This is a genomic window from Streptococcus caprae, from assembly GCF_042649745.1.
Classification (GTDB): domain Bacteria; phylum Bacillota; class Bacilli; order Lactobacillales; family Streptococcaceae; genus Streptococcus; species Streptococcus caprae.
Map to the genome: position 1 here is coordinate 143218 of NZ_JBHRZV010000049.1, position 57671 is coordinate 200888.

The window sequence follows — 57671 nt, forward strand, 5'->3', positions numbered from 1 at the left end:
TAGAAAGTGGTTACGAATGGTAGCTTGTGTTCGCCCATCCAGAATAGCGACGACCTTGAGCGAGTCAAAGTCCTGAGCAATGAAGCTCATTTTGCCTTTCTTGAAAGAGTATTCGTCCCAGCTCATGTTAGTTGGCAGCCAGGTTAGGTCTGTCTTGAATTGGAACTCCTTTAACTTTCGGATGACCGTTGTGGTTGACACCGCCAAACTCTCTGCAATGGTTGTCATGGCGACTTTCTCCATCAATTTTTGGACGATTTTCTGATTGAGAATGACGGGAATTTGGTGGTTTTTCTTGACCAGTGAAGTTTCAGTGACAGCCATTTTTCCGCAATTAGGACAGCGGAAACGGCGCCTACTTAGACGAATCAGGGTTTTATAGCCAGCGCACTCCAAATAAGGTATTTTGGAGGCTTTCTGGAAGTCATATTTAGCCATCTGAGCTTGGCAGTTGTGACATTTGGGAGCTTGGTACTCCAGCTTGGCGAGGACTTCCTTGTGGGTTCCAGCATCTATGACATCCAAAATCGTAATATTAGGGTCTTTTATTCCGAGTAGGTTTGTGATAAAATCGAATTGTTCCATATGAGTCTTTCTAATGAGTTGTTTTATCGCTTTTCATTATAGGTCATATGGGACTTTTTCTATACTCAAAAAGGCTCCATAATCTCTGCGGGGAATTTACCCACTACAGAAATTATAGAGCCGTAGTTCTAAGGCGTTGATAACCTTGTCCTTGTCTTTCAAAAGGTTCTAAAGAGGGTCTGAAAGATAAGGTTCAAATTTGCAACTGTCTTTTGAATCAATTTACGGAAAATGTTTTTTGTTTTCGAAATAAAGCTTTTGTAATATAGTTTGATAGGCGAAAATAGTTTTTTGATTTTTTGGACTATAATCTCGGAATTTTTTATTTTCATTGTTCTTAGTAGTAGTGACATATTGGGGTGATTTTCTATATTATAGATTTATCTATTTTTAAATTTATTTTATTTAAAGTGTTTTTAAATTACTTATCGCGAGTAGAATAGCCCATAGTCTTTAATTAGTGACTATATAATTTATAGAACCTAAGAAAAAACCGAGCCCTTGAGCTCAGTTTTCTGTTAAGTCTAGTCCAGTTCAATTTGACCAGTGTAGAGTTTGTAGTAGGTGCCATGTTTTTCCATGAGAGAATCGTGGTTGCCACGTTCAATAATTTGCCCATGGTCCATAACCATGATGACGTCGGCATTACGGATGGTTGATAGACGGTGGGCGATAACAAATGAAGTACGACCGTACATGAGTTGGTCCATCCCCTTGCTGATGAGGGCTTCGGTATGGGAGTCAATCGAACTTGTCGCTTCATCTAAAATCAGAACTTTTGGATTGGCGACCGCAGCACGGGCAATGGCTAGCAATTGCCGTTGACCTTGAGACAATCCTTCACCATCGCCAGTTAACTCAGTCTGATAGCCATGTGGCAGACGTTTGATAAAGCCGTGAGCCTTGGCCAGTTTAGCAGCCTTGATAACTTCATCGTCAGTCGCATTCAGGCGACCGTAGCGGATATTATCAGCGATTGACCCTGTAAAGAGGTGGGTATCTTGCAAAACTATGGAGATGGTCTTACGTAGGTCATCTTTTTTGATATCACGTACATTGATGCCATCAAAGGTAATCTGCCCACTGTTAATCTCGTAGAAGCGGTTGATAAGGTTGGTGATGGTGGTTTTACCCGCACCAGTTGCCCCAACAAAGGCTACCTTAAGACCAGGTTCAGCCCAAACATCGATGTTTTTGAGGATTGGATTGTTATCGACATAGGAGAAGTTGATATTCTCTAGCTTGATATTTCCAACGACAGGGACACGGTTTTTACCATTAACCCAGTACCATTCTTTAGCATCTGATCGGTCCAAAGTGACCTGACCTTGGTCGATTTCAGGGGACTCGGCTAGGATGTTAAAGATTCGTTCCGCCCCAGCCATGGCAGAGAGGAGGGTATTAGTCTGTTGGGAAATCTGTGCCAGAGATTGGTTAAAGGTCCGAGAATATTGGAGAAAGGCAGCCAGTCCACCGATATCCATACGGCCTGCGATAACAAGGAAACCTCCAGCCGCTGCGGTCAGAGCATAGTTGACGTAGGAGAGAGTTCCCAGTGTCGGCATCATGATATTGGAGTAAAATTGGGCGTTGTTAGCAGCCTCACGTAGGTCATTGTTAAGGGCTTCAAATTCAGTCAGAACCTTCTTCTCATGGTTGAAGACCTTGATGACTTTTTAGGCTGGTTTGCTAAGTTTATACAAAGCTCACTACACCGAGATAAGAGAAAAAGTCCCAAATTTGGAACTTGTATGATTCTACTCTTCCTCTTCAGAAGGAATTTCTACTGGTTCTACTGGCTTTTGTTGCTCACCTAGCGCCCGTTTAACATCTTCCATTTCACGGCGGACATGCTTGAGTTGGCGGGCATTGGCCAAGTTTTTAGGAAAGGTTAAAAGGAATTGGATGATGATTCCAAGTAAAACAGATACCAAAATTAAAAGGATAAGTGGACTTCGGAAGGAGCCAAAGAGGTAGTTGACTTCAACATATTGCCGATTGGCTAAAGCCAAGGCAGCAGTTGCGATAATCGTGATAATCAGTAATAAGATGGTTAAATTCTTTTTCATGCTCTCATTATAGAAAAATTGTCAGAAAAAAGCAAGATGTCTAGTGTCAGCAACTAAAAAACCTAGCGGATCATCAGCTAGGTTTAATCAGATCATTAAAAGGTCAAGACCGCATATTTTTTCTTACCACGACGGACAACAGTGAGTTCACCAGCAATCTTGTCGTTCTCAGAAAGCGTGTAGTCCAGATCTTGAATACGGTCACCGTTGATATAGATGGCACCGTTAGTAATATCCTCACGCGCTTGGCGCTTAGATGGTGAAATGCCTGCAGTCACAAGGATATCAACAAGGTTAAGGCTGTCGTCAGTTTGAACAGCGTAGTTAGGAACGTTGCTGAGACCTTGTTTGAGTTCCTGAGCAGATAGGCTCTTGATATTACCAGCAAAGAGTTGTTCAGTGATGTTGAGGGCTTGTTCGTAGGCTGCTTGGCCATGGACCAAAGTAACCACTTCACGGGCTAAGACTTTTTGAGCCAGGCGTTCGTGGCGGGCGGCGTTGAAGGCTTCTTCAATTTCCGCAATCTCATCAAGAGATAGGAAGGTGAAGATTTTCAAGAATCGGACCGCATCGTCATCCATGACGTTGAGCCAGAATTGGTACATCTCGTAAGGAGATGTCTTGTCAGCATCCAACCAGATAGCATTGCCTTCAGATTTCCCAAATTTTTTACCAGTGCTGTCAGTGATAAGGGGAACCGTCATGACATGCCCTATCTTATCGGCCTTGCGACGAAGAAGTTCTGTTCCGGCGGTCATATTGCCCCACTGGTCAGAACCACCAATTTGTAGGGTTACATCGTAGAGGCGGTTGAGTTCATAGAAGTCGTAACCCTGCATGATTTGGTAGGCGAATTCAGTGTAGGAAATCCCTGTTTCAATCCGTTTTTTAACAGATTCCTTACTCATCATGTAGTTGACGGTGAAGTACTTCCCGACATCGCGTAGGAAATCAATAAAGCTAATGGAACCAAACCAGTCGTAGTTATTTATCATGACAGCCTTGTTATCCCCTGTTTCAAAGTCGAGGAAACTGGAGAGTTGTCCCTTGATTTTATCTACCCAGCCATCAACAGTTTCCTTGGTTTGAAGGCTACGCTCGGCATCTTTAAAGGACGGATCTCCGACGAGACCAGTCGCTCCACCAACGAGTGGAAAAGGCTTGTGGCCTGCTAATTGGAGGTGCCGGCAGACAAGAATAGGCACCAGGTGTCCCAAGTGCAGGCTATCGGCGGTTGGATCATAGCCAGAGTAAAAAGATACTGTCCCTTCGGCTAAGGCTTTCTCTAGCGCCTCTTCATCAGTTGTCTGAAAGACCAGACCGCGTTCTTTTAATTCATTAAAAATCGACATCAGCGACTCCATTTCTATTCATTCAATAATTATTCATCCATTATAACAGAAAAATCTCACCATAGGCAAGTAACAAGAAATTTGCTATAATTAAACTGAGGTATTGTTTATGTCTAAGAAAATTAAGGGGGAGGTCTCCCGAACACCTAAGGAAAAAATGACGCTTCTGGATGTAGGAGCAATCTTTTTGCGCACTTTGAAATTATTAGTGGATTTTGGCTACGTGGTGGTTCTTTTATTGGGAATGCTAGGTGCAGGGATTGCTTTTGGTTATTTAGGAAGTCAAATTGACCGTGTTGCGATTCCTGATAAGGATACGATGATAGGTCAAGTGTCATCACTGACTCGTATTTCTACCTTAACCTACTCTGATGGTTCTTTGATTTCGGAAGTTTCTTCGGATTTGCTGAGAACACCTGTTGAGAGTTCTTCTATTTCGGATCATGTTAAGGCTGCTATTATCGCCACAGAGGATGAGAATTTTAAGACCCATAACGGTGTGGTACCGAAGGCAGTTTTTAGGGCGACTCTAACCTCTGTCCTGGGTTTAGGTGAAACATCTGGTGGTTCAACCTTGACCCAACAGCTGATTAAACAGCAAATTTTAGGAGATGATCCTACCTTTAGCCGTAAAGCTAAGGAAATTATCTATGCACTGGCCCTTGAACGGTACATGGAAAAGGAAGATATCTTGACTGATTACTTCAATGTATCTCCTTTTGGACGAAATTATCAAGGACGAAATATTGCAGGGATTGAAGAAGCAGCTCAAGGCATCTTTGGAGTGTCAGCTAAGGATCTAACAATTCCCCAAGCGGCTTACCTTGCTGGGCTACCACAGAGTCCAATCGTGTATTCTCCGTATACATCTACAGGGCAATTTAAAACAGATGAGGATATGTCTTATGGCATAGCGCGGCAACAAGATGTTCTTTACAATATGTACCGCACAGGTGTCATTAGTAAGGAAGATTACGACAGTTATAAAGCTTATGATATTAAGCAAGATTTTCGTCAACCAGAAGCAATTGTTGCTGACAATCATGACTATCTCTATTATACAGTTATGGAAGAAGCACAAGATATCATGTATGATTATCTTGTGGAGCGCGAGGGTGTATCTGAGCAGGATTTAAAGAACGATGAAACAAAAGAATCTTATCGAGAATTAGCCCTCGAAAAGATACAAACTGGTGGATACACTATCACAACGACTATCAATAAAACCGTTCATTCAGCCATGCAAGATGCAGTTGCACAATTTGGTGGCCTTCTTGATGATGGGACAGGGACGGTTGAAGTCGGGAACGTCTTGACGGATAATGATACAGGGGCAATCCTGGGCTTTGTGGGTGGCCGCGACTACAATAGCAATCAAAATAACCATGCTTTTGATACTGAACGCTCCGTTGGTTCAACCAATAAGCCACTCTTCTATGGAATCGCCATTGAAAATGGTCTTATGGGGTCTGCTAGTATTTTGTCAAACTATCCGACAACCTTCTCTAGTGGTGAGAAAATTTACCACGGTTCAAGCGAAGGAACGGCGGCAGTCACTTTACAAGATGCATTGAATAACTCCTTCAATATTCCGGCTTTTTGGACCTATAAAATGCTCCAAAATAAAGGTATTGATGTGGAAAGTTATCTTTCTCGTCTCGGATACGATATCGATGAATATGGAATAGAAAGTTTGCCATTAGGTGGTGGTGTTGAAGTTTCAGTTGCTCAACAAACTAACGCTTACCAAGCTATTTCTAATGACGGTGCTTATCTTGAACAATATATGATTGATAAGATTACAGATTCTGAAGGGAATGTTATCTATCAACATGAAGCTAAACCAGTTCAAGTTTTCTCCAAAGCAACAGCGACGATTTTACAAGATCTCCTACGGGGACCGTTGGATTCAGGAATGACAACTACCTTTGATAGTAGATTGAAGGCTATCAATCCTGGATTGGCAAATGCGGATTGGATTGGAAAAACCGGGACAACTAATGATTTTGCCGATGTTTGGTTAATGTTGGCAACTCCGACAGTTTCCCTAGGTGGTTGGGCTGGTCATGATGACAATACGTCATTGCAGAGCTTGACAAGCTACAATAACAACGCTAATTATATGGCACACCTGGTCAATGCAATTAATGCGGCAGATCCATCCCTGTTTGGTACCGACCAAAGATTTGACTTAGATGGCAGTGTTATTAAATCAACAGTCTTAAAATCAACCGGTCTTAAACCTGGTTCGGTGAAATTAAACAATGAAAGTACCTTTACGTTAGGTGGTGAAACGACTACTTCCTACTGGGCTATCAATGGTGCCGGTCAAACGACTTATGACTTTATGATTGGTGGAACTGACAGTGATAAGGCAGCGGCTTGGTCCAAAGTTAGCGGTCAATAATTATCTTTAAGAGAGGGGGACAAACTCCTATGATGGTAAAACTATCATGGGAGTTTTGCCCGGCCTCTTTTTGTTTTAGGGAGCTTAGAGAGTGGGTTTAATTATAGAAAAATCCGACGGGACAAGATACGAGGTAGGACAAATAAGTGACTTAAATAATTTCTGAAAAAACGGCTCGACTAGCTTGCTGGGTTCCTAAAGGAAAATGCGAATAACTTGAAAAATATGCTCCAGTATGATAAAATTAATTTTAACTATTTGTCGTCTGTCTTGGTTGAAATCTTGTCCAATCAAGGCTTTCTGCAGTTAAATCCAACTTTTATAGTCTGATTTAGCTGCCTTTTTTGTGTCTTTTTTACCTCTTTTTTGTGTTTGTTACACATATTTAAAGGTTCTGAAAATTCACAGAGGCGATAGATGATTTAGTCTATTTACCATTATCGGTGAGGGGTAACTGATCTGATATTGCAATGATGAAAAGGAGTTCTAAACTTTGGCAGGACATGAAGTACAGTACGGCAAGCACCGTACCCGTCGTAGTTTTTCAAGAATTAAAGAAGTTCTTGATTTACCAAATTTGATTGAAATCCAGACTGATTCATTCCAAGATTTCTTGGATCATGGGTTGAAAGAGGTCTTTGAAGATGTGCTCCCTGTATCTAACTTTACAGATACAATGGAACTTGAGTTTGTTGGTTATGAAATCAAAGAACCAAAGTATACTCTTGAGGAAGCACGTATTCATGATGCGAGTTACTCTGCACCAATTTTTGTTACTTTCCGTCTGATTAACAAGGAAACAGGAGAAATCAAAACCCAAGAAGTATTCTTCGGTGATTTCCCAATCATGACTGAAATGGGGACCTTTATTATCAATGGTGGAGAGCGTATTATCGTATCTCAGCTTGTGCGTTCGCCAGGTGTTTACTTTAATGATAAGGTCGATAAAAATGGTAAGGTTGGATATGGCTCAACAGTTATTCCTAACCGTGGAGCATGGTTAGAGTTGGAAACTGACTCCAAAGATATTGCATATACACGTATTGACCGTACTCGTAAGATTCCATTTACCACACTTGTTCGTGCTCTTGGATTTTCCGGTGATGATGAAATTCTTGATATCTTTGGTGACGGCGATTTGGTTCGTAATACGATTGAAAAAGATATTCACAAGAACTTATCAGATTCTCGTACAGACGATGCCCTCAAGGAAATATACGAGCGCCTGCGTCCAGGTGAACCTAAAACAGCAGATTCTTCACGGAGTCTTTTGATTGCACGTTTCTTTGATGCTCGTCGTTATGACTTGGCAGCTGTTGGACGTTATAAGATTAACAAGAAGCTCAATGTTAAGACACGTTTGCTTAATCAAACTATTGCTGAGAACCTCGTTGACCCTGAAACTGGGGAAATCTTGGTTGAAGCTGGAACAGAAATGACACGTACAGTCATTGACTCAATTGCAGAACATTTGGATGGAGATCTTAACAAGTTTGTTTACACTCCAAATGAATATGCAGTTGTTACTGAGCCAGTTATCTTGCAAAAATTCAAAATCGTTTCTCCGATTGATCCTGATCGTGTGGTTACTATTGTCGGAAACGGTAACCCTGATGATAAGGTTCGTGCCTTGACACCAGCTGATATCTTGGCAGAAATGTCTTACTTCCTTAACTTGGCTGAAGGCCTTGGTAAGGTTGATGATATTGACCACCTTGGAAACCGTCGTATCCGTGCGGTTGGTGAACTGTTGGCCAACCAATTCCGTGTTGGTTTGGCGCGTATGGAGCGTAACGTTCGTGAGCGTATGTCTGTCCAAGACAATGAAGTCTTGACACCACAGCAAATCATCAACATTCGTCCGGTGACAGCAGCGGTTAAAGAATTCTTCGGTTCTTCACAGTTGTCTCAGTTCATGGACCAACACAATCCGCTTTCTGAGCTTTCTCACAAGCGTCGTTTGTCAGCCCTCGGGCCTGGTGGTTTGACGCGTGATCGTGCAGGTTATGAAGTCCGCGACGTACACTATACTCACTATGGTCGTATGTGTCCGATTGAAACGCCTGAAGGACCGAACATCGGTTTGATTAACAACTTGTCTTCATACGGTCATTTGAACAAGTATGGTTTCATCCAAACACCATACCGTAAGATTGATCCTGAAACAGGTGTCGTGACTAATGAAATCCACTGGTTGACTGCTGATGAAGAAGATGAGTACACTGTTGCTCAGGCAAATTCTCCTCTCAACCCAGACGGAACTTTCGCTAACGAAATTGTCATGGGACGTCATCAAGGGGTCAACCAAGAGTATCCAGCGAGTCAAGCTGAGTATATGGACGTGTCTCCTAAACAGGTAGTTGCCGTTGCGACAGCATGTATTCCTTTCTTGGAAAACGATGACTCTAACCGTGCCCTTATGGGTGCCAACATGCAACGTCAAGCTGTGCCATTGATCGATCCAAAAGCGCCTTATGTTGGTACTGGTATGGAATATCAAGCAGCCCATGACTCAGGTGCAGCAGTGATTGCGCAACATGATGGTAAGGTTGTTTACTCAGATGCGGACAAGGTAGAAGTTCGTCGTGAAGACGGCTCACTTGATGTCTACAAGGTAACAAAATTCCGTCGTTCAAACTCTGGTACTGCCTATAATCAACGTACGCTTGTTAAGGTCGGTGACATCATTGAAAAAGGTGACTTTATCGCAGATGGTCCATCTATGGAAGGTGGGGAAATGGCCCTTGGTCAAAACCCAATCGTTGCCTACATGACCTGGGAAGGTTACAACTTCGAGGATGCGGTTATCATGTCTGAACGCCTGGTGAAAGAGGATGTTTATACCTCTGTGCACTTGGAAGAATACGAATCAGAAACCCGCGACACTAAGTTAGGCCCTGAAGAAATTACCCGTGAAATCCCTAACGTCGGTGAGGAAGCCCTCAAAGACCTTGATGAAATGGGAATTATCCGCATCGGTGCTGACGTCAAAGAAGGCGATATTTTGGTTGGTAAGGTCACACCTAAGGGTGAAAAAGACCTTTCAGCTGAAGAGCGTCTCCTCCACGCCATCTTTGGTGACAAGTCACGTGAAGTTCGTGATACATCTCTACGTGTCCCTCACGGTGGTGACGGTATCGTCCGTGATGTTAAAATCTTCACCCGTGCTAACGGTGACGAATTACAATCAGGTGTTAACATGTTGGTACGTGTTTACATCGCGCAAAAACGTAAAATCAAAGTCGGTGACAAGATGGCGGGACGCCACGGAAACAAGGGTGTCGTATCCCGTATTGTTCCTGTGGAAGACATGCCATACTTGCCAGATGGAACTCCAGTCGATATCATGTTGAACCCACTCGGGGTACCATCACGGATGAACATTGGTCAGGTTATGGAGCTCCATCTTGGTATGGCAGCACGCAACTTGGGCATCCACATCGCAACACCTGTTTTCGATGGAGCTTCTTCAGAAGATCTTTGGGACACAGTAAAAGAAGCTGGTATGGACTCTGATGCCAAGACTGTCCTTTACGATGGTCGTACTGGTGAGCCATTTGACAACCGCGTTTCTGTTGGTGTCATGTACATGATCAAGCTTCACCACATGGTTGATGATAAGCTCCATGCCCGTTCAACTGGTCCATACTCACTCGTTACACAACAACCATTGGGTGGTAAAGCTCAATTCGGTGGACAACGTTTCGGGGAGATGGAGGTTTGGGCCCTGGAAGCTTACGGTGCTGCCAACGTCCTTCAAGAAATCTTGACCTACAAGTCAGATGATGTTAACGGCCGTCTTAAAGCTTATGAAGCCATCACTAAAGGGAAGCCAATTCCAAAACCTGGTGTACCAGAATCCTTCCGCGTCCTTGTTAAAGAATTGCAATCGCTCGGTCTTGACATGCGCGTCCTTGACGAAGATGACAATGAGGTTGAGCTTCGTGACCTGGATGAAGGTGAAGACGATGACGTGATGCACGTTGATGACCTGGAAAAAGCCCGTGCGAAACAAGCTGAAGAAGCTGCACGTTTGGCTCAGGAAGACAACGACGAAAACTAAGATTGATCTGGTGCTAGAGGAGAGTTCCTCTCCTCTGACCAGTTTTCACATTAAAAGAAAGGTAATAACTAGTGGTTGACGTAAATCGTTTTAAAAGTATGCAAATCACTTTAGCTTCGCCTAACAAGGTCCGTTCATGGTCTTATGGTGAAGTTAAGAAACCTGAAACAATCAATTACCGGACCCTCAAGCCAGAACGTGACGGACTCTTTGATGAGGTCATCTTTGGTCCAACCAAGGACTGGGAATGTGCCTGTGGAAAATACAAACGTATTCGCTATAAAGGTATCGTCTGTGACCGTTGTGGGGTTGAAGTAACCCGTGCCAAGGTACGTCGTGAGCGTATGGGACACATCGAGTTGAAGGCTCCTGTTTCTCATATTTGGTATTTCAAGGGAATTCCATCACGTATGGGACTGACCTTGGATATGAGTCCACGTAACTTGGAGGAAGTTATCTACTTCGCTGCCTACGTGGTTATCGATCCTAAGGAAACACCGCTCGTTCACAAACAACTCTTAACAGAGCGTGAGTACCGTGAAAAATTACAAGAGTACGGTATGGGCTCATTCGTTGCCAAAATGGGTGCAGAAGCTATCCAAGACTTGCTCAAACAAGTGGACCTTCCAACCGAAATTGCAGCCCTCAAAGAAGAACTCAAATCTGCTAGCGGGCAAAAACGTGTTAAGGCAGTTCGTCGTTTGGATGTTCTTGATGCCTTCTACAAATCTGGTAACAAGCCAGAATGGATGATCCTCAACATCTTGCCAGTTATTCCACCGGATTTGCGTCCTATGGTTCAGTTAGATGGTGGGCGTTTTGCAGCATCAGATTTGAATGAACTCTATCGTCGTGTCATTAACCGTAACAACCGTTTGGCCCGTCTCTTGGAACTCCATGCTCCAGGAATTATCGTACAAAACGAAAAACGGATGCTCCAAGAAGCGGTTGATGCTTTGATTGACAACGGTCGTCGTGGTCGTCCGATTACAGGACCAGGTAGCCGTCCGCTCAAATCTCTTAGCCACATGCTCAAGGGTAAACAAGGACGCTTCCGTCAAAACTTGCTCGGTAAACGTGTTGACTTCTCTGGACGTTCCGTTATCGCTGTTGGTCCAACCCTCAAGATGTACCAATGTGGTGTTCCACGTGAAATGGCTATCGAACTCTTCAAGCCGTTTGTTATGCGTGAAATTGTTGCCCGTGAGTATGCTGGTAACGTACGTGCGGCTCGTCGTTTGATTGAACGTGGTGATGAACGCATTTGGGATATTCTTGAAGAAGTGATTAAAGAACACCCAGTTCTCCTTAACCGCGCACCTACCCTTCACCGTCTCGGTATCCAAGCCTTTGAACCAGTGCTTATCGATGGTAAGGCGCTCCGTCTCCACCCACTGGTATGTGAGGCCTACAACGCCGACTTTGACGGGGACCAAATGGCCATCCACGTGCCACTTTCTGAAGAGGCTCAAGCTGAAGCCCGCCTCCTCATGTTGGCTGCGGAACACATCCTTAACCCTAAAGACGGTAAACCAGTCGTTACCCCATCTCAGGATATGGTACTTGGTAACTACTACCTGACCATGGAAGATGCAGGTCGTGAGGGTGAGGGGATGGTCTTCAAGGACCGCGATGAAGCTGTTATGGCTTACCGCAATGGCTACGCTCACTTGCATACCCGTGTAGGTATTGCAGTTGATAGCATGCCAAACAAACCTTGGAAAGATAACCAAAAACACAAAATCATGATTACCACAGTTGGTAAGATTCTCTTCAACGATATCATGCCAGCTGACCTGCCTTATCTTCAAGAGCCAAATAATGCTAACTTGACAGATGGGACTCCTGATAAATATTTCTTGGAACCAGGACAAGATATTAAGGCTGCGATTGAAGCTCTTGACATCAACGTTCCATTCAAGAAGAAAAATCTCGGGAACATCATCGCTGAAACCTTTAAACGTTTCCGTACAACAGAAACGTCAGCCTTCTTGGACCGCTTGAAGGACTTGGGTTACTACCATTCAACTCTTGCAGGTTTAACGGTGGGGATCGCCGATATCCCTGTTATTGATAACAAGGCTGAAATTATCGATGCAGCTCACCACCGTGTTGAAGTCATTAACCAAGCTTTCCGTGATGGTTTGATGACCGAAGATGATCGTTATGTTGCTGTTACAACAACTTGGCGTGAAGCTAAAGAAGCCCTCGAAAAACGTCTGATTGAAACTCAGGATCCGAAGAACCCAATCGTTATGATGATGGACTCTGGTGCCCGTGGTAACATCTCCAACTTCTCGCAATTGGCGGGTATGCGTGGTCTGATGGCTGCGCCTAACGGACGCATCATGGAATTGCCAATCTTGTCTAACTTCCGCGAAGGTCTCTCAGTACTCGAAATGTTCTTCTCAACCCACGGTGCGCGTAAAGGTATGACCGATACGGCCCTTAAGACGGCCGACTCAGGTTACTTGACCCGTCGTTTGGTTGACGTTGCCCAAGACGTTATCATCCGTGAGGACGACTGTGGAACTGACCGCGGTCTTCTCATCAGCGCTATTACCGATGGTAAAGAAGTAACTGAAACTCTGGAAGAACGTTTGGCTGGTCGTTATACTAAGAAATCTGTTAAACATCCAGAGACAGGTGAACTGCTCATCGGTCCTAACCAACTGATTACAGAAGATAAGGCTGCTGAAATTGCTGCAGCTGGTGTTGAAGAAGTGACAATCCGCTCAGTCTTCACATGTAACACCCGTCATGGTGTCTGCCGTCACTGTTACGGTATCAACTTGGCGACAGGTGATGCAGTTGAAGTTGGAGAGGCAGTTGGTACTATTGCCGCTCAATCTATCGGTGAGCCTGGTACTCAGTTGACCATGCGTACCTTCCACACGGGTGGGGTTGCGTCTAACACCGATATCACTCAGGGTCTCCCTCGTATCCAAGAAATCTTTGAAGCTCGTAATCCTAAAGGGGAAGCAGTCATCACTGAAGTCAAGGGTGAAGTGACTGCCATCGAAGAAGATGCGTCAACACGGACCAAGAAAGTCTTTGTTAAGGGACAAACTGGTGAAGGTGAGTACGTGGTGCCATTTACAGCCCGTATGAAGGTTGCAGTTGGTGACCAAGTCGCTCGCGGTGCGGCATTGACTGAAGGTTCAATCCAACCGAAACATCTCCTTGAAGTCCGTGATACCTTGTCTGTTGAGACCTACTTGTTGGCTGAGGTTCAAAAAGTATACCGTAGTCAAGGGGTAGAAATCGGCGACAAACACGTTGAGGTAATGGTTCGTCAAATGCTCCGTAAAGTTCGCGTTATGGATCCGGGGGACACAGATCTCTTGCCAGGAACACTGATGGACATCTCAGACTTTACAGATGCTAACAAAGATATCGTTATCGCTGGTGGCATTCCTGCGACTTCACGTCCAGTTCTGATGGGAATTACCAAGGCCTCTCTTGAGACAAATTCATTCTTATCAGCAGCTTCCTTCCAGGAAACAACACGTGTGCTTACAGATGCAGCTATCCGTGGTAAACGTGATAACCTCCTCGGACTTAAAGAGAATGTTATCATTGGTAAAACTATTCCAGCTGGTACAGGTATGGCTCGTTACCGCAACCTTGAACCTAAGGCTGCTAACGAAGTCGATTACCTTGACCAATTGGAACAGGAACAAGCAACTGCAGAAGCAGAAATTACTTCTGAAGAGACTGTTGTTTCAGAATAAGAAAACCAAAGGTGAAAGAGGAAACTCTTTCCCTTTTTTGAATATCTATTTGAAGATGTTGAGCAGATTTTTTTTAAAACTTTCTCAATTCCTATATAATGGAAGCAGGGAAAAGGAAAAAATTATGTATCAAGTCATCGAAATGTATGGGGATTTTGAGCCCTGGTGGTTTTTAGAGGGTTGGGAAGCAGACCTGACACAAACAGAGTCGTTTGATAGTTATGATCAAGCCCTGCTTTGCTATGAGCAAAAATGGCGTAAACTCAAGATTTCCAAGCAGTGTCACAATAGCAGAGCAAGTCTGATGGCTGCTTTTTGGAACAAGGAAGACAAACGTTGGTGTGAGGAATGTGACGAGCATTTGACTCAATACTGTTCGATTGCCCTTCTATACAATGGTAAAGAGGTTGCTCCTGACCAATTTCAAGAACGCTTTGAGCGACAAAATTGTGACGTCAAACCACCATCATCCTGTAGTTTTAAAAAATCATCTTAAGAAACAGTTCAATTATGAGCTGTTTTTTTCTTGTCTTGCGAATAGTTAGATAGACCAAGATGAAGGAGGAATTATGGTTCAGGATATTGCTAGAAGTCTGATTGCTAAGGCAGTTGAGTTAGAGGCACAGGACATCTATATCATTCCCAGAGAGTCAGACTATGAAGTTTATATGCGGATTGCGGATGAACGACGTTTTATCCAATCGGCACCCGCGGCTGAAATGACCAGTCTAATCAGTCACTTTAAGTTTGTCGCTGGGATGAATGTTGGTGAGAAAAGGCGTAGCCAGTTGGGGTCCTGTGATTATCAATATGAGGACGGGGAGGAAATCTCTCTTCGCTTGTCAACGGTTGGGGACTATCGTGGCTTGGAGAGCCTTGTGATCCGTCTCCTCTACGATGGACGGCGAGAGCTCCGCTATTGGTTCAATGGGATGAAAAACATCGCAGAGGCTATTGGCGGGCGGGGACTTTATCTCTTTTCTGGTCCTGTCGGTTCTGGAAAAACGACCTTGATGCATCAGTTGCTCAAGGAGAAATTTGCGGGAAAGCAGATTATTACTATCGAGGATCCGGTTGAGATAAAGCAGCCCCAGGCCTTGCAATTGCAGCTCAATGAGGCTATTGGCCTGACCTACGATAGTTTGATTAAATTATCTCTTCGCCATAGGCCAGATATCCTTGTTATCGGGGAAATTCGGGATAGTCAGACCGCCCAGGCAGTTGTGCGTGCGACTCTAACAGGAACAACGGTTTTCTCGACTATTCACGCCAAGTCCATTCCAGGAGTCTTTGCCCGCTTAATTGAACTGGGCTTGACAGAGCAGGATTTGGACAATTGCTTGGCTGGTATTGCCTATCAGCGTCTTATTGGGGGAGGAGGTGTCGTAGATTTTGCCCAAGAACACTATCGGAACCATTCAGCCAGTCAGTGGAATAACCAAATGGACCAGCTGGCTCAAGAAGGACATATCACTGCCGAGCAGGCAAGGCAGGAAAAAATTAGCCTTTAAAAAACAGGTTAAGGTCATCCAGCTCTTTCATAATCTCTTTACCAGCGGGTTTACCTTAACAGAAAGTTTAGCCTTTTTAGAACGATCACGCTTGCTGGAAAGTAGGGCTGTAGACCAGATGAAGCAGTGTTTACTAGCTGGTCAGGGCTTGGCCCAGATGATGGGAGCGGTAGGTTTCTCTGATGCCATTGTCACGCAGTTAGCCTTGGCTGACTATCATGGCAATGTGACTTCTTGTTTGGAGAAAATTCAAACCTATCTTTCCAGTCTTAGCCTGGTCAGAAAGAAAATGATTGAAGTGGCGACCTACCCCCTAATTTTATTGAGTTTTCTCATGATTATTATGTTGGGGCTTCGCCACTACCTCCTTCCTCAACTGGAGGCTGGCAACTTAGCGACGCTTTTGATTTCCTATTCACCGCAGATTTTTCTTGGGACGATTATGGCAATAGCAGTGCTGGGACTTGTGGCTTACTTTGTCGTCAAGCCCATGTCCAAGCTTAAATTGTGTTATGTCTTGGCACGTGTGCCAGGTCTTAGCAGCTTTGTTCAGCTTTATCTGACCGCCTACTATGCTAGGGAGTGGGGAAGCCTGCTAGGACAGGGTCTGGAATTAACCCAGGTCGTTAGTCTCATGCAGGAACAGCCCTCTCGCCTATTCCAGGAATTGGGCCAGGACTTAGAGCAAGCTCTGCTATCTGGCCAAACCTTCCATGAAAAAGTTGCAACCTATCCCTTTTTCCGGCAGGAAATGAGTCTCATGATTGAGTACGGTGAGGTCAAGTCACGCCTTGGCAGCGAGTTGGAAATCTATGCCCAGGAAACCTGGGAGATATTTTTCGCTAAAATTACCAAAACAACCCAACTCATTCAACCCTTTATCTTTATGCTGGTGGCCCTGATTATCGTTATGATTTACGCTGCCATGCTCTTACCAATGTATCAAAATATGGAGTTATCACTATGAAATCTATTCTTAAACAACTACAGACAAAAACACTTCAGGCTTTCACACTTTTGGAAATGCTCATGGTCCTGGTCATCATCAGTGTCCTCATGCTTCTTTTTGTACCTAACCTTAGTAAACAAAAGGAAAATGTGGAAAAAACAGGTGGGGCAGCCATCGTCAAGGTCGTTGAAAGTCAAGCCGAACTCTTTGAAATGGCGGAAGATAAGGAACCTTCCTTGGCTGATCTCCAATCCAAGGGCTACATTACTGAAGCTCAGGTTAAAAAATACAATGATTACTATGCCAAGAATTCGGATAAAGCACGCAGTCTCAATTAGTTTGCCTGCCTTTACCCTGATCGAAAGTCTCATGACCTTGTCGGTTATTGCAAGTCTGGTACTCATTACTTCAGGTCAGGTTCAGTCGGTCTTTCAATCGGTTCAAGAGCAACTCTTTGTCCATCAGTTTGAAACCTTTTATCTGGACAGTCAACGTTATGCTGCCAGTCAGAGAACAGAGAATGTACTGACTTTGTCCAATGAGCACATTCAGTCTGCCTTGGGTCAAATTGAGATACCGGATTTTATGACTTATACGGGACCGGACCAGCTAACCTTGGACCAGAGCGGGGGCAATTCATCGCTGGCTAAGCTGTCTTTTCAGACAGAGGAGCATCAGTATACCTATCAATTATATTTAGGGAGTGGTCGTTATAAAAAAGACAGTAAAAGCTTACATTTTCCTTGAGAGTTTGGTGGCCCTGGGACTCTTGGCCTTTATCGTGACAATGCTCTTGGGGGAACTCAATCGTAGCCAACAACACCTAGCAGAAAATCGAGACCGTCAGGAGGCATTAAGCCTGGCAACCATGGCCATGCAAACAGGGCAGTCTCATGTGGAGTTAAATGGTCAGGTAGTGGATGTGTCTCAGACAGATTCTAAGCTAGTGGTCTATGCGTCAGGTCAGGAGGTGATGCGGATTGAAAGGCAGTAAAATTTTCTCGAAATTTTTAGGCATCGTGGAACCAAGACAGTCTCATCCTTTCGCTTACCGAAAGCTATGTCAAATTTTCAAGTATCGTTCTTGTAAGGCCTTTACTCTCTTGGAATGTCTGGCGGCTCTTTTGGTTATCTCAGGTAGTTTATTAGTCTATCAGGGTCTGACTCTGTCGATCAATCAGCACCTGCAGCAAATGGGAACCAGTGATCAGGACAAGTGGTTACTTTTTAGCCAACAACTAAGGTCTGAACTGGAAGGACCCCAATTAGACAGGGTAGCTTCAGGCAAACTTTATGTTACTAAGGACAAGCAAGCCTTAGCCTTTGGGCTCAGTAAGGCAGGGGATTTACGGAAGACTAATGCTGACGGTCGAGGCTATCAACCCATGCTCTTTGACCTAGAATCGGCCCAGTTTCATCAGGAAGGGGACCTCGTCACCTTGCAGCTTAGGTTTAAAACAGGCTTAGAAAGGACTTTTCTCTATGATTTTTAGAAAAAATCTTAAGGCCGGTGTGCTGCTCTATGCCCTGCTCATGTCTTCTATTTTTGTTCTCATCCTGCAGGTATACCTCTTACGCCAAGTCTCCACAGAAAAAATTGTCCAAGCTCAGCTATCCTCCCAAAAATCCTACATGATGGCAGAATGGACCAAGGACTTGGCTAAGGATGAGAAGGGTACCTTATCCTTTGATGCGGGACAGGCCAGTTATGAGCGGGATGGTGGTCAATTCTTGGTTAAGGTAACTCTGAAGGATGGTCAAAAGCAGAGCTACCGCTTCACTCAAGATGAGACAAGAACTGTAGCTAGTACAAGGCCAACCAGCTCAGAGACTCAGACTAGTCCCCAAACGACTCAAAGCTATCCTCAACCCCCAAAAATGGAGAAACCTCAGATTACTGAAGTCTCTCAAGTCTCCACGCATTCGGACTAGGTTTGTGCCTCATTTCATGCTATAATAGAAAAAATGAAGCTGTTAACAAAAGTTACGGCTTCCTTTTCTATGGAGGAACCATGAATTTTGAAAAAATTGAACAGGCTTATGACCTGTTGCTGGAAAATGTCCAGCTGATTGAAAATGAGCTTAAAACGACGATTTACGATGCGCTAATTGAGCAAAATTCCTTTTATCTAGGCGAGCCCTGTGAGTTGGATACGGTGGTTGCCAACAATCAAGCCTTACGTGACATGGCTTTGTCACCTGAGGAATGGAGGCGGGCCTACCAGTTCCTCTTTATTAAGGCTGGGCAGACGGAGCCGCTCCAGGCCAACCATCAGTTCACACCGGATAGTATTGGTTTTCTCCTCTTGTTTTTGGTGGAGAGTTTGTTGAAAAAAGACCAGTTGGATGTCCTTGAAATTGGCTCTGGGACTGGAAATTTGGGCCTGACCTTCCTCAATAACAGCCAGAAAAAGATGGATTATCTAGGAATGGAAGTTGACGACTTATTGATCGATTTGGCCGCGTCGATTGCGGAGGTCATGCAGTCCGAGGCTAAGTTTATTCAGGAAGATGCTGTCCGTCCCCATATGCTCAAAGAGTCAGATCTAATCATCAGTGACTTACCTATCGGCTATTACCCGGATGATCAAATTGCCAGTCGCTACCAGGTTGCAGCTAAAGATGAGCATACTTACGCCCACCATTTGCTGATGGAGCAGGCTCTAAAATACCTGAAACAAGATGGACTGGCTATCTTTTTGGCTCCTGTCAATCTTCTGACCAGCCCCCAAGGTTCACAACTCAAGACCTGGTTGACTCAGCAAGCTCAGTTATTGGCCATGATTAGTCTACCAGAGACATTGTTTGGAAATCCTAACAATGCCAAGTCGATTTTTATCTTGAAAAAGAAGAGCACTCAGCCGATTCAGACCTTAGTCTACCACTTGGCGGATTTGCAGAATCCAGACGACCTACGAACATTTATGGAAAATTTCCAAAAATGGAGGCAAGAAAATGAGCAGTAACCCTAATTTTTTGGTATAATGGTAGGGTATTTCGGAAAACGTTTTATTTATATGAGGTGAAACATGTCAAAAACTATTGCAATTAACGCTGGCTCATCAAGTTTGAAATGGCAACTTTACAAGATGCCTGAAGAAGAAGTTTTGGCTTCAGGAATTATCGAGCGTATCGGCTTGAATGATTCGATTTCAACTGTTAAATTTGATGGTAAAAAAGAAAGCCAAATCTTGGACATCCATGACCACAACCAAGCGGTTAAAATTCTCTTGGAAGATTTGACACGCTTTGGCATCATTGAGTCTTTTGATGAGATTACAGGTGTTGGTCACCGTGTTGTTGCCGGTGGTGAATACTTCAAGGAATCTGCTGTTGTGACAGATGAAGTCTTGGCACAAGTAGAAGAATTAGCAGCACTTGCACCTTTGCATAATCCTGCTAACGCAGCTGGTATTCGTGCCTTCCGTGAAATCTTGCCTAATATTACATCGGTTGTTGTTTTTGACACAGCTTTCCATACTACAATGCCAGAGGTTGCCTACCGTTATCCAGTGCCTAACAAGTACTATACAGACCATCAAGTCCGTAAGTACGGTGCTCATGGAACTAGCCATTACTATGTGTCTCGTCAGGCTGCTGAACTCTTGGGTAAACCAGTAGAAGAGTTGAAACTGATCACAGCCCACATCGGAAATGGCGTGTCTATCACAGCTGTTGATGGTGGAAAATCTGTGGATACTTCTATGGGCTTCACGCCACTTGCTGGTCCAATGATGGGTACACGTTCAGGTGATATCGATCCAGCGATTATTCCTTACTTGATCGAACATGTTGAAGAGCTTAAGGATGCTGCTGACGTTGTTAACGTTCTTAACAAGCAGTCTGGTATCCTCGGAATCTATGAAAAATCTAGCGACATGCGTGACCTAATTGCAGGTTATGAAAGTGGTGACGAAAAGGCAATCTTGGCCTTCGACCTCTTTGTCAACCGTCTTCAAAAATTCATCGGTCAATACTTTGCTGTTCTTAACGGTGCAGATGCCCTTATCTTTACAGCAGGGGTTGGAGAGAATGCTGCTGAGGTACGTGAAGCAGTTGTTAATGGGTTGACTTGGTTCGGAATGGATATTGACCCAGCTAAGAATGTCTTCGGTTATTCAGGTGACATTTCAACAGCTGATGCTAAGGTCCGTGTTCTTGTTATCCCAACAGATGAAGAACTCGTTATCGCGCGTGATGTTGAACGCTTGAAAAATAATTAATGGTAAAGGTCCATTTTTGGGCCTTTTTTTCTGTCATAGAAGAACATAGTACATTAGTTTAGAAATGCTGAGACGCTTCCAAATTAAAACCATATGTCGTTACCTTTCCTTATCTAGTTCTCTTATGTCTTTGTCAATTTATCTTGGCTTGTGAAATTTTTAGTAAGTAGGAATTAATAATGTAACGAAAACTTTACTTTTTTTGTAAAACATGCTTGACATATTATGTAAAGCATACTATACTATAAATGTAAAAAGAACTTTACATCAATAAGGAATTAAATTTAAGAAGGGAGCAGCTATGGAAACCCGTATACAAGAACTCCGCAAGGCTGGGAAAATCAGTCAGGCAGAATTGGCTGACGCCTTGGATGTAACCCGACAGACCATCATATCGCTGGAAAAAGGTCGCTACAACGCTTCGCTGGAACTGGCCTATAAAATTGCCAAGTATTTTAACCTGACTATTGAGGAAGTCTTTATATTTGAGGAGGAAAAAGAATGAAGGACATGACATCTGAATGGAAAGAAACACAAGAAAAAATACCCTAATCTTGTATCAGTTATTATCGGTATATCTGCTATCGTAGCCTTTTTGGCAGGCATTGCCATAGGGCTGAGTTCACTTAGTCATTAGGAGAGCATTATTATCACTGGCAAAGAGATATTCAAATGTTGCTGTTGTCGTAAAGCTAAGTCTATTAAAGTTTTTAAAAAAATAAAAGGAGAATTATGATGTTTGATAAAATTTGGAATAGTCTGTTTAAGAAGAAAAGTGAACAGGAATTTCGTAAGGATTTGATTGGCGGCTTGTTCGCTTTACTCCTGTTAGCAGTAGGAATTGCCTTTATCTACATTATTGCTGAGCCTTGGTTTCCAAAGTGGGTCCTTTTGGCCCTAGCTGGACTTGATTTTGTCTATATTTATGCCTATGGTCGTTCCTTAGTGGATAAAAAATATTTTAAGAGGCTCTATATCAATACTTATGATGAACGTAATAAAGAGATTGTTAAATTATCACTGGTGGCAAGTTATTGTGTGGTTATGATGGTTGTTATCTATCACTTTGGTTTTGCCTTTGGTGCAGAATTAGCGACTCATGAGCCAGAACTTATTTCTCTGAGTGGCTTTTGCTCTACTCTTTTGGGTGCTGCTATTATTGGATTATTTGGAACGAAGTTACTCTTGCAAAAATTTTATTAGGAGTCTATCATGTCAAAAATTATCAAGATTTTATTAGCTTTACTTTTGTTTATTATTAGCCAGTTGCCTCAATTTGGTCTACTTGTTGGTTCTTATAGGGGCTTTGATTTACCGATGACGGTAGTGGTCACTCTTGTTTATGTTGCAGTGACGATTGGATTTCTGATTTTTGGTCAAAAATATGGATTGATTAAGTTGGACCGTACTTGGTTTGGTAAGAAAGCCTTCTTTTATCTAGTTTTTGGCTATCTAGCGCTAATTGTAGCTTCAGCGATTGGAACTTATCTTCTAAGTATGACGGGGGAAACCAATACGAACAATCAAGAAATTATTGAAAAAGTCCTTTCTAAGACCCCACAACTGATTATGTTTATACAGTTGGTGCTGTTAGCGCCTATTTCTGAGGAATTGATTTGTCGTGGATTGATTCCAACTCTCTTTTCTGAGAAAAATGTTTTATGGGGACATGTACTGGGGACCATCTGCTTTGCTTTTCTTCATGTCCCAACAAACGTAGCGAGTTTCTTGCTTTACTTCTTGATGGGGGTAGTGCTTGCCTTTGTTCGCTGGCATTCTAAACGTATAGAGTATTCGATTAATGTTCACAGTCTTAATAACCTTGTTTCATTTTTATTGCTAACTTTTTTAGGATAGACAAAACGCCTTCAGATTCGAAGGCGTTTTTGAATATATGCCTAACCTGCAAACTGGTTAGCTCTGCTATGGTTTGGACGGTAAAAGAGGCAACTAAGGAGTGTGAAGACCAGGGTAATGGCTCCTAGGACCGTGACTGAAGTCTGGATATCTCCTGTCATGGAAATGGCTTGGCGCAGGCCATCTACAGCGTAGGTCATCGGAAGATAAGGATGCAGGGACTCGAAAATCTTGCCGCTAAGTTGGATAGGATAGGTGCCGGCACTACCACCTAGCTGAATCATCAGAAGTAGGAGGGCAAGGAAAGGACCAATCTTGTCATGAAGGGTGTTGAGAGCCGTTACGATAGCCATAAAGGTCAGGCTAATCAAAATCAACAGGCTAAAGACTTGACCAGGATGGTTAGCTTTCAATCCGAGTAGGTTGAGTGCCAAGAAAGCAAGAAGACTTGCAGCAAGCGCGATGACACCGTTGACGGCAAGACGTGCAGAGAGAAACTCACGGCGTGTCTTAGGTTGTCTTTGGGATGGAAGTTTTGAAAAGATGATATTGGTTGAAACGGCAGCAACATATAGGGCAACAGAGGCCATGTAGGGTGTCATACCGTATCCGTTAGTCTTGACGTTGTCCTTGTCAGTTTTAGTGATGCGAACAGGATTGGCCAAGGCAGTTGCATTGGTTTCGTTCGTGTTCAAACCAGAAAGTTTATCTGTGGCCGTGCCAAGACCAGTTGCTAAATCACTGGTCCCTGTCACCAGTGTCGCAAGTCCCGTAGACAGAGTTTGACTACCGTCTGCTAATTGTTGACTGCCAGACTGGAGTTGGCTGGTCCCATTGGTCAATTGTTCAGCGCCACTGACTAGGGTGCTTGAGTTTTGGTCCAGTTGGCTGGCACCTGAGACAATTTGGCTCACACCGCTAGTGAGTTGGCTAGAGCGGTCTGTTAGGGTTTGAGCACCGTCTGTCAGCTGGCTAGAGCTGTCGGCTAGTTTTTGACTACCAGCTTGGAGGGAATTTGAACCGTTAGAGACTTGGTCGCTTGACTGATTCAAGGTTTGGGCGCCTTGATTGAGCTGAGTGACGGCATTGGTGTAGCTGGTCACGCCTTGACTGAGAGCTGTAGCGCCAGCAGCCAGTTGACTTTGAAGTGTTTGTGTACCTAAAGCCACCTGTTGAGCACCAGGAAGGAGCTTTTGTGTCAAGGCCGTTTGTGCTGAATTCAGTCCATTTGTGAGGGTTGTCAGCGCGGTTTGAGATCCTGTTAAGACTTGGTCGGCTGAAGCTGACAGTTGGGTAATGGAGGTGCTTGGTGAAGCTGAGTTGAGTTGGCTCAGTTGGGTTTGAAGAGCCTGAATGTCCGCAGATAGACTTTCTAAGGCCCTGTCTGAACCGCTGTTATCTTGAGAGACTGCAGCAGTCAATTCAGCTTGCTGTTCAGCTGTCAGACTTTGGTAGGTTGCAGTTGCTTGTAAGGCTGTTACAGTTGCACTAGACTGTGTTTGCAGACTTGTCGCTAGTGTTTGTGTCTGTGTTGCCATGTCGGTTAATAAAGCAGTTAGAGTACTGGTATCTGCGGTCGCTGAAGCGGAGCTTGCCAATCCTTGGATAGCTTGATTGAGTTGGTTTAGTCCTGCTTGTAGTTGGCTGATTTGGCTGCTCTGCTCATCGGATAAGGTCATAGAAGTAGCCAGTGTCGTCAGCCCATCGCTAACTTGCTGGCTCCCATCAACCAGGGCTTGCACCTTGTCACTACTCATTGCGAGCTGATTGGCACCTGCTTGGAGTGCCCGGGACTGGCTATCCAGTTGGGAAAGGCCATTAGAGAGAGTGTTGACACCCGTGGTGTATTGGGAGAGTCCATTCGTAAAGGTGCCGATTCCACTATTGAGTGTCTGCACGCCATTACTATAGGTAGATAGCCCGTTTGACAGTGTAGCAACCCCGTTGGTGTAGGTAGTGATACCTGATGAAAGTGTGCCAAGCCCTGACGCTAGTGAATGCACGCCAGCCGTATAGGTTTTGAGCCCCGTTGTTAGCGTGAGGGTGCCATCCGCCAGAGTTTGACTCGAAGACGCTAGGGTTGTCAGGTTTTGAGTCAGAGTCTGTGAACCGGTGCTAGCGGATTCTGCACCCGTCTGGAGTTGATAGGCTCCGTCGGCGGCCTTGGTGAGTCCAATCCCCAAGGTAGAGAGATTGTCAAAGATGCTGGTCACATAGGTATCCGTCACCGATGTTGCCGTTTTTTGTTTGAGGGTCTGCATGGCAGAGTCGCTCATTTTTGAGGCGATAAAGCTATGGCCACTGCTTGTTTCGTAGGTGATGTTGGCCTGCTCGGGCTTGGTAGTCAAAAGCGAAGCAGCCTTCTTAGAGAGGTCTTTTGGCAAGGTAACGACCATGTAGTAGTCACCATTTTTGAGACCCCGTGCAGCCTCTTTTTGAGAGACAAAGTGAAAGTCTAGTGAGGGATTCTCCTTCATATTATCTACCATTTGTTGGCCAATCGTTAGTTCTTTACCTTGGTAGGTTGCTTTTTGATCAAGATTAACCACTGCTACAGGCAATTGGTCGACCTTGCCATAGGGATCCCACATGGAAGAAAGGAAGATTAGGATATAAAGGGCTGGAATGAGGGCAAGAACTGCCATCACAACCAACTGAAAAGGATGTTTTAGTAGGGATTTCCATTCGATTTTCATAAGAGCAGCCTCTTTCTAGATGATTTTGGTATAATAGCTATTATACGAATCCATTAGTGAAATGCAAGACAAAGGAAAGGTTTTTTGACACATTGTCAAAAAGTGTAAAAATGGCAGATAATCGCAAGCATCAGACTAGACGTAAGTTAGAAATGGCTTTGTCTGAACTCTTAAGTAAGCAAAATTTCAACCAGATTACGATCCAAGAAATCGCTCGACTAGCAGGTGTTAGTCGGGGTGGTTTTTACACGCATTTTCACGATAAGTATGATCTGATTGAGCAGTACCAGGCAAGGATTTTTGACCAGTTGGAAGGGATTTTTGCTCAACAGGAGATTGAACGTGGGGAGATTTTTCGGTTGGCCTTTGTGTTTTTACAGGAAGAGCCGCTTGCTGCTAGTCTCCTCAGCCCCAATGGAACATCTGAAATCCAGCTTTACTTTATTGCCAAATTTAGGCAACTAATCATCCAAGATGCCAAGCGTTTCCGCAAACTTAAACATCTAGATGATCAGGAACTGATCTATGGAGCAGCTTATTTTTCCAATGCCCTCTTTGGTTATTATCAAACCTGGCTGGTTAATGGGATGAAGGAGAGCCCTGAGGAGATGACGAGTCTCTTGTTGACATTATTGCCAGATCGTTGATATCAGAAAAACGCCTTCGAAGTGGGAGGCGTTTTTGGCTACGTTTAAAAGTTTTTGGATTTTTCGATAGTGGCTTCGATGGCAGAAATAGCAGAGGCTGCGAAACCTGTTTTTTCTAGGTCGACAAGACCTGCGATGGTTGTCCCACCAGGACTGGCAATCTTATCAATCATGCTAGTCGGGGTGTCGTCAGATAGCAGCAGATTCTCCGCTGTTGCGGCCATGGTTTGGGTTACCATAGCAATGGCATCTTGCTTGGTAAAACCGTGTTTCACACCTGCCATGGCAAAGGCTTCAAGTAAGGCCAGCATGTAGGCTGGGCTTGACCCTGCTAGGGCAGTAAAGGCATCAAAGTCTTTTTCTGGGAGAATAAAGGTTGTCCCAAAGGCATTTGTAATGCTTTGGGCAATCTCAAATAGTTGGTCAGACACCTGTTTATTCCGACAGATGGCAGTTGTTGATTTGAGTATCTGAGCATTGAGATTGGGCATGATGCGGATGATTGGTAGGTTTGAGTTGGTTAAGGAGGCCAATTTGTCAAGGCTGACACCAGCGCACATAGAGAGGATAGGTTTGTTGATGGCTAACTCACCAAACAAGTTTTCCAGCATCTGTGGCTTGATGCCAATGACGACTAGGTCAGCTTGTTGAATCAGATCTTGATGGTCTTTGGCGTAGGCTACTCCAAGAGCTTCAGCCTTGTCCTGACTAGATGCGACGGTTCGATCTGAGATGATGATGTCAAAATTGCTGGCTTTTAGGCCTGTGATGATAGCGCCAGCCATTTTACCGATGCCGATAAATCCGATTTTCATAGGAATAATGATAGGAGGAACTAACGGAGGAGTCCCCCTCCTTTCTAAACTTAATAGTTTTTGATAAGGTCAACTGTAGAACGGTCTAGCTTTTTCACGATGGCTTGAAGGAAAGCTTGGGCCTCATGGAAGTCATCCATGGCGTAGAGGGTTTGATGGGAGTGGATGTAGCGGGCACAGACCCCGATGGTTGTTGAGGGGATACCATGATTTTTGATGTGGGCAGCACCAGCATCTGTTCCACCCTTGGCTGGGTAGTACTGGTATTTAACACCAGTCTCTTCAGCTGTGGTCAGGAGGAAGTCACGCATGTTCTTCAGCATAATGTGACCTGGATCGTAAAAACGTAAGAGAGTTCCGTCGCCGATTTTACCCTGGTCACCATAGACGTCACCAGCAGGCGAGCAATCAACTGCGAAGAAGAGTTCAGGGTCGAATTTAGTTGTTGAAACATGAGCTCCACGCAGGCCAATTTCTTCTTGAACGTTAGCACCTGCAATGAGGGTGTGGCCGAGTTGCTGGTCTTTAAGATTTTCTAGGAGTTCTGTCACCATGAGGACACCAAAACGGTTGTCCCAGGCCTTTGAGATGATGTTTTTCTGGTTGGCGGTAAGGATGGCTTCAGACTGAGGGACGATGATGTCACCGGGCAAAATACCAAAGCTTTCAGCTTCAGCCTTGTCTGCAAAGCCACCGTCAAAGATAATGTCTTCGACGGCAGGTAGGTTAGCTCCGCCATTACCTCCACGGAGAAAATGAGGAGGGACAGAGCCTGAAATTAGAGGGATAGCCTGGCCTGTACGGGTGTAGAGGGTGAAGCGCTGAGAGCTGATGACGAGCGGGTTCCAACCGCCGATACTGACCGTACGAAGGGTACCGTCGGGTTTGATGGCAGTCACCATAAAGCCAACTTCGTCCATATGGGCAGCGACCATGATGCGAGGGGCTTGGCTGTCCTGGTGTTCACGAATCCCGAAAATCCCTCCAAGGCCGTCAGTCTCTACGCGGTCAACGAGGGGCGTGATGGTTTGGCGAAGATGGTCACGGACGCTATGCTCATAGCCTGCAATGCCATCAAGTTCGGTTAGGGTTTTAATCTTATCAAAAAGTGCTGTCATCTGTCTCACCTGGTTGCTAGCTTTCAATCTTATCTCGCTCTAGCAACCGTCCTTTCTGTGAGTATTATTATAGCAAAACTTAGCATAATGAGGGAGGATTTTGGCAATTTTATGGTAAAATAGGAGACATGAAGATGAAAAAGAAGAAATTTGCGCTGGTTACGGGGATTCTTAGTGCTTTGGGACTAGCTGCTTTTGTCGGCCATACCAAGCAGGTTCACGATCAAGAAAAACAGGAAGACCGTCTCAAGGAGGTCCGTACCTTTTTTGAGCCCATGGGCGCGATTAAGGTCCTCTATGTGACCAGCTACAATGCCAAGATGGATGTCATGATTGGTGGGCTGGTTTTTGAGGACGATGTAACCTTTACCTTCAGGGCCAAGAAGGGGCAAATTGATTATAAGGTGGAGGAGTAGGCATGTATTTTCCAAAAGATGAGCATGATTTAGGCCTGCAGATTCAGGCTTCTGGCAAGCAGGTTCTGTTTTTTACGGCAAATTGGTGTCCGGATTGCCATTTTATCCTGCCAGTCATGCCCGAGATTGAAGCCGAGAATCCGGAGTTTCGTTTTGTGCAAGTGGAACGGGATGACTTTATGGATGTTTGTCAGGCCTACAGTGTCTTGGGGATTCCGAGTTTTATTGTCCTGGAAAATGGTCAGGAAGTCGGACGTTTCGTCGATCGCAACCGTAAAACCAAGGCTGAGATTACAGCATTTTTGAAAAATTTTAAATAGAAAAGAGAGAGTCATGATTTTTGCGTATAATAAGGAACAGGTTGGAGATGTTCTCATGGTCATCTTGCAGGATACCAAGGACATCAAGCGTGATGTGGAGCGCAAGGGGCGTGTTGCCCGTGTCTTTGACGAAGCGGGCAAGACCTTGGCTTGGAACATCTTTGATGTATCAAAACTATTTGCCATTGGAGGAGCAGGGCAAGTCTTTTTGTCAGAAGAGCAAGTAGCAACCCTCAACGCTGAGTTGGCCAAGGAAGGTTTTACAGAGCAGTTGACAGCCAACCAAGGCCCAGTTCTGGTCGTGGGAGAAATTCTTGAGATGGTGGACCACCCAGACAGTGACCACCTGCATATCTGTCAGGTAGAAATTGGTCAAGATAGTCCGGTGCAAATCGTCTGCGGTGCGCCAAATGCTGCTAAGGGCCTCAAGACAGTGGCAGCCCTACCAGGTGCTATGATGCCAGATGGAAGTTTGATTTTCCCTGGCAAGCTCCGAGGGGAAGATAGCTTTGGTATGCTCTGCAGTGCGCGTGAATTGCAACTGCCAAATGCACCACAAGTCCGTGGGATTATCGAATTATCCGCAGATGCTGTTGCCGGTCAAGCCTTTGATGCGGACAAACATTGGACAGCATAAGACAAGTAAAAAGAAAAATCGCTCAGGGAAAAACCTGGGCGATTTTGTGGTGTTCAGCAATGAATGAGTGCAGAGAGATGTTCTTTTAAGCCTTGAGAGAGCTCTTTTTCTCTGTCAAGCTCAAAGTAGATGGCTAAGAGCATGTTTTCAAAGTTGAGATAGGAGTAGTACTCTTGTGCTGTTTCATCTGGAAAGTGGCTATTTTGTAGCCGATGGCAGAGCTGGTCTTTTGATAATTTCTCAGATATAAGAGTTGGACCAAGACACGGGCCAACCGTTTTTCTTCCCCAGCAGAAAAGACAGCTGTCTGCTGATGGAGAACCTTTAGAATGGCTTCCAAAATTTGTGGCATTCGCTCCTTTGGAAAGGCACTGTGAAGTCCTGTAAAAAGTAGTAAGTCTGCGCCGTGGGCGATGGCATGAGCCCAACCAAACTCTTCTGACCAGCCTGTGGCATCCGTCTCTGTATGCAGGTAACGAATGGCATCGGAAAAAATCCACTGTCGCTGATCTTCTGTCAACTTGTAAACATAGTCGCCTTGTTGGTCAACGTCTATTATGAGAGCCAATAGCAGAGCAGTAAAGGAGCGCGTCAAAGTAGCTTATCCTTGTTCTTCTTGTCGGAAGAAGAGGAGGTCACGCTCTAGTACTTCGTGGACCAACCACTGGAAATCTCCCAGTGCCATTCGTTGCTCCAACAAGGCATGATTAAAACTCTGGTAGACCAATTCATCACGGATAGTTGCGTCAGGGTCTCCAATGTGATTTAGCAACCAACGAATTTCTTCTGAGCTGTAGTTTTCTTGGGTCTGTAATTTTTTGTGTAAGGCTGTTTGCATTAGTTTTTCCTTTCTAGTTTGGTGTATTTAGAAAGGAACATTTGGGATTTTCCGCGTTAGTTTTTGACAGATAAACATTCGTTTTCCTCCTTTCTCAACCAGACATGCTGTAGAAAACTGATGTCTTTATAAGGTTTTTCATTGCAGACGGCGAGTTCAATAGTGGTCATCTTTTCCAGCCAGTCGGCCTCTGTTTTAAAAGTATTGGGTTGCAGACTATAAAAAGTACGAATGCCCTGATAATCTTCGAGTGCCAGCTGACTTATCTCGACCAGCTCTGCGATGTCATAGGTCTTGCCCTGGGCAAAAGATAGGCTCTTGAAGTCTCCGCCCTTGAGCAATTGCAGAGCGGTGTCCACATCATTTGAAAAGACCACACTTTGCAGGACCTTACCGACCGTGTTGTGCTTGATGATGGACAATTGACCACCAGGCTTGAGCAGGCGACGAAAGGCATTTAGATAAAGCGGACGTTCATCAGGGGCAATATACTCCAGAACATTGTGGCAGCAGATGAGGTCAAACGTTTCATCTGCTATATTATCTAGCTTTTCTAGGGAGCCAAGGATTTTGGTGAAAGTTTGTGCTTCATCGGCAAACAGCATTTCAGCATTGGGCTCGACAGCTGTAACGGTGTTGTGTTTGGACAGAAATTGACTAACTATCCCAAAACCAGCCCCAAAATCAAGTATGTTTAGTCCCTTGATATGAGCCAGTTGAGCCAGGGTAATCTCGTACTGAATCTTCCCCCAAGGTTGGGCTAGCATCTCACGGTAGGTGTCAATATTGGGCATGAAGGCCTCTTTTCTAGTAGATTAAACGGAAAACCGAACGACTGTATCACAACGTTTTTCGGTTTCTGGAGTCAAGTGATGGGTTACCATGAAAATCGTTTTGTCTAGAGATAATAATTGATTTTCGATGGTTTGGCGGAGGCTAGGTTCGACAGCTGATGTCGCCTCGTCCAGCAATAAGATGGGCTTGTCTGCCAGTAGAGCACGTGCCAAACAGAGACGTTGGGCTTGCCCGCCAGATAGTTCTTTTTGAGTGATGAAACTGTCTAAGCCTTTTGGAAGCTGAGCCCTCCAATCGGTTAAACCTAGCTGGTCTAGTATGTTACAAATACGATTGTCTGAAATGGCATGCCCCAGCGTGAGATTATAGCGTAAGCTGTCATCAAAGAGATAAGGACTTTGTGGAACAAGCGCTATCAGGTCATGCAGGCTATCCTCGGATAACTGTTGGCTATCGGCGGTATCCCAAGTGACTTGTCCTGTTTCTGGGACTCGTTCTTTGAGTAAGAGAGACAGTAGACTGGATTTACCTGAGCCAGATGGGCCGACTAGGGCCAATTTTTGACCTGGGGTTGCGACAAGGTCAGGGAGTGAAAGTGTAGCTTGGTCAGGAAAGATGAGGCTAGTTTGCTTTAGCTCTACTTGTTGCTGAAAGGTCGCTGGTTGTCCAGAACTCTTACGAGAATTTTCTAAGCTCTGCCATTTGTCAAAAATCGCCTGGCAGTTTTTAAGTTCGGCATAATTGGCAAAAAATCCGGTTAGACTTGCAAAAATAATGGAAGCAAAATAAGGAGCACTGGATACACTGCCAATCGGAACCAAATGGAGACTAAAGAGGATACCTGCCTGCACAATCATAGCGATTTGGCTGATAAAGCTAGTGCCGTTTTGCAAGGCCATCATCTGACCGAACGTCTTGGCATAGCTGATTTTACTGGAGGCATACTGGTCTCCACTGTGCAGAATGGTCTGTTCGATATGGTCTAATTTGTTGGCACCAAGCAGGATCCGAAAGCCACTTAGGCGATTGCTAATCTGGTGAATGAGTGCCTCATTTTTTTGCGTAAAGTCCACAGCTTTTTCAGCTAATGCCTGACTAAATAGCTTGGGAATGAGGGTCATCAAACCTGCAAATAAGCAGATAGATACCAGAAAACTAGGGTGGTACACAATCAGGGTTCCGACCCCTAAGAGAATATTGAAGGCCTGGCTGAGCATGTATTCTAGGACCTCAAACCCCATGTCGTTAATGGTTTCTAGGTCGTAGGTTAGCCAAGAGACGTAGGTTTCCTGGCTCTGCTGTTGAAAATCGGAAAGACTGGGGCCACCCAAGCGTTTGGTCAAGTCAGAGCGCATGAGCTGGTTCATTTCTTGAATGGCTTTTTCCTTGGCTGGATTAGAATAGTTAATCTGCACCATCCAAATGAGATTCACCACTAATTGAACACCACACCAAAATAGAAAAGTCGACAGATTGAGACTGACAAGGCTGGTCAAGGCCTGTGCACTGGCTAGCCCGTTTCCAAGAACACAGAGAGAGTTAAGAGCAATCCAAAAAAGCACAATCAAGGACTGCTTGCGACAACGTAAAAGATATGAAGTAATGGACATTGTTTTCCTTTCGTGAAAGAGTCAAGCTCTTTCTGAGAGAGGCCAAAAGGCAGAGAGAGGAAAACAGGAAATCCGTTTTAGCGAGGAGTAACCTGTCTTCCTATGGAGACGAATAGGGTAACTGTATTGTTCATTTTTAGCATAAGTTCTGTCCTCGCTTTCGTTTTGAATATGGACATTATACCATTTGAAACCGCTTTGAACAAGGTTAGTTGGGACTCTCTAGATTTGATTTGCAAAAAATTGTTAAAAAAATCATCTTAAATTGTTAAAAATACCTTCCCTTACGAATAATAAGACAGGAGGTAAATAAATGTTAAATAAAGTTATTTTGATTGGTCGCTTGACAGCGACACCTGAGATGGTCAAGACCCCATCTGACAAGAATGTTACCCGCTGTACTGTGGCTGTGAATCGTCGCTTTAAGTCAGCGAGCGGTGAGCGTGATGCCGACTTTGTGCCCGTTGTTTTCTGGGGTAAGCAGGCTGACACTCTAGCATCTTATGCCACTAAGGGGAGTTTGTTATCCATTGATGGTGAATTGCGGACGCGTCGCTATGAAAAAGATGGTCAAACTCACTACGTGACCGAAGTTCTTGGTCATGGCTTCCAGCTTTTGGAGAGCCGGGCCCAGCGAGCCATGCGTGAGAATACAGTCGCTGATGATTTGGCAGACCTGGTTCTCGAAGAGGAGGAATTGCCGTTCTAAGATTGGGCACATGAATTCCGATCGACTCTAATTTATAGGAAAGTCAGATTTTACGGGTCTGGCTTTTTGTGATTTTTGGAAAATAGCAGAGCGATATTTTGACCAACTTTTTTCTTGACTATTTCTGACCAAGTGCTAGAATAAGAGGTATGAATTAGCACTTATAAGTATAGAGTGCTAACAAGGCCTGGAGGAGATGTAGGCATCTTTCCAGAGTTATCAAATGATGGAGGAATCTGATGTTAACACCATTAGGCGACCGTGTGGTCGTAAAATTTGAAGAAAAACAAGAACAAACAGCAGGAGGCTTTGTCCTAGCAGGCGCTAGCCGTGAGGCTACGAAAAAAGCAACTGTTGTTGCCATCGGGGAGGGCATCCGCACCCTGACAGGTGAATTGGTGGCACCTAGCGTAGCTGTTGGCGATACCGTCTTGGTCGAAAGCCACGCTGGTATCGAGGTTAAGGATGGAGATGACACCGTATCAATTGTCCGTGAAGCAGACATTATCGCGATTGTAAACTAGAAAGAGGTAGCAAATGGCAAAAGAAATCAAATTTTCAGCAGATGCCCGTGAGGCCATGGTCCGTGGCGTGGATATTTTGGCAGATACTGTTAAGGTAACCTTGGGCCCTAAAGGCCGCAATGTGGTCCTTGAAAAGGCTTTTGGTTCACCGCTCATCACTAATGACGGCGTGACCATCGCCAAAGAAATCGAACTGGAAGACCACTTTGAAAACATGGGTGCTAAACTCGTGTCCGAAGTAGCCTCTAAAACCAATGATATCGCTGGTGACGGAACGACGACTGCAACAGTATTGACCCAAGCAATTGTCCGTGAAGGCTTGAAAAATGTGACGGCAGGTGCCAATCCAATCGGTATTCGCCGCGGGATTGAAGCAGCAGTTGCGACAGCGGTAGAAGAGTTGAAAGCTATCGCTCAGCCCGTTGCCAACAAAGAAGCCATTGCCCAGGTTGCGGCGGTGTCTTCTCGCTCTGAAAAGGTCGGCGAGTACATTTCTGAAGCCATGGAACGCGTTGGCAAGGACGGTGTGATCACCATCGAAGAGTCACGTGGAATGGAGACAGAACTCGAAGTCGTGGAAGGCATGCAGTTTGACCGCGGCTACCTGTCTCAGTACATGGTGACCGACAGCGAGAAGATGGTGGCGGATTTGGAAAATCCATTCATCCTCATCACCGATAAGAAAATTTCAAACATCCAGGACATCTTGCCCCTGCTTGAGGAAGTCCTCAAGACCAGCCGTCCACTCCTCATCATTGCAGATGATGTAGATGGTGAAGCCCTACCAACCCTTGTCCTCAACAAGATCCGTGGAACGTTCAATGTGGTTGCGGTTAAGGCGCCAGGCTTTGGTGACCGCCGTAAGGCCATGTTGGAGGATATCGCAATTTTGACAGGCGGTACTGTCATTACTGAGGATCTCGGCTTGGACCTCAAGGATGCGACTATGATGGCGTTGGGACAAGCTGCGCGTGTCACAGTGGACAAGGACAGCACCGTCATCGTGGAAGGCGCTGGTGACAGCTCTGCCATTGCCAACCGTGCCAACCTCATCAAGTCTCAATTGGAAACAACGACTTCCGAGTTTGACCGGGAAAAACTCCAAGAACGCCTGGCTAAGTTGGCTGGCGGTGTCGCAGTTATCAAAGTCGGTGCCGCAACAGAAACCGAACTCAAGGAAATGAAACTCCGCATCGAAGACGCCCTCAACGCAACCCGTGCTGCAGTTGAAGAAGGCATCGTTGCAGGTGGGGGAACAGCCCTTGTGACGGTCATCGAAAAAGTCGCTGCCCTGGAAGCAGAAGGTGATGAAGCTACAGGCCGCAATATCGTTCTGCGGGCCTTGGAAGAGCCAGTCCGTCAAATCGCAGCCAACGCAGGCTACGAAGGTTCTGTCGTCATCGACAAGCTCAAAAACAGCCAAGCAGGTACAGGTTTCAACGCTGCAACAGGCGAGTGGGTAGACATGGTCGCTTCAGGAATCATTGATCCTGTCAAGGTGACCCGTTCTGCCCTGCAAAATGCAGGCTCTGTTGCCAGCCTCATCTTGACCACAGAAGCAGTTGTGGCCAACAAACCAGAACCAGCCACCCCAGCTATGCCGGCCGGTATGGACCCAATGGGTGGTATGGGGTATTAAGGACATTTTAGTGACAAAAAAAGATAAAATAAGTCCTTGAGATTTTCTTATCTTATTTAATTAAAATTATCAGACATCTCGAATCTTCTCTATAGGGTCGAGATGTTTTTATTTATCAAAATGTTTGTTTATTCAAGTTTTTTTGTTTAAAAAGAGAATAAAAACATTAGATGAAACGGGCTTTTTGTGATAGAATGAGCTAGAGAAAAAGCAAAAGTTAGGAGAATGTTTATGAATTGGAGAGAAAAACAATTACGTTTTTCTATTAGAAAATTAAAAATTGCCGTTGCCTCGACAGTTATTGGGATGAGTGCTTTTGGTGTGGCTCAACCATTAGTCCATGCGCTGGAAAATGGTCAAATCCAGACCAGTTCTAGCTTTGATTATCATTATGTTCTTGAGTCAGAATTGACCAATCAAGAAAAAAAATTAATTCAGCAAGAACTTCCGACTAAATCTGTAGGTGCTTATGACTCCTATTACATGGTCTATCGGCCAACCAATACTTTACCAGCTACTGGCTCACTTGATAATGGGTTGATGATTGGTGCTGGAATTAGTTTACTGTTAGTGGGTGTCAGTTTAGTCAGTCGTAAGAAAAAGCCAATTGTCACTAGTATCATCTTATTATCGACAACAGGAGCTATTTCAGTTTCAGCCCTTGGTGGTGGAGCTTTAGCGTCTTATGACGAAACTTTCACGATGCAGGTTGGTCAAACAATTCCTGAGACTATTAAAACAATTCCTAACCATGAGTTTATCGGTTATATTTTAGTTGATGAACCAGATGCAACGACGACTCAGGGCACTAGAGATGATTCGACTTCAAGTGTTTCACAAGCGATCCCTGCGACAACGGAAGAAGAGTCAACAAGCACGACTGCTGTCACAACCGAAGCAACTTCATCAAGTACGACGACAGCCACAACGGAAACGACAACGTCAAGTACCGCAACAGTCTCGGCTTCTACAACAGAGACAACAACCCTTCCAAGTACAACAGAGACTACCACGACCACAGAGGCAAAAACAGAGCCAGTTATTTCAACGGTTATTCAAGAAATACCGTATGAGACGATTTATCAAGATGACCCGACAGTACCAGTTGGAACAGAAACGGTCAGTCAATTAGGTGTGGTAGGGCAAAAACGCTTAACCTACACAGATGGAAAGCTAACGAGTGAAGAGATTGTTCGTCAGCCTATTTCTCAAATCATCACTCGTGGAACAAAGGAAACTCCGCAACCAGTTGAGACAAAGACCACTGAGATAGTCGCATTTGAAACTGAGATTCATACCGATGACACACTTGCTTTGGGCGAAGAGGTCATTGTTCAAGCTGGTAACAATGGTTTGCGTCAAAATACTTATTTAGATGGTCGATTGGTCTCTAGTGAGATTATCCAAGAACCAGTTAAACAAATCATCAAACGCGGGACAAAATCATCGGATCCAACAACACCGGTGGAAACGACGACTACAGAGTCTGTCGATTTTGATACAGAATATTTGGCCGATGATACTTTGCCTCTCGGTGAAGAAGTTGTTGTTCAAGCAGGGGTGGCAGGGGTTCGTCAGAATACTTACCTCGATGGCCAATTAGTGTCCAGTCAGATGATTCAAGAGCCACTCAAACAAATTATCAGACGTGGTACAAAAGTAGAACCTGAGACAACAATTGTACAAGTTGCAGTGCCATATTCAACAACTTACCAAGATGATTCTACCCTGCCAGAAGGTCAGGAAAAAGAAGTCCAAGCTGGTCAAGATGGTCTTGTGGAGCAAACGGTGCAAGATGGCAAGGTTATTTCCGAGAAAACCATTAAGGAAGCCGTTCCACGGATTGTTGCCAAAGGAACTAAAAAGAACACTACAACTCCAGTTGAAGGCACAGAAGTTGTGACTGAGGCCGTTGAGATTGCTCCAACAGAGACGAAGCAAGATGACGACACCCTTTGGCTAGGTGAAACAGAGACAATCCAAGGAACAGTAGGCGAAAAGACGATTACGACAACCTATAAGACCATCGATGGCGTTCGTCAACCAAATCCAAATGTAACTGAAACAGTCACAAAGGAAGCTACTCCGACTATTATAAAAGTAGGAACGAAGCCGATTGAAGGAACTGAAACTGTTACGAGCAAGGAAATCGTTGCCCATGGAACGAAAACAATTGAGGACCCAAATCAATACACAGATTACAAATCCGTGGTTGAAGGCACAGATGGCGAAGTTGAAGTTACAACAGTCTACAAGACCATAAAAGGTGTTCGTCAAGCAAATCCAACCGTTAGTCGTAAGACGACCAAGGAAGCTGTGGACACTGTCATCACAATTGGGACGAAAGTCAAGGAAGCAGAGAAGCAAACGCCTAAAGCTGTCAAGCAGACCGTGAAGATTGGGGAAACGCCAAAAGCAGAAGCTAGTATTGATTCGACTAATCTCACGAATGTTGCAAGTTACTCTTGGGCAACACAACCTAGTACGGCAAGTGCTGGACAAGCTCTTAAAGGGCAAGTTCTTGTGACCTACACAGATGGTTCGACAGATCTTGTAGATGTGACTATTGATGTTGTTGCCAATAAGGAAAAGCCAAGCCTAAGCCTTGCTAGCCTAGTTGAAAATGATGATGATAGAAGTATAACTTTAAACTATGATTTAACAGATCCAACATCTTCTTACACTGGTGCAACAATAGAAGTGATTGATAAGACGACAGGTGCAGTCGTTAAAACCCTTAGTCTGACAAGTTTTGATGACTTTGATTTGAGTGGGCTGGACTGGTTTGTGCCGTATACCTTAAGAACAACTCTCAAGTACGACTTAGGTCAAGGGGAGCAGTCCGAAGTCATCAGTGAAGTTCCATTTGAATTAGACTACAAACATGTTGAAGTAAAACATGTGACAACTGCTGATCTCTATCTCAAGCAAGATGATGGTAGCTATGTTAAGCAGGATGAGATGACTGAAATAACCAATCCTGTTTCTGATTACTATGTAAAAATAACTTCAACAGAACAAAAGGATATTTATTTAGCAGTTTCTTCTATTACGGAAGATACATACAATGGCAAAGCTGCCTACAAGGTTGTGGCAACATCGCCAGAACTCATTCAATATAAGGGTGTGAGTGACGAAAACCAGGCAGACTTTACCTTCTATACTAAGAAATTCCTTCCATCCAGCGGTGGTAAGTATCGAACATTTGAAGACTTGGTGACTGCAATCACGGCAAATCCAACGGGGACATTTGAAATTGATGCTGACCTTGATGCAAGTAAGTATACGCTTGCTAGTGGAGCAACTAGCTATATCGCTGGAAACTTTACGGGAACCTTACTTGGAAACAACAATGCAATCAGCGGCATAGTAGCACCGCTCTTTGAAAACTTGACTGGAGCCTTTGTCATTAAGGATTTAGACCTTAAGGAAGTTAATATCACCAATACTCAAAACTTCGGTGCCTTAGCGCGTGAGACGACAGGGGTTGCCGGTTCAAGCCTTATTAAAAATGTAGCTGTGCAAGGAACGCTTACAGGTGACCGAGCTATCGGTGGATTGGTTTACCGTGCACGGGATACTAAGTTTGAGCAAGTTGAATTTGATGGCACGATCAAGACTACGACTTACTATAATTACAACTTTACTGGTGGTATCGTTGGTTATCTTGACAAGAACAGTACCATTGACGGTGCTAAAGTTAATGTTGAGATTACAGCAGATGCGTCCAATAATCCTCAAGTTTTCCGTGTCGGATCTGTTGTAGGTGCAGCGGATACTAACACGAAAGTTGCGGACGGTACGATTAGAAATGTCTATGCGAGAGGCTCTGTTACCAATACTGGACAAGAATCGGCCCAGGTGGGTGGTATCCTTGGAACGACGAATGCTAATGCGACTCTCCGGAATGCGGTTAGTGCTGTTAATGTAACCAATGGACGCTCTGCTATTGGAACGGTCGGTAGTGCTAATTCGATGGATAATACGGTTGCGATTGTTGATACGGTAACGGCCTCAAGCAACAATGCTCCGACAACTAAGACGTCTGCGGAAGCTCAAGCTTTAGTTGATGCTATGAAACTTACAGTGACCTTAGAGGATAGTAAGGTTAACTATGCGAAATACGATGTCGATTATAGTGTTGTTTCAGCTTATGAAGCTGCTAATACACTTAAGTATAAGAACACAGAAAAACTCCTGCCTCTCTACAATAAAGAATTTATAGTTCATCAAGGAAATCTGATTACATCCGGCAAATTAGCAACAACAGAAATTCTTGAAGTGGTGCCGATGTCTGATGATAAAGTCGTCTCAGATTATTTTGGTGATAAGTCAAAAATTAATAAGCTTATGGTCCACTATGCTGATGGTTCGGTGGAATACTTGAAGTTAACCTATAAGGAAGACTTCAAAAATACAGCTATTGCTGAGTATACGATTGACGGGACTGACCTTATCTATACTCCAAATCAAATGACGACCAACTACCAGACAATTGTAAATCAGGTCAAGGCTAGTTTGGCAGCTCTTGATTACTATTCTGAGACTAATTTGACGAAACTTGGTAAGGATAAAGGTAGTGAGACTGTTGCAGATTTGATGGATAAGCTCTTCCTCAAAGAATCCTATGCTGAGGTCAAGGCTAACCTTGATAAGATTTTACCAAGCGTTCTTGCAACTTCAAATATTATCGCAACCGCTAACCAAGACCTGGCAAAATATGTTGAAGACAATAAAGAACTCTTGATGTTAGGATTGGCCTATGTCAACCGCTGGTACAATATTGATTTTGAAACATTTAATGCCAAGGATTTGATGCTCTACCACCAAGATTTCTATGGTGAGCCTGTTGATACTTTGGAGTGGCTCGTTGGATTAGCCAAAAAAGGGTACACCAATATTCAGCCTGTTAATAACGTCACCACTTATGTTAATAATTTTAAAGCTAACTCAGGCAAAGCCAGCCTCTTTGAATTATTGACAGACTTTAGAAAGACCTTCACAAACTATGCTAGTGATAGCGAGTGGTTCAAGGCAACATCTAAGGCTTATATTACAGAAACAGTCTCAAAAGAACGTCCTGACGTTGATGTTTCGGCATACAACCGCATGGTCAAGACGGCCTCAGAGCAAAACGGTATTTTACCACTCTTGACTGCCGATGAGGGTATCTATATCATTTCCAACATGACTAGTCTGACTTATGGTATGTTTGATCGGTACTTTGATGTGGACGGCTTGAAGACTTCAGACCCTACTAAATATGCTTCTGAAATTTCACGTGTCAAGGCCTTGGTTGATAATGCTTCTACTCGCCAAGCTGACTTCTTTGATATGTGGTATCGGATGAATCCAGAAGGAAAGCGAGAGCAGTTGATTCGCGTGCTCCCTGCCTGGGAAGCTTATACAGACTCAACTGGCACCTACCTCTCACGCTATGGCTATACCAACACCAATGAAGCTGTTCAAGACTTCTTTGGACCGATTGTTGGAGATTTACCTTCAGGCAGCTTAACCCAAAAACGTGGTTATCATACTAAAGATAGTGCTGGTGCGATGGCTTGGGGTAATGTTACCTACTTACTTAACAGTAGTCTCTTAACAAACTATGGTCTGTCACTTTTCAGTCATGAAACGGTGCACAACTTGGATAGTAATTTCTTCCTTGGTGGCTTTGGTCGACGGACGGGAGCAGGAGCTGAGTACTATCCAACAGGACTCCTCCAGGCACCGGAATCAGCAGGAGCTGCAACGAGCATCCTAGCCTTGAATACGATGTTTGACTATACAGCAAGTGCTGACGCCACGAACCGTTACCAGGCGGTTAGTCCTGAACGCTTCAAGACTATTGAAGATCTTCAAGAGTACATGCATGGTTCATTTGATGTAACTTACTTGATGGATTATGCGGAAGCAAATTCAGTTATTGCTCTTGGGGATGCGGCTAAGAAAGCCTTCTTTATGAAGTTAGAAAATGTCTATGAAGCATCTGGTACCAATGCTAATGCGACGGCCAAAAATGTCTATAGTTCCTTAACAGACGAAGAAGCCGCTAAATTGACTAGCTGGACAAGCCTAGTGGATGAAAGTATCATTGGACGACGAGACTATTATAGCGGTACAGGAGACCAAACCTTAAACCATAACGGTTATTATCGTATCGGCCTCTTTACACCATTCTATTCTGCTTTGACAAATGAGAATGGTATTCCGGGTGATATCAGTTTCCGTCGAATGGCTTGGGAACTCTTGGCTGCCAAGGGATATGAGGATGGATTCCTTCCTTATGTTTCTAATAAGCTAGCTGATGAAGCAACTGCTCAAGGGTCAACTATCTACAGTAGCTGGTACAAAAAAGATGTAGCTCTACCGACGGATAAGATTATCTTTGACAGTGTCTTCGGAAGTGACTATACTGATTGGGTAGCCTTCAAGAAGGCTATGTTCCAAGAACGTATTGACAAGGCTTCTACACTTAAACCAGTAACGATTACCTATTTAGGGAGTGAAGTGACAATTGATTCCTTCACGAAATTGCAAGAATTGATGAATGCAGCTGTTAAATATGACTATGACAAAGGTTTTGCAGCGAACAATAACTCATCACGCGTACGTGTGCTCAAAGGACTCATTTATAACGCCTATATTAGACAAACCAACGATTTTGAAAATTCTATCTTTGGAAGCTAATCAACTTGTTTTTAAAACCATCATTCAGATCAATGTCTCTGGATGGTGGTTTTTTAATTGTCGTTAGAAATTGGTTGCGTTTGCAAGTATTTTCTCTAACTAGTAGCTTCTTCTCTGTGAAGAAATCCTTGAAATTGCCCCTGCTTTTTGTTAAAATGGATAAAAGTATTTTTTGAGGGGGGACACATGTCTGAACGCGGTTTGCTGATTGTTTTCTCTGGTCCATCTGGAGTGGGGAAGGGGACAGTCAGACAGGAAATTTTTTCGACACCTGACCACAAGTTTGAATATTCTGTTTCAATGACCACACGGGCCCAGCGTCCTGGTGAAGTTGATGGTGTAGATTATTTCTTCCGGACCCGTGAGGAATTCGAGGAATTAATTAAGCAGGGCCAAATGTTGGAGTATGCTGAGTATGTCGGTAACTACTACGGCACGCCACTGCCTTATGTCAACGAAACCTTGGATAAGGGTGTTGATGTCTTCTTGGAAATTGAAGTCCAGGGTGCTCTTCAGGTTAAGAAAAAAGTGCCAGATGGCGTCTTTATCTTTTTGACACCACCTGATTTAGAAGAGTTGGAAGACCGCTTGGTTGGCCGTGGGACAGATAGTCCTGAGGTCATTGCTCAGCGGATTGAACGAGCCAAGGAAGAAATCGCCTTGATGAGAGAGTACGATTACGCTGTGGTTAATGACGAGGTACCTCTCGCTGCTGAACGCGTTAAACGTATTATTGAAACGGAGCATTTCCGTGTGGACCGTGTTATTGGCCGCTACGACAACATGCTCAAGGAACAAATTCGAAAACGATAAGAAAAGAGAACCAATCCTATGATGTTAAAACCGTCTATTGATACCTTGTTGGATCAAGTACCATCAAAATACTCCCTCTGTGTCCTGCAGGCTAAGCGTGCCCACGAATTGGAGGCAGGAGCTCAAGGAACTCAAGAGTTCAAATCTGTGAAATCAACCCTCCAAGCCTTGGAAGAAATTGAAGCTGGTCTTGTGACCATCCACCCAGATCCAGACCGTAAACGTGCCTCTGTCTTAGCTAAGATGGAAGCTGATCGCATCAAGGCTGAAGAAGAAGAACGCAAGATTAAAGAACAAATCGCTAAAGAAAAAGAAGAAGAAGGAGAAAAAATCTAAGGTTGGTATCAATCTTAGATTTTTCCTTTAAGGTGCAGACATGACAAAACTAGCTCAGATTATCGTTGATGTGCCGCTGATGCAGACCGATAAACCCTTCTCCTATCGGATTCCTGAGGACCTAATCGAGTTGACTCAGGTTGGATCTCGGGTCCATGTTCCCTTTGGACGGGGGAATCGCCTGCTCCAAGGTTTTGTAGTGGCCATAGCAGAGCAGGAAAATCTTGTTGAGACAACGGAACTCAAGGACATCCAGGAAGTCTTGGATCTTGAACCCGTGCTTAATTCAGAGCAGATTGCCCTGGCAGATGAGATGCGAAAGACGGTCTTTTCCTACAAGATTTCCCTCTTGCGGTCCATGATTCCGAGTCTTCTTAATTCCAATTATGACAAGCTCTTGGAGGCTGTCGAAGGGACACCGCAGGATATCCGTCAAAATTTACTGGGGGATAAGCCTTCCATTAGCTTTTCAAACCTATCAGACCAGGACCAAAGGCTTGCCCAACGTTTGGTCAAACAAGGCCTGCTCAAGTTGACCTACCTGGCTCAGGACAAGAAGACCCAGAAGACCGAAAAATGGTATCGGGTCAATCAAGCTAGGCTGGCAGAATTGGAAGTCCCTGCTCGTGCGAAAAAGCGGGAGGCCCTAAAGGAATTTCTGGATCAACAAACAGAAGGAGGGCGCTATAAGGAACTTCTTGAGGACTATTCTCGGGAGCAGATTGCCTTCTTTGTGGAGCAGGGAGGTCTTGAGATTTACGAGGTCGTCGTCAATCGCTCGGATGCCTATTTTGATCAGGTGGAAAAGACGGAGTTTCTGTCCCTCAATGCCCAGCAGGCCGAAGTCGTGGAGCGGATTACCAGTCGGATTGGACAGGCGTCAGTGCCCTTTCTCTTGGAGGGGATTACAGGTTCTGGCAAGACGGAGGTTTACCTGCATATTATTGACCGTGTGCTAAAAGAGGGCAAGACAGCCATTGTACTGGTTCCTGAAATTTCCCTGACCCCTCAAATGACCAACCGCTTTATTTCTCGTTTTGGGGACCAAGTGGCCATCATGCACTCGGGCCTCTCGGATGGGGAAAAGTATGATGAGTGGTGTAAGATTAAGTCCGGTCAGGCCAAGGTTGTCGTCGGTGCCCGCTCTGCTATTTTTGCTCCGCTAGAAAATATTGGGGCCATCATCATCGACGAGGAGCACGAGGCGACCTATAAGCAGGAGTCCAATCCCCGTTATCATGCGAGGGATGTGGCCCTACTGAGGGCCAAGCATCATCAGGCTGTCTTGGTCTTGGGTTCGGCGACGCCCTCTATTGAGAGTCGGGCTAGGGCCAGCAAGGGTGTTTACGAGTTTTTGGAGCTCAGCCAAAGGGCCAATCCTCAGGCTAAGATTCCTGAGGTTGAGATTTTAGACTTCCGTGACTATATTGGTCAACAGGAGTTGAGTAACTACACACCGCTCTTACTGGATAAGATAAAGGACCGTTTGGCCAAGGGCGAGCAAGTTGTACTTATGCTCAATCGCCGTGGATTTTCCAGCTTTATCATGTGTCGGGAATGTTCTTATGTTGACCAGTGCCCTAATTGCGATATTTCCCTGACCCTGCACATGGATACCAAGTCCATGAATTGCCATTATTGTGGCTATCAAAAAGGGATTCCGCGGACCTGTCCTAATTGTCAGAGTGCTAGTATTCGTTATTACGGGACAGGAACCCAGAAGGCCTACGATGAGCTTCAGGAAGCTCTGCCTGAGGCACGCATCTTGCGGATGGATGTGGATACGACCCGTAAAAAAGGCGCCCACGAGGCTATCTTAGCCAAATTTGGTGCCCACGAGGCAGATATCTTGCTGGGAACTCAAATGATTGCCAAGGGCTTGGATTTTCCAAATGTGACCTTGGTTGGAGTGCTCAATGCGGACACCTCGCTCAATTTACCTGATTTCAGGGCATCTGAGCGGACCTTCCAACTCTTGACCCAGGTAGCAGGCCGAGCAGGCCGGGCAGACAAGCCTGGTGAGGTTTTGATTCAAACCTATAATCCCAACCACTACGCTATTCAGTTGGCCAAACGCCAAGACTATGAGGCTTTTTACAAGCATGAAATGGCAGTGCGTCGCCAGTTGAATTACCCACCTTATTTTTATACGGTAGGTTTGACCCTATCCCACAAGGATGAGGAATTCGTCATCCAGAAATCCTATGAAATCCTGCGATTCCTCAAGGAGCACTTGTCCGATAAGGTTCAGATTCTGGGGCCGACGCCCAAGCCAATTGCCAGAACGCACAAGCTTTACCACTATCAGCTTATTCTCAAGTATCGCTTTGAGGACCAGCTAGAGGCAACCTTGAATGCCATCTTAGATTTGACACAGGAACCTGCTAATAAGGACCTGCGTCTCATCATCGACCATGAACCACAGAATGTGATGTGAGGACTCTCTTTTGGGGTCCTTTCCTCGCTTATGCTATAATAGAATTACGAAAGGGCTTGCTGCTCTGCTATTTTTCCAGAACCAGTAGCCTACAAATTGACGCTCGAAAGGAGACGACATGACCAAACTTATTTTTATGGGAACGCCAGAATTTTCCGCGACTGTGCTGCGAGGTCTGCTCAGCGATGAACGCTATGAAATCATCGCAGTTGTAACTCAGCCAGACCGTGCGGTTGGCCGCAAGAAGGAAATCAAGGTAACGCCTGTTAAGGCTGTGGCACAAGACTATAATCTTCCTGTCTATCAGCCCCAGAAACTCTCAGGCAGTCCTGAGTTGGAGGACTTATTAAGCCTAGGAGCAGATGGGATTATCACCGCTGCCTTTGGACAATTCCTACCGACCAAGCTTCTTGATGCCCATAATTTTGCCCTTAATGTCCACGCCTCCCTTTTGCCCAAGTACCGTGGGGGGGCACCGATTCACTATGCTCTCATCAATGGTGATGCTGAGGCAGGTGTAACCCTGATGGAGATGGTTAAGGAGATGGATGCCGGTGACATGGTAGCCAAGGCCAGCCTTCCAATTTTGGAGGAGGATAATGTCGGCACGCTTTTTGAAAAATTAGCAGTGCTGGGTCGGGATCTCTTGCTTCAAAGTTTGCCGGGCTATCTATCAGGTGAATTGAAGCCTGTGCCTCAGGATGCGAGTCAAGTGACCTTCTCACCCAATATCACCTCTGAACAAGAACGTCTTGACTGGGACCAGTCGGCCCGTCAGATTTTCAACCATGTTCGTGGGATGAATCCGTGGCCCGTCGCCCATACCCTCTGGAAGGGTGAGCGGTTCAAACTCTATGAGGTTGAACCCGTAGAAGGTCAAGGTCAGCCAGGTGAGGTTCTCGTCAAGACCAAGAAAGAACTAATCGTAGCAGCTAGTCAAGGGGCCTTATCTCTTAAAACGGTCCAACCGGCTGGTAAACCCAAGATGACAGTTCAAGATTTCTTGAACGGTTTGGGTCGCGATCTTGAAGTAGGTGATGTCTTTGGCAAATAAATGGAAAACGACCAGCCGAGGTCAGGCTCTGCTGATATTAGAGGACATTTTTGACAAGGGAGCCTATTCTAATATCGCTCTAAATAAGGCTCTCTCAGCTAGTCAATTGACCAGTCAGGACAAGGGGCTGGTTACGGAGTTGGTCTATGGGACAGTCGCTCGCAAGTTGACCCTAGAATGGTACCTAGCCCACTACATCGAGGATCGTGATAAGCTGGAAACCTGGGTTTACTACCTGCTCATGCTCAGCTTTTACCAACTGCTCTACTTGGACAAAATTCCTGACCACGCGGTGGTGAATGCAGCCGTCGATTTGGCCAAGGAGCGGAGTCGTCAGCGTGGCAGTGATAAGTTAGTCAATGCAGTGCTTCGTCGTTTCTTGAGAGAAGAGCGGCCAGACATTGATGCCATCAAGCGGGTTAACAAACGTTATTCGATTCGCTACTCCCTCCCTGTTTGGTTGGTGAAAAAGCTGATTGACCAGTATGGTGAGGAGCGCGCCCTAGCTATTTTTGACAGTTTATTAACCAAAAATAAGGCGAGCATTCGAGTGGTTGATCCTAAGGCTATCCAAGCCATAGCAGAGCAGACAGGAGCAGACCGTTCTCAACTATCCCCGGTTGGACTGACCAAATCTTCAGGTCACTTCGCAGCGATGGAGCTCTTTCAGTCAGGACAAATCACCATCCAAGATGAGACCAGTCAGTTGGTTGCCCCAACGCTGGCTATTAGAGGAGATGAACGCATTCTTGATGCCTGTGCTGCACCCGGTGGCAAGACGGTCCACATGGCCAGTGAATTGACGACGGGCTCTGTAGTCGCCCTAGATTTGCATCCCCACAAGCTGGATTTGATTGAAGAAAATGCCCAACGACTGGGGTTAACAGACCGTATTCAGACGGTTCCTTTAGATGCCAGAAAGGTCCACCAACATTTCCCGGCTGACAGTTTTGACAAGATTTTGGTTGATGCGCCTTGTTCTGGGATTGGTCTCATGCGCCGCAAACCGGACATCAAATACACTAAGGACCTCCAAGATTTTGACAGTTTACAGGCGATTCAGCTAGAAATTCTGGCTAGTGTTTGTCAAACCCTACGAAAAGATGGTATAATTACTTACAGTACTTGCACGATTGTAGCAGAAGAAAATCAGGAGGTCCTAAAAAAATTCTTGGAGACGCATCCGAATTTTGAACAGGTTCCTCTTAGTCACTCCTGTCAAGATATCGTTCAGGATGGCTGTTTGGTCATTACACCTGAACTCTTCCAGACAGATGGTTTTTTCATCGGTCAGGTCAGACGGGTTCGCTAACCTAATGGTTTAGGGCTTTTGGTCTAAACCTACTAGGTTTACTCAACAAATTAGATGACGGATGTAAGGTCGGCATAACTGGAGTTGGTCTGCTAATCTTAGTTCATCTAGTTTGACGGTTACATGTGTATAAGATTGAGCTTTGCTATTTTTTAAAAACATCAGAGTTCTTAGTAAAGGAGACTGACGACGTCAGTAGTTAACGATATGAAGATTGCACTTATGACGGATATTGGGCAGAAACGCTCCAATAACCAAGATTTTGTCAACAAGTTTGATAATAAGGCTGGGGTAACCCTCATCATCCTTGCTGATGGAATGGGAGGCCACCGTGCTGGAAATATTGCCAGTGAGATGACTGTTACCGACCTGGGTCGCGCTTGGATTAATACTGACCTCCGGGATGCTGAAGGGATTCAGACTTGGATGACGGAGTTGGTTCAGACACAAAATACCAAGATTTACGAATTGGGACAGACTGAAGACTATCAAGGTATGGGAACCACGATTGAAATGATTACGATAGTGGATCGTCAGTTGGTGTATGCCCATATCGGTGATTCACGGATTGCCCTAGTACGCGATGGCGTCTACACACAACTGACAAGCGATCATTCCTTGGTCAATGAGTTGGTGAAGGCTGGTCAAATCACCCCTGAAGAAGCGGCAGTTCACCCGCAGAAAAACATCATCACTCAGTCTATTGGGCAGGCAACTCCTGTTCAGCCTGAAACAGCTATTCATACGCTTCAGGCAGGCGATTACGTGGTTGCAAACAGTGATGGTCTTACCAACATGATTTCGGCGGAGACAATCGCTACTACCATAACCGAAGGCGAAACGCTTGAAGAAGCAACTCGTCAATTGATTGATTTAGCTAACGAAGCTGGTGGCCTTGACAACATCACGGTTGCCTTAGTGAAGGTTGAAAGCGAGGAAGGATAATGATCCAGATTGGCAAACTTTTTGCTGGACGTTATCGTATTCTCAAGTCAATCGGACGCGGTGGGATGGCCGATGTGTACTTGGCCAATGACCTGATTTTGGACAATGAAGAAGTTGCCATCAAGGTGCTTCGAACCAATTATCAGACTGACCAGGTTGCCGTAGCCCGTTTCCAAAGGGAAGCGAGGGCCATGGCAGAGCTCAACCATCCAAACATCGTAGCGATTCGAGATATTGGAGAAGAAGACGGCCAGCAGTTCCTCGCAATGGAATATGTTGACGGCTCAGACCTCAAAAAATATATTCAAGACAATGCTCCCTTGTCTAACAAGGAAGTCATCCGTATCATGAACGAAATCCTCTCGGCCATGACCTTGGCCCACCAAAAGGGGATTGTTCACCGAGACCTTAAGCCACAGAACGTCCTTTTAACCAAGGACGGGACAGCCAAGGTGACAGACTTCGGTATCGCAGTGGCCTTTGCAGAGACCAGCCTTACCCAGACCAACTCCATGCTGGGATCGGTCCACTATCTGTCACCAGAGCAGGCGCGTGGCTCCAAGGCAACGGTTCAGAGTGATATTTATGCCATGGGAATCATGCTCTATGAAATGTTGACTGGCCATATCCCATTTGATGGGGATAGTGCGGTCACAATTGCTCTTCAACATTTTCAAAAGCCTCTCCCATCGATCACAACTGAGAACTTAAATGTTCCTCAGGCTCTAGAGAATGTTGTTTTGCGAGCGACGGCTAAGAAATTGACGGACCGCTATATTTCAACCTTCCAGATGAGCCGTGACCTATCGACTTCCCTACATGAAAGTCGTAGCCATGAGCGCAAGCTAATTTTTGAAGATTCAGCAGATACCAAGACCTTACCGCGCGTGGACCATAGCACAGCGACAACTCGACCTGTGCCAGTCACACGACAAACCACTGCTACTCCGCGTCCAGAACCTCTTCAAAAGCAAGATACAGTAGTGGAAGAATCAATCGTCGTGAAACCTAAGAAAAAGGAACGTCGTTTCCTCTTCACGCTTCTTAAACTCTTCTTTGGTCTCTTGGTTATTGGAATTTTAGCTTTTGCCTACCTAATTGTTTCGACACCAACGACAGTTACAGTACCTGATTTGACAGGTATGACACAGGATCAAGCCACTCAAAAACTTCAAGAGCTTGAACTTGAACTTGGGGATGTAACGGAACAAGAGAGTGCTGACGTGGCGGCTGGTCTAGTCATTAAGACTGACCCAACATCTGGAACCTCTAAGAAGGCTGGTTCTAAGGTAGATTTAGTGATTTCGACAGGTGTCCAAACGATTACGCTAGAAGACTATGTTGGTCAGGATTACGATACGGTTAAGGCAAGTCTAATTTCCCAAGGAGTAACATCAAGTAAGGTTACCTACGAGGAAGAAGAAACCCTTGATTACGTTGAAGGAACGATACTTAAACAGTCTTTAGCTGCAGGATCAACCTATAGTTTAGGTTCTAGCAAAGAGATTAAGTTCACTATTGCTAAGGCTCCTAAGACCACAACGATTCCTAATCTAGTTGGTTTTACCTATTCCCAAGCCATCGATGCTTTATCAGCATTAGGATTTTCTACCTCTAATATTTACAGCAATCCTTCGTCAGTTAGCTCAACTGCAACAGTAATAGGGCAATCACTCTATGCTGGTGAGGAAGTTGTAGCTAAGGATAGCGAAATCACCCTCTATTTCAGTACGGAAGAAGAGGAATCCGAGTCTGAGAGTTCTGTAACGACTACGCCGAGCTCAAAAAGCTCATCTGACTCTGAGAAATCTTCAGAAACAACGACAACTCAAGCTACTAATAGTTCAGAATAATAATTTTAAAAGCAGGCACATCAGTGTCTGTTTTTTGCGGTTAGAGAAGTAGAATGGAAGATGCGATTTCCTGTAAAATTTGATAGAATAGAAAACAGATAAGACTAGGAGGAGCGACCTCCTAAAAAGTTGGGTAGAAAGGAGTTCGTGTGAAAAAGTTCCAATTATTCTTGCTTGTTGAAGCAGTTTTACTGAGCATGGCCTTTATGACGATTTTGTCGAGTGACGTGCCGAGCTTCGTTCTCCTTTTGGTTGTGGTCTTGCTGGCAACTCATTATTACAGTTCAGGGCAGCGCAATAATTTTCTATTGACGGCTAGCCTCCTTGTTCTTTTCTTGATTTTTATGCTCAATCCCTATGTGATTGCGGCAGTTCTTGTCGGGGTGGTTTATGTCATGATCAACTATTTTTCCCAGGTCAAGGATAAAAATCGTTATGCCTTTATCAAGTTTCGGGAGGATGAACAAACCATTAAGCCCATTGCCAATCAATGGATTGGCTACAATGAACATCTCTTGTCGGATGCTTATGGCTTTGATGACATTAATATCACTCGCTTGTCGGGAACGGATGTTATAGACCTTAATCGTGTGATTGTGACCGGTCGAGACAATGTTGTCTTGATTCGTAAGATTTATGGTCCTACCCAAATCTTGGTTCCAATTGACGTTTCTGTAAAACTAGATATCAATAGCATCTACGGCTCAGTGAAGTTTTTTGATAAGCCAGAGTATGATTTGCGAAATACAACCCTCAAAATTGCTCAGGATGATTACTATCATTCAAACCGAACGGTAAAAATTATCATCAGTGTTTTGGCTGGAACAGTGGAGGTCAAACGCGTATGACCAAACGAACCATTTTAACCATCAGCCTCTACGCTATCCTGACCATTGTGACTGTAATTTCGGTTGTTGTACGGAGTTTTGGTATCGACCTGACGGAGTTTCTCAGCGATTGGGTTCGGCTGGTTCGTTTTAGCTTCGCTATTCTTTCCTTAACAGCCTCTTTGGCTCTCCTACTTATGTCGGGCTGGTATCTCTGGGAAGAATATAGTAAGCGGCAACTCAACCATACCATCAATCAGATTTTAGATAACAAGGTTGTAACCCATCAGCCGGATACTGACTTGGGCAACAATATTTTGCGCCTGTCGACCAAGATGCAGCACCTGACTGCCAACCTGCAGCGGACGGAGAATGCTCACATCGAAAATACAGAGGACATTGTCAAGCAGGAGCGGCGCCGGATTGCGCGTGATTTGCATGATACGGTCAGCCAGGAACTTTTTGCGGCCAGTCTCATGCTTTCTGGGGTTAATCAAATGGCAGAGCAGTTGCCCAAGGAAAAACTCAAGGAGCAGCTAACAGCGATTGAAACAGTCTTAACCGATGCCCAAAAGGATCTGCGGATTTTGCTCCTACACTTACGCCCAACAGAGTTGGATGGTCGCAATTTAGCGGAGGGCTTGGAGATGATTTTGCAGGAGTTACAGGATAAGAGTGATATTCAAGTTAGCCTGTGTTCCAATATGAGCCAGTTACCACGGTCGATTGAGGAGAACCTCTTTAGGATTGCCCAGGAATTTATTTCCAACACCCTCAAGCACGCTCAGGCGACTAGGCTAGAAGTCTACCTCAATCAGCAGGACAATGAGGTCCAGCTCAAGATGATTGATGATGGGAAGGGCTTTAACCTGGATGCGGTTCGAAGCCTGTCCTATGGCTTGAAAAATATCGAGGATCGGGTCAATGACCTGGCAGGAAGTGTTCGCTTTTTGAGTCAAATTGGACAGGGCGTATCCATGGATATTCGCCTGCCCCTGACTGCTATTGATAAAGAAGAAAGAGATGGAGAAACAGATGACAGTCGTTAAGGTAATTCTAGTTGACGACCATGAGATGGTTCGACTGGGACTAAAAAGTTTTTTAAACCTCCAGGAAAATATTGAGGTCATTGCAGAAGGAAAAACAGGCCAGGAAGGTATTGATTTAGCCCTTAGTCTCAAACCTGATGTCGTAGTCATGGATTTGGTCATGCCAGAGATGGACGGGGTCGAAGCAACCTTGGCTATTCTTAAAGAATGGAAGGAGGCTAAAATCTTAGTCTTGACTTCCTATCTGGACAATGAAAAGATCTACCCCGTCATTAAGGCTGGCGCCAAGGGCTATATGCTCAAAACCTCTAGCGCTGCAGAAATCCACAATGCTATTCTTAAGGTATCACGCGGTGAACTGGCTATTGAGACGGAGGTGGACAATAAATTCAAGTACCACCAAAACCATCCAGACCTGCACGATGATTTGACAGCTAGGGAACGGGATATTTTAGCCTGTCTGGCCAAGGGTTATGACAACCAGACCATCGCAGATGAGCTCTTCATTTCCCTCAAAACAGTCAAAACTCACGTGTCCAATATTCTGGCAAAACTTCAGGTCGATGACCGAACCCAGGCAGTGGTTTACGCCTTTCAACACCATCTGGTCCCACAAGACGATCAATAAGTGGTATAATAGTATAACAGAGCAGGCTGGCCGCCGCGCAAGTCGTATTAGTTGGCTCTGCCATAAGAAGGAAATGAGGAAAGATGGACGCAAAAACAAAATACAAGGCCAAGAAAACCAAAATTGTCTTCTTTGACATTGACGACACCTTGCGGGTCAAGGTGACTGGCTACATGCCAGAGTCTATTAAGACGGTTTTTGCCAGCCTTAAAGAAAAGGGCTATTTGACAGGGATTGCCTCAGGTCGTGCACTTTACGGTGTCGTCTCTGAAATCAGAGACCTCAAGCCCGACTACTTTGTCACCATTAACGGTTCCTATGTCATTGACAAAAAGGGACAGGAGGTCTTCAATCAGCCTCTGGACAAGGAAATCACCAGGGCCTATGTGGACTGGTGTCGTGAGATTGGGATAGCCTATGGGTTTGCAGGCAAGGACGAGCCAATCGTCTCAGAAAACACCGATATTGTCCGCTCTGCTATCGAGCCCATCTACGGTCCTTGCCAGGTTGACCCAAATTATCACCTGAGTCATGACGTTTATCACATGTGGACCTTTACGGAAAACAACGCTGAGCTGGCTTTGCCAGAACATTTGGCTGCGGAGGTTCGTCTGGTACCTTGGCATGAGTACTCCTCAGATGTCGTGAAAAACGGGATTTCTAAGGCCTCAGGAGTGGCTGAAGTTCTCGCTAGAGAAGGCCTCAAACCGGAAAATGCTATGATGTTTGGTGACGGTCCAAACGATATGGAAATCTTTGATTATGTCGGCTTCACGGTCGCCATGGGAAATGCCGTCCCAGAAATCAAGGAAAAGGCAGATTATATCACAAATACAGTAGAAGAAGATGGCATTTTTAATGCCTTGGAGAAATTAGGAATGGTAGAACAAACATTAACTTTCCCTCAATTGGACCTTGCAAACGTTGAGGGTCCTGTTGCAACGATTAAAACAAACCGCGGAGACTTGACCATCAAGCTCTTCCCAGACCATGCCCCAAAAACGGTCGCAAACTTCGTAGCCCTCGCTAAGGATGGCTATTATGATGGCATCATCTTCCACCGTATCATCAAGGACTTCATGATTCAAGGTGGAGATCCAACAGGTACGGGTATGGGAGGTCAGTCCATCTATGGAGATAGTTTTGAAGATGAATTTTCAAATGAACTCTACAATCTGCGCGGTGCCCTTTCTATGGCCAATGCTGGCCCCAATACTAACGGTAGCCAGTTCTTCATCGTTCAAAACAGCAAGATTCCTTACGCTCAGAAAGAGTTGGAACGTGGTGGTTGGCCAGCCGAGATTGCAGCTAGCTATGCGGAAAATGGTGGAACCCCTCATCTTGACCGTCGTCACACCGTATTTGGTCAATTGACAGACGAAGCTTCCTATGCAGTCCTTGACGCTATTGCAGCAGTTGAGACTGGTGCCCAAGATAAGCCGGTTGCAGATGTTGTCATCGAAACTATCGAGGTTGTAGACTAATGAAAGTTGGAGATAAGGTCCAGGGGACCGTAACAGGAATTAAGCCCTATGGGGCCTTTCTCCAGTTGGAGGATGGCTCTACAGGCCTGGTCCACATTTCAGAAATCAAATCTGGCTATACGGATAATATCCATAAGGTCTTGACGATTGGTCAATCGATTACCGTTCAGGTCATTGATTATGATGACTATTCCCAAAAAGCCTCCCTATCCTTGCGGACCTTGGAGACGGAGAAACACCCCCACCATAATCGTCACCGCTTTTCCAACAATCGCTATCAGTATGGCTTCAAACCACTTGAAAAAGCCCTACCCAAATGGATTGAGCAGGCCATGACAGATTTGAAACAATCCTAGTAAAAGATCAAAAGCAGTCCTACTGGGCTGCTTTTTTGTAATACAATGAAACATAAGATAAGCTAATAATTCTATTAACTGAGTCGGATTTATAAAGTTATCAGAAAGTTGAGCAAGGATATATAGTATATTTGGAGGTCATATTTGCTGGCCTTAGGTCTCTTGGAATTTTATGGGGTTTGAGGAATCTTAGTATCAATAGTTTTGATTTGAGTGATGTACAAACTGATGCAAATAATCCAACTAACTATTGTCAGAGCGACTTTGAATAAAAGGTTTTCACCAAAAGAACTATTCCATAGGATATGCAAAACCAGAGGTGCTAGAGCATAGAGCAACAAGGATTTGGCACTGCTCTGTTTCCAATATAGGAGTAAAACAGCAGTCGTCATCAGAGCTGTTAGAAGCCAGTGGGAAGCGATGATACTTTCCAATCGGCTGATGGCTTCTGGTATGGGGTGTCCGCTTGGGGTTAACATGGTCGATAAGGTGTAAGTGTAGTCCTCAGATAATTCAAAGCCAAGTCCCACACCTAGACCAATTCCCAATGCAGACCAAATTGACTTGGTGCGAGAGAGGTAAATGATGACGAGAGCTAGCCCAAATTTCAAACTTTCTTCGACAAGAGGCGGTGCAATGCTAGGTTCCCATGTTTTAAGAAGAGCTGAGTTTGGGAACCATTGCGTTAGCTGTGTACTAATAGCATTGTTTAAGAGACCTGCGATTCCCGATTATTAAAATTCCAAATAGCAGAGCACCCAAAAAAACAAAGTAAACTCAGCCCTTTTTTGCGAAGGAAAAAGAGAGTCAGTACAGATAAAGGGAGAACATAGCTACAAAAGAGAATCCCAATAGCGATAAGGAATTCTGACCACTGCTGGGGAGAACTTTGTAGACTCATAAGAATCAAGACTTCCTCACTCAGTCGCCAAAGGCTAAGCAAAGCAAGTAATGCTAAGATAAATTTTCAAACCATAGATAGACCTCCTACATACTAGCTGCAATAATCAAATATTGAAAAATTCCAAGCCCAACCACATCAGCGATGGCATGGGACAAAAAGATAGGGTAGAGATTGTTGTCCTTTTTCTCATACCAAAAGCGATAAAAAATCCCTAAAATTAGTCCGATAGCCAAGGCAGCTAAGACTCCCTGATAGGTATGGAAGGAAATACGCACCAAGAGTGATAGGACAAATATCCAAGGTCGGTATCTTTTTTCAACAACGGAACACATTCCGATAAAGTAAATCTCCTCGTAGCAACCATTTAAAAGGGCAAGAGCAACCATGGAAATATTGGTAAACTGACTAAAGAAAGCAACAAGCCCTGCTGGAATATCCCACGGTGTTCCAAAAATTTGACCAGCATATCCAGGACTAAGTAGTATGAAAAAGACATCTACTGAAAAAGCAAGAAAGACAAATAAACCAATAGCAGTGACTGTCGCTTTAACAGTTGGCGCAAAATGCCATTGCTTGAAATCGAACCGGCGCCAAGCCAGGTAAGCCAAGGCGATGGCTAGGGTCACTCCTTCAAAAAGGAGCATGTAGAGGTTTTGAAGTGTGTCTGGTTGTGTTAGTTCTGAGTCCCCTGCTCCACTAGTCGTAAAGAAAACCTGCATGGATGAAAAAATGGCCGTGCCAAACATGAGGATGGTGAGAATGGGAATATCCCACCATTTTAAGTATTTTAAAGTTGGTTTCATAAGAAGGTCCTTTCTCGTGATAAATAAAGCACGGAGATGGTCTTTGATCTCGTCAAGAGCTTGATATACAGCCACAATTGGGGGAGAATGTATAAGATTTGAATTTAGGAGAGTTCTAGTCATGGCCATAATGACCATCTCGATGCGGTTACAGATACAAGTTCTGTAGCTTTATTATACTCACTTGCTCTGCCATTCATCTCACCTTTATCTGTCTTTTATCTGTTTTTAAAGGAAAAACCAGTCGTTTTCTCCGACTGGTTTTGTCTGCGCTTTATTTTCTTCCTTGCAAATGAGGTTATATTTAGCCTTTCAAAAAATCTATCACAAAGACCATGGAATTATCTTGGCGTGTGAATTGATAAGGGAAGCCATGCTTGCTGAGAATCTGGTCTACAATATACAACCCCAACCCTGTGCCACCATCTTGGCGATTGCGGCTAAAATCTGGCCGATAAAAAGGTTCAAATATTTGTTGGAGTTGCTCATCATTCAGTAAGTGCTCTGCTTGATTGGAAATGATGAGTTGCCCAGCTTTTAAACGGAGGGAAATATGCCCGCCTGTTTTAGTATAGCGAAAGGCGTTATCCAGCAGGTTTTTAATCACTTTTTCTAGATAAAGGCGATGCGCTGTGATGGGGAAGTCTTCGATGTCATAGCTAAATT

50 protein-coding genes (1 of these 50 running past the window's edge) are annotated in these 57671 nt (G+C 44.7%); 36 read left to right on the forward strand and 14 right to left on the reverse strand.

Annotation, left to right across the window (positions count from 1 at the left end):
- The 4 genes from ACFORF_RS06975 to tyrS all read right to left on the reverse strand — a co-directional run.
- On the reverse strand, positions 1–585 hold a 585-nt coding region (locus ACFORF_RS06975), incomplete at its 3' end, for a helix-turn-helix domain-containing protein (RefSeq protein WP_380426726.1).
- A 524-nt stretch (positions 586–1109) separates the two neighbouring features.
- Positions 1110–2255, reverse strand: a complete 1146-nt coding sequence (locus tag ACFORF_RS06980) for an ABC transporter ATP-binding protein (protein WP_380427089.1) — start codon at positions 2253–2255, stop codon at positions 1110–1112.
- Positions 2256–2342: 87 nt separating this feature from the next.
- Positions 2343–2654 (reverse strand): lipopolysaccharide assembly protein LapA domain-containing protein, encoded by a 312-nt coding sequence (locus ACFORF_RS06985; RefSeq protein ID WP_380426728.1) that lies wholly within the window; start codon positions 2652–2654, stop codon positions 2343–2345.
- A gap of 95 nt (positions 2655–2749) precedes the next feature.
- The gene (gene tyrS / locus ACFORF_RS06990; protein WP_380426730.1) at positions 2750–4006 is read right to left on the reverse strand and encodes a tyrosine--tRNA ligase; all 1257 of its coding nucleotides are present in this window, start codon (positions 4004–4006) and stop codon (positions 2750–2752) included.
- Between the two features lie 109 nt (positions 4007–4115).
- Here tyrS and pbp1b point away from each other — a divergent pair, with 109 nt between their 5' ends.
- From pbp1b to ACFORF_RS07070, 16 genes are all read left to right on the forward strand, one after another.
- Entirely contained in the window at positions 4116–6413 is a 2298-nt protein-coding gene (pbp1b, locus tag ACFORF_RS06995) for a penicillin-binding protein PBP1B (RefSeq protein ID WP_380426732.1), read from the forward strand.
- A gap of 493 nt (positions 6414–6906) precedes the next feature.
- Complete coding sequence (gene rpoB / locus ACFORF_RS07000; protein ID WP_380426734.1) at positions 6907–10476, forward strand: DNA-directed RNA polymerase subunit beta; 3570 nt, start codon at positions 6907–6909, stop codon at positions 10474–10476.
- 71 nt (positions 10477–10547) lie between these two features.
- Positions 10548–14210, forward strand: coding sequence for a DNA-directed RNA polymerase subunit beta' (gene rpoC, locus ACFORF_RS07005; protein WP_380426736.1), 3663 nt, complete (start codon positions 10548–10550; stop codon positions 14208–14210).
- Between the two features lie 124 nt (positions 14211–14334).
- Positions 14335–14706 (forward strand): DUF1033 family protein, encoded by a 372-nt coding sequence (locus tag ACFORF_RS07010; RefSeq protein WP_380426738.1) that lies wholly within the window; start codon positions 14335–14337, stop codon positions 14704–14706.
- A gap of 73 nt (positions 14707–14779) precedes the next feature.
- Positions 14780–15721, forward strand: coding sequence for a competence type IV pilus ATPase ComGA (comGA, locus tag ACFORF_RS07015; RefSeq protein WP_380426740.1), 942 nt, complete (start codon positions 14780–14782; stop codon positions 15719–15721).
- Entirely contained in the window at positions 15603–16688 is a 1086-nt protein-coding gene (comGB, locus tag ACFORF_RS07020; protein WP_380426742.1) for a competence type IV pilus assembly protein ComGB, read from the forward strand. Before comGA ends, comGB begins: the two co-directional genes overlap by 119 nt.
- Positions 16685–17008, forward strand: coding sequence for a competence type IV pilus major pilin ComGC (gene comGC / locus ACFORF_RS07025; protein WP_380426744.1), 324 nt, complete (start codon positions 16685–16687; stop codon positions 17006–17008). The genes comGB and comGC overlap by 4 nt, the downstream gene beginning before the upstream one ends.
- On the forward strand, positions 16971–17417 hold the full coding sequence (comGD, locus tag ACFORF_RS07030; RefSeq protein WP_380426746.1) for a competence type IV pilus minor pilin ComGD: 447 nt from the start codon (positions 16971–16973) through the stop codon (positions 17415–17417). The genes comGC and comGD overlap by 38 nt, the downstream gene beginning before the upstream one ends.
- Before the next feature lie 7 nt (positions 17418–17424).
- Complete coding sequence (comGE, locus tag ACFORF_RS07035; protein WP_380426748.1) at positions 17425–17664, forward strand: competence type IV pilus minor pilin ComGE; 240 nt, start codon at positions 17425–17427, stop codon at positions 17662–17664.
- Between the two features lie 73 nt (positions 17665–17737).
- The gene (gene comGF, locus ACFORF_RS07040) at positions 17738–18163 is read left to right on the forward strand and encodes a competence type IV pilus minor pilin ComGF (protein ID WP_380427090.1); all 426 of its coding nucleotides are present in this window, start codon (positions 17738–17740) and stop codon (positions 18161–18163) included.
- The gene (gene comGG / locus ACFORF_RS07045) at positions 18153–18602 is read left to right on the forward strand and encodes a competence type IV pilus minor pilin ComGG (RefSeq protein WP_380426750.1); all 450 of its coding nucleotides are present in this window, start codon (positions 18153–18155) and stop codon (positions 18600–18602) included. Before comGF ends, comGG begins: the two co-directional genes overlap by 11 nt.
- An 80-nt stretch (positions 18603–18682) precedes the next feature.
- Positions 18683–19636 carry a class I SAM-dependent methyltransferase gene (locus ACFORF_RS07050; protein WP_380426752.1) on the forward strand — a complete coding sequence of 318 codons (954 nt, stop codon included), beginning with the start codon at positions 18683–18685 and terminating at the stop codon, positions 19634–19636.
- A gap of 63 nt (positions 19637–19699) precedes the next feature.
- The gene (locus tag ACFORF_RS07055) at positions 19700–20893 is read left to right on the forward strand and encodes an acetate kinase (protein WP_380426754.1); all 1194 of its coding nucleotides are present in this window, start codon (positions 19700–19702) and stop codon (positions 20891–20893) included.
- Positions 20894–21194: 301 nt separating this feature from the next.
- Positions 21195–21398: a helix-turn-helix transcriptional regulator gene (locus ACFORF_RS07060; RefSeq protein WP_380426756.1), complete on the forward strand. Its 204-nt coding sequence runs from the start codon at positions 21195–21197 to the stop codon at positions 21396–21398.
- A gap of 230 nt (positions 21399–21628) precedes the next feature.
- A complete protein-coding gene (locus tag ACFORF_RS07065) occupies positions 21629–22096 on the forward strand; it encodes a hypothetical protein (protein WP_380426758.1) in 468 nt (155 codons plus the stop codon).
- Positions 22097–22105: 9 nt separating this feature from the next.
- Positions 22106–22750, forward strand: a complete 645-nt coding sequence (locus tag ACFORF_RS07070) for a CPBP family intramembrane glutamic endopeptidase (RefSeq protein ID WP_380426760.1) — start codon at positions 22106–22108, stop codon at positions 22748–22750.
- A gap of 41 nt (positions 22751–22791) precedes the next feature.
- Here ACFORF_RS07070 and ACFORF_RS07075 read toward each other — a convergent pair whose 3' ends face one another.
- Entirely contained in the window at positions 22792–25446 is a 2655-nt protein-coding gene (locus ACFORF_RS07075) for a YhgE/Pip family protein (RefSeq protein ID WP_380426762.1), read from the reverse strand.
- A gap of 110 nt (positions 25447–25556) precedes the next feature.
- Between ACFORF_RS07075 and ACFORF_RS07080 the strand changes: the two genes are divergently transcribed.
- Positions 25557–26093 carry a TetR/AcrR family transcriptional regulator gene (locus ACFORF_RS07080; RefSeq protein ID WP_380426764.1) on the forward strand — a complete coding sequence of 179 codons (537 nt, stop codon included), beginning with the start codon at positions 25557–25559 and terminating at the stop codon, positions 26091–26093.
- Between the two features lie 44 nt (positions 26094–26137).
- Here ACFORF_RS07080 and proC read toward each other — a convergent pair whose 3' ends face one another.
- Both proC and pepA read right to left on the reverse strand, forming a co-directional pair.
- Positions 26138–26908 (reverse strand): pyrroline-5-carboxylate reductase, encoded by a 771-nt coding sequence (gene proC, locus ACFORF_RS07085; RefSeq protein WP_380426766.1) that lies wholly within the window; start codon positions 26906–26908, stop codon positions 26138–26140.
- Positions 26909–26958: 50 nt separating this feature from the next.
- A complete protein-coding gene (gene pepA / locus ACFORF_RS07090; protein WP_380426768.1) occupies positions 26959–28026 on the reverse strand; it encodes a glutamyl aminopeptidase in 1068 nt (355 codons plus the stop codon).
- 134 nt (positions 28027–28160) lie between these two features.
- Between pepA and ACFORF_RS07095 the strand changes: the two genes are divergently transcribed.
- Genes ACFORF_RS07095 through ytpR form a run of 3 tightly spaced genes read left to right on the forward strand, consistent with a single transcriptional unit; the run spans position 28161 to position 29399 of the window.
- On the forward strand, positions 28161–28442 hold the full coding sequence (locus tag ACFORF_RS07095; RefSeq protein ID WP_380426770.1) for a DUF4651 domain-containing protein: 282 nt from the start codon (positions 28161–28163) through the stop codon (positions 28440–28442).
- Between the two features lie 2 nt (positions 28443–28444).
- Positions 28445–28762 carry a thioredoxin family protein gene (locus ACFORF_RS07100; RefSeq protein WP_380426771.1) on the forward strand — a complete coding sequence of 106 codons (318 nt, stop codon included), beginning with the start codon at positions 28445–28447 and terminating at the stop codon, positions 28760–28762.
- 13 nt (positions 28763–28775) lie between these two features.
- Complete coding sequence (gene ytpR, locus ACFORF_RS07105) at positions 28776–29399, forward strand: YtpR family tRNA-binding protein (RefSeq protein WP_380426773.1); 624 nt, start codon at positions 28776–28778, stop codon at positions 29397–29399.
- 133 nt (positions 29400–29532) lie between these two features.
- Here ytpR and ACFORF_RS07110 read toward each other — a convergent pair whose 3' ends face one another.
- From ACFORF_RS07110 to ACFORF_RS07125, 4 genes are read right to left on the reverse strand one after another with little or no spacing between them, the layout of a single operon-like run.
- Positions 29533–29994: a DUF2785 domain-containing protein gene (locus ACFORF_RS07110; RefSeq protein WP_380426775.1), complete on the reverse strand. Its 462-nt coding sequence runs from the start codon at positions 29992–29994 to the stop codon at positions 29533–29535.
- A gap of 6 nt (positions 29995–30000) precedes the next feature.
- Entirely contained in the window at positions 30001–30237 is a 237-nt protein-coding gene (locus ACFORF_RS07115) for a hypothetical protein (RefSeq protein ID WP_380426777.1), read from the reverse strand.
- A 56-nt stretch (positions 30238–30293) separates the two neighbouring features.
- On the reverse strand, positions 30294–31031 hold the full coding sequence (locus tag ACFORF_RS07120; protein WP_380426779.1) for a class I SAM-dependent methyltransferase: 738 nt from the start codon (positions 31029–31031) through the stop codon (positions 30294–30296).
- A gap of 21 nt (positions 31032–31052) precedes the next feature.
- Positions 31053–32642 (reverse strand): ATP-binding cassette domain-containing protein, encoded by a 1590-nt coding sequence (locus tag ACFORF_RS07125; protein WP_380426781.1) that lies wholly within the window; start codon positions 32640–32642, stop codon positions 31053–31055.
- Positions 32643–32955: 313 nt separating this feature from the next.
- On the opposite strand from ACFORF_RS07125, the gene ACFORF_RS07130 reads away from it, so the two are divergent.
- The 16 genes from ACFORF_RS07130 to ACFORF_RS07205 all read left to right on the forward strand — a co-directional run bounded on the left by ACFORF_RS07130 (position 32956) and on the right by ACFORF_RS07205 (position 55298).
- Positions 32956–33351, forward strand: coding sequence for a single-stranded DNA-binding protein (locus tag ACFORF_RS07130; protein WP_380426783.1), 396 nt, complete (start codon positions 32956–32958; stop codon positions 33349–33351).
- A 239-nt stretch (positions 33352–33590) separates the two neighbouring features.
- Positions 33591–33875 (forward strand): co-chaperone GroES, encoded by a 285-nt coding sequence (groES, locus tag ACFORF_RS07135; protein ID WP_380426785.1) that lies wholly within the window; start codon positions 33591–33593, stop codon positions 33873–33875.
- Between the two features lie 13 nt (positions 33876–33888).
- Positions 33889–35514, forward strand: coding sequence for a chaperonin GroEL (groL, locus tag ACFORF_RS07140; RefSeq protein WP_380426787.1), 1626 nt, complete (start codon positions 33889–33891; stop codon positions 35512–35514).
- A gap of 231 nt (positions 35515–35745) precedes the next feature.
- Positions 35746–42204, forward strand: coding sequence for a ZmpA/ZmpB/ZmpC family metallo-endopeptidase (locus ACFORF_RS07145; protein WP_380426788.1), 6459 nt, complete (start codon positions 35746–35748; stop codon positions 42202–42204).
- Positions 42205–42390: 186 nt separating this feature from the next.
- Positions 42391–43017, forward strand: coding sequence for a guanylate kinase (gene gmk, locus ACFORF_RS07150; protein ID WP_380426790.1), 627 nt, complete (start codon positions 42391–42393; stop codon positions 43015–43017).
- Between the two features lie 18 nt (positions 43018–43035).
- Entirely contained in the window at positions 43036–43353 is a 318-nt protein-coding gene (gene rpoZ, locus ACFORF_RS07155) for a DNA-directed RNA polymerase subunit omega (RefSeq protein ID WP_380426792.1), read from the forward strand.
- Positions 43354–43393: 40 nt separating this feature from the next.
- The gene (locus ACFORF_RS07160) at positions 43394–45790 is read left to right on the forward strand and encodes a primosomal protein N' (protein ID WP_380426794.1); all 2397 of its coding nucleotides are present in this window, start codon (positions 43394–43396) and stop codon (positions 45788–45790) included.
- A 118-nt stretch (positions 45791–45908) separates the two neighbouring features.
- The gene (gene fmt, locus ACFORF_RS07165) at positions 45909–46844 is read left to right on the forward strand and encodes a methionyl-tRNA formyltransferase (protein WP_380426796.1); all 936 of its coding nucleotides are present in this window, start codon (positions 45909–45911) and stop codon (positions 46842–46844) included.
- Positions 46834–48156, forward strand: a complete 1323-nt coding sequence (rsmB, locus tag ACFORF_RS07170) for a 16S rRNA (cytosine(967)-C(5))-methyltransferase RsmB (RefSeq protein WP_380426798.1) — start codon at positions 46834–46836, stop codon at positions 48154–48156. Before fmt ends, rsmB begins: the two co-directional genes overlap by 11 nt.
- Before the next feature lie 207 nt (positions 48157–48363).
- Positions 48364–49101 carry a Stp1/IreP family PP2C-type Ser/Thr phosphatase gene (locus ACFORF_RS07175; RefSeq protein WP_380426800.1) on the forward strand — a complete coding sequence of 246 codons (738 nt, stop codon included), beginning with the start codon at positions 48364–48366 and terminating at the stop codon, positions 49099–49101.
- Positions 49101–50954, forward strand: coding sequence for a Stk1 family PASTA domain-containing Ser/Thr kinase (gene pknB / locus ACFORF_RS07180; RefSeq protein ID WP_380426802.1), 1854 nt, complete (start codon positions 49101–49103; stop codon positions 50952–50954). The genes ACFORF_RS07175 and pknB overlap by 1 nt, the downstream gene beginning before the upstream one ends.
- A 149-nt stretch (positions 50955–51103) precedes the next feature.
- Complete coding sequence (gene liaF, locus ACFORF_RS07185) at positions 51104–51802, forward strand: cell wall-active antibiotics response protein LiaF (RefSeq protein ID WP_380426804.1); 699 nt, start codon at positions 51104–51106, stop codon at positions 51800–51802.
- On the forward strand, positions 51799–52830 hold the full coding sequence (locus ACFORF_RS07190; protein ID WP_380426806.1) for a sensor histidine kinase: 1032 nt from the start codon (positions 51799–51801) through the stop codon (positions 52828–52830). Before liaF ends, ACFORF_RS07190 begins: the two co-directional genes overlap by 4 nt.
- Entirely contained in the window at positions 52817–53458 is a 642-nt protein-coding gene (locus ACFORF_RS07195; protein ID WP_380426808.1) for a response regulator, read from the forward strand. Before ACFORF_RS07190 ends, ACFORF_RS07195 begins: the two co-directional genes overlap by 14 nt.
- Positions 53459–53541: 83 nt before the next feature.
- Positions 53542–54942, forward strand: coding sequence for a Cof-type HAD-IIB family hydrolase (locus ACFORF_RS07200; RefSeq protein ID WP_380426810.1), 1401 nt, complete (start codon positions 53542–53544; stop codon positions 54940–54942).
- A complete protein-coding gene (locus ACFORF_RS07205; RefSeq protein ID WP_380426812.1) occupies positions 54942–55298 on the forward strand; it encodes a S1 RNA-binding domain-containing protein in 357 nt (118 codons plus the stop codon). Before ACFORF_RS07200 ends, ACFORF_RS07205 begins: the two co-directional genes overlap by 1 nt.
- Positions 55299–55468: 170 nt before the next feature.
- Here ACFORF_RS07205 and ACFORF_RS07210 read toward each other — a convergent pair whose 3' ends face one another.
- The 3 genes from ACFORF_RS07210 to ACFORF_RS07220 all read right to left on the reverse strand — a co-directional run.
- A complete protein-coding gene (locus ACFORF_RS07210; protein WP_380427092.1) occupies positions 55469–56023 on the reverse strand; it encodes a PrsW family glutamic-type intramembrane protease in 555 nt (184 codons plus the stop codon).
- Between the two features lie 262 nt (positions 56024–56285).
- The gene (locus ACFORF_RS07215) at positions 56286–57005 is read right to left on the reverse strand and encodes a CPBP family glutamic-type intramembrane protease (protein ID WP_380426814.1); all 720 of its coding nucleotides are present in this window, start codon (positions 57003–57005) and stop codon (positions 56286–56288) included.
- A gap of 304 nt (positions 57006–57309) precedes the next feature.
- Positions 57310–57671, reverse strand: partial view of a sensor histidine kinase gene (locus ACFORF_RS07220; protein WP_380426816.1) — the 3' end only. The gene runs 1000 nt beyond the window's last position; only the last 362 of its 1362 coding nucleotides appear in the window; its start codon lies beyond the right edge, outside the window; its stop codon occupies positions 57310–57312.

Coding starts and splice junctions, on each gene's coding strand:
- ACFORF_RS06985 (WP_380426728.1), bottom strand. CDS start 2,654: ATGAAAAAGAATTTAACCATCTTATTACTGATTATCACGATTATCGCA.
- tyrS (WP_380426730.1), bottom strand. CDS start 4,006: ATGTCGATTTTTAATGAATTAAAAGAACGCGGTCTGGTCTTTCAGACA.
- pbp1b (WP_380426732.1), top strand. CDS start 4,116: ATGTCTAAGAAAATTAAGGGGGAGGTCTCCCGAACACCTAAGGAAAAA.
- ACFORF_RS07010 (WP_380426738.1), top strand. CDS start 14,335: ATGTATCAAGTCATCGAAATGTATGGGGATTTTGAGCCCTGGTGGTTT.
- comGA (WP_380426740.1), top strand. CDS start 14,780: ATGGTTCAGGATATTGCTAGAAGTCTGATTGCTAAGGCAGTTGAGTTA.
- comGC (WP_380426744.1), top strand. CDS start 16,685: ATGAAATCTATTCTTAAACAACTACAGACAAAAACACTTCAGGCTTTC.
- comGD (WP_380426746.1), top strand. CDS start 16,971: ATGCCAAGAATTCGGATAAAGCACGCAGTCTCAATTAGTTTGCCTGCC.
- comGG (WP_380426750.1), top strand. CDS start 18,153: ATGATTTTTAGAAAAAATCTTAAGGCCGGTGTGCTGCTCTATGCCCTG.
- ACFORF_RS07050 (WP_380426752.1), top strand. CDS start 18,683: ATGAATTTTGAAAAAATTGAACAGGCTTATGACCTGTTGCTGGAAAAT.
- ACFORF_RS07055 (WP_380426754.1), top strand. CDS start 19,700: ATGTCAAAAACTATTGCAATTAACGCTGGCTCATCAAGTTTGAAATGG.
- ACFORF_RS07060 (WP_380426756.1), top strand. CDS start 21,195: ATGGAAACCCGTATACAAGAACTCCGCAAGGCTGGGAAAATCAGTCAG.
- ACFORF_RS07065 (WP_380426758.1), top strand. CDS start 21,629: ATGTTTGATAAAATTTGGAATAGTCTGTTTAAGAAGAAAAGTGAACAG.
- ACFORF_RS07070 (WP_380426760.1), top strand. CDS start 22,106: ATGTCAAAAATTATCAAGATTTTATTAGCTTTACTTTTGTTTATTATT.
- ACFORF_RS07075 (WP_380426762.1), bottom strand. CDS start 25,446: ATGAAAATCGAATGGAAATCCCTACTAAAACATCCTTTTCAGTTGGTT.
- ACFORF_RS07080 (WP_380426764.1), top strand. CDS start 25,557: ATGGCAGATAATCGCAAGCATCAGACTAGACGTAAGTTAGAAATGGCT.
- proC (WP_380426766.1), bottom strand. CDS start 26,908: ATGAAAATCGGATTTATCGGCATCGGTAAAATGGCTGGCGCTATCATC.
- pepA (WP_380426768.1), bottom strand. CDS start 28,026: ATGACAGCACTTTTTGATAAGATTAAAACCCTAACCGAACTTGATGGC.
- ACFORF_RS07095 (WP_380426770.1), top strand. CDS start 28,161: ATGAAAAAGAAGAAATTTGCGCTGGTTACGGGGATTCTTAGTGCTTTG.
- ACFORF_RS07100 (WP_380426771.1), top strand. CDS start 28,445: ATGTATTTTCCAAAAGATGAGCATGATTTAGGCCTGCAGATTCAGGCT.
- ytpR (WP_380426773.1), top strand. CDS start 28,776: ATGATTTTTGCGTATAATAAGGAACAGGTTGGAGATGTTCTCATGGTC.
- ACFORF_RS07115 (WP_380426777.1), bottom strand. CDS start 30,237: ATGCAAACAGCCTTACACAAAAAATTACAGACCCAAGAAAACTACAGC.
- ACFORF_RS07120 (WP_380426779.1), bottom strand. CDS start 31,031: ATGCCCAATATTGACACCTACCGTGAGATGCTAGCCCAACCTTGGGGG.
- ACFORF_RS07125 (WP_380426781.1), bottom strand. CDS start 32,642: ATGTCCATTACTTCATATCTTTTACGTTGTCGCAAGCAGTCCTTGATT.
- ACFORF_RS07130 (WP_380426783.1), top strand. CDS start 32,956: ATGTTAAATAAAGTTATTTTGATTGGTCGCTTGACAGCGACACCTGAG.
- groES (WP_380426785.1), top strand. CDS start 33,591: ATGTTAACACCATTAGGCGACCGTGTGGTCGTAAAATTTGAAGAAAAA.
- groL (WP_380426787.1), top strand. CDS start 33,889: ATGGCAAAAGAAATCAAATTTTCAGCAGATGCCCGTGAGGCCATGGTC.
- ACFORF_RS07145 (WP_380426788.1), top strand. CDS start 35,746: ATGAATTGGAGAGAAAAACAATTACGTTTTTCTATTAGAAAATTAAAA.
- gmk (WP_380426790.1), top strand. CDS start 42,391: ATGTCTGAACGCGGTTTGCTGATTGTTTTCTCTGGTCCATCTGGAGTG.
- rpoZ (WP_380426792.1), top strand. CDS start 43,036: ATGATGTTAAAACCGTCTATTGATACCTTGTTGGATCAAGTACCATCA.
- ACFORF_RS07160 (WP_380426794.1), top strand. CDS start 43,394: ATGACAAAACTAGCTCAGATTATCGTTGATGTGCCGCTGATGCAGACC.
- fmt (WP_380426796.1), top strand. CDS start 45,909: ATGACCAAACTTATTTTTATGGGAACGCCAGAATTTTCCGCGACTGTG.
- ACFORF_RS07175 (WP_380426800.1), top strand. CDS start 48,364: ATGAAGATTGCACTTATGACGGATATTGGGCAGAAACGCTCCAATAAC.
- pknB (WP_380426802.1), top strand. CDS start 49,101: ATGATCCAGATTGGCAAACTTTTTGCTGGACGTTATCGTATTCTCAAG.
- ACFORF_RS07190 (WP_380426806.1), top strand. CDS start 51,799: ATGACCAAACGAACCATTTTAACCATCAGCCTCTACGCTATCCTGACC.
- ACFORF_RS07195 (WP_380426808.1), top strand. CDS start 52,817: ATGACAGTCGTTAAGGTAATTCTAGTTGACGACCATGAGATGGTTCGA.
- ACFORF_RS07200 (WP_380426810.1), top strand. CDS start 53,542: ATGGACGCAAAAACAAAATACAAGGCCAAGAAAACCAAAATTGTCTTC.
- ACFORF_RS07205 (WP_380426812.1), top strand. CDS start 54,942: ATGAAAGTTGGAGATAAGGTCCAGGGGACCGTAACAGGAATTAAGCCC.
- ACFORF_RS07215 (WP_380426814.1), bottom strand. CDS start 57,005: ATGAAACCAACTTTAAAATACTTAAAATGGTGGGATATTCCCATTCTC.